The sequence below is a fragment of the Nonomuraea sp. NPDC049028 genome (genome assembly GCF_043197735.1).
In the GTDB taxonomy this organism is placed as follows: Bacteria; Actinomycetota; Actinomycetes; order Streptosporangiales; family Streptosporangiaceae; genus Nonomuraea.
This window is the reverse complement of the sequence record NZ_JBICTR010000001.1, coordinates 339,385-395,398: the sequence shown is the minus strand read 5'-3', so window position 1 is coordinate 395,398 and position 56,014 is coordinate 339,385. Positions and strand designations below refer to the sequence as shown.

Annotated in this window: 54 protein-coding genes (2 of these 54 running past the window's edge); 24 read left to right on the top strand and 30 right to left on the bottom strand. The window is 71.0% G+C overall.

Annotation, left to right across the window (positions count from 1 at the left end; translation table 11 throughout):
- On the top strand, positions 1-1,162 hold the 3' portion of the coding sequence (locus ACGFJ2_RS01830; RefSeq protein ID WP_357941319.1) for an ABC transporter ATP-binding protein. The gene continues 680 nt to the left of window position 1, outside the view; the window shows 1,162 of its 1,842 coding nt (coding positions 681-1,842); its start codon lies beyond the left edge, outside the window; it ends in the stop codon at positions 1,160-1,162.
- 42 nt (positions 1,163-1,204) lie between these two features.
- On the opposite strand, the gene ACGFJ2_RS01825 is transcribed toward ACGFJ2_RS01830, so the two are convergent.
- Both ACGFJ2_RS01825 and ACGFJ2_RS01820 read right to left on the bottom strand, forming a co-directional pair.
- Positions 1,205-1,639, bottom strand: coding sequence for a hypothetical protein (locus tag ACGFJ2_RS01825; protein WP_393463611.1), 435 nt, complete (start codon positions 1,637-1,639; stop codon positions 1,205-1,207).
- Between the two features lie 114 nt (positions 1,640-1,753).
- Complete coding sequence (locus tag ACGFJ2_RS01820; protein WP_358175525.1) at positions 1,754-2,062, bottom strand: hypothetical protein; 309 nt, start codon at positions 2,060-2,062, stop codon at positions 1,754-1,756.
- A gap of 82 nt (positions 2,063-2,144) precedes the next feature.
- Here ACGFJ2_RS01820 and ACGFJ2_RS01815 point away from each other — a divergent pair, with 82 nt between their 5' ends.
- Together ACGFJ2_RS01815 and ACGFJ2_RS01810 are read left to right on the top strand one after the other, a co-directional pair.
- Positions 2,145-3,257, top strand: coding sequence for a CapA family protein (locus tag ACGFJ2_RS01815; protein ID WP_358175522.1), 1,113 nt, complete (start codon positions 2,145-2,147; stop codon positions 3,255-3,257).
- A gap of 82 nt (positions 3,258-3,339) precedes the next feature.
- Positions 3,340-5,199 (top strand): PQQ-binding-like beta-propeller repeat protein, encoded by a 1,860-nt coding sequence (locus ACGFJ2_RS01810; RefSeq protein WP_393463608.1) that lies wholly within the window; start codon positions 3,340-3,342, stop codon positions 5,197-5,199.
- A gap of 29 nt (positions 5,200-5,228) precedes the next feature.
- On the opposite strand, the gene ACGFJ2_RS01805 is transcribed toward ACGFJ2_RS01810, so the two are convergent.
- From ACGFJ2_RS01805 to ACGFJ2_RS01795, 3 genes are read right to left on the bottom strand one after another with little or no spacing between them, the layout of a single operon-like run.
- Positions 5,229-5,558 (bottom strand): DUF202 domain-containing protein, encoded by a 330-nt coding sequence (locus ACGFJ2_RS01805; RefSeq protein WP_357941312.1) that lies wholly within the window; start codon positions 5,556-5,558, stop codon positions 5,229-5,231.
- Between the two features lie 7 nt (positions 5,559-5,565).
- Positions 5,566-5,892, bottom strand: a complete 327-nt coding sequence (locus ACGFJ2_RS01800) for a YidH family protein (RefSeq protein ID WP_225289460.1) — start codon at positions 5,890-5,892, stop codon at positions 5,566-5,568.
- 44 nt (positions 5,893-5,936) lie between these two features.
- On the bottom strand, positions 5,937-6,326 hold the full coding sequence (locus ACGFJ2_RS01795; RefSeq protein ID WP_358175514.1) for a hypothetical protein: 390 nt from the start codon (positions 6,324-6,326) through the stop codon (positions 5,937-5,939).
- A gap of 96 nt (positions 6,327-6,422) precedes the next feature.
- Here ACGFJ2_RS01795 and ACGFJ2_RS01790 point away from each other — a divergent pair, with 96 nt between their 5' ends.
- The gene (locus ACGFJ2_RS01790) at positions 6,423-6,680 is read left to right on the top strand and encodes a UBP-type zinc finger domain-containing protein (RefSeq protein WP_357941308.1); all 258 of its coding nucleotides are present in this window, start codon (positions 6,423-6,425) and stop codon (positions 6,678-6,680) included.
- 39 nt (positions 6,681-6,719) lie between these two features.
- Here the strand turns inward: ACGFJ2_RS01790 and ACGFJ2_RS01785 are convergent, their stop codons facing one another.
- On the bottom strand, positions 6,720-8,300 hold the full coding sequence (locus ACGFJ2_RS01785; RefSeq protein ID WP_393463605.1) for a Na+/H+ antiporter: 1,581 nt from the start codon (positions 8,298-8,300) through the stop codon (positions 6,720-6,722).
- Positions 8,301-8,372: 72 nt separating this feature from the next.
- Positions 8,373-9,545, bottom strand: a complete 1,173-nt coding sequence (locus tag ACGFJ2_RS01780) for a hypothetical protein (protein ID WP_393463603.1) — start codon at positions 9,543-9,545, stop codon at positions 8,373-8,375.
- Positions 9,546-9,794: 249 nt separating this feature from the next.
- Between ACGFJ2_RS01780 and ACGFJ2_RS01775 the strand changes: the two genes are divergently transcribed.
- Complete coding sequence (locus ACGFJ2_RS01775; protein ID WP_393463601.1) at positions 9,795-11,765, top strand: ATP-dependent DNA helicase; 1,971 nt, start codon at positions 9,795-9,797, stop codon at positions 11,763-11,765.
- Positions 11,766-11,860: 95 nt separating this feature from the next.
- On the opposite strand, the gene ACGFJ2_RS01770 is transcribed toward ACGFJ2_RS01775, so the two are convergent.
- From ACGFJ2_RS01770 to ACGFJ2_RS01740, 7 genes are all read right to left on the bottom strand, one after another.
- Positions 11,861-12,619 carry an SGNH/GDSL hydrolase family protein gene (locus ACGFJ2_RS01770; protein WP_358175506.1) on the bottom strand — a complete coding sequence of 253 codons (759 nt, stop codon included), beginning with the start codon at positions 12,617-12,619 and terminating at the stop codon, positions 11,861-11,863.
- 186 nt (positions 12,620-12,805) lie between these two features.
- Positions 12,806-13,882: a 3-dehydroquinate synthase gene (gene aroB / locus ACGFJ2_RS01765; protein ID WP_393463599.1), complete on the bottom strand. Its 1,077-nt coding sequence runs from the start codon at positions 13,880-13,882 to the stop codon at positions 12,806-12,808.
- Positions 13,879-14,379, bottom strand: a complete 501-nt coding sequence (locus ACGFJ2_RS01760; RefSeq protein WP_357941296.1) for a shikimate kinase — start codon at positions 14,377-14,379, stop codon at positions 13,879-13,881. The genes aroB and ACGFJ2_RS01760 overlap by 4 nt, the downstream gene beginning before the upstream one ends.
- Positions 14,376-15,557, bottom strand: coding sequence for a chorismate synthase (gene aroC / locus ACGFJ2_RS01755; RefSeq protein WP_357941294.1), 1,182 nt, complete (start codon positions 15,555-15,557; stop codon positions 14,376-14,378). The genes ACGFJ2_RS01760 and aroC overlap by 4 nt, the downstream gene beginning before the upstream one ends.
- 43 nt (positions 15,558-15,600) lie before the next feature.
- Positions 15,601-16,236 carry an A24 family peptidase gene (locus ACGFJ2_RS01750; protein WP_358175503.1) on the bottom strand — a complete coding sequence of 212 codons (636 nt, stop codon included), beginning with the start codon at positions 16,234-16,236 and terminating at the stop codon, positions 15,601-15,603.
- 10 nt (positions 16,237-16,246) lie between these two features.
- Entirely contained in the window at positions 16,247-16,774 is a 528-nt protein-coding gene (locus ACGFJ2_RS01745) for an SseB family protein (RefSeq protein WP_393463596.1), read from the bottom strand.
- An 11-nt stretch (positions 16,775-16,785) separates the two neighbouring features.
- On the bottom strand, positions 16,786-17,889 hold the full coding sequence (locus ACGFJ2_RS01740) for a ring-opening amidohydrolase (protein WP_357941288.1): 1,104 nt from the start codon (positions 17,887-17,889) through the stop codon (positions 16,786-16,788).
- Between the two features lie 184 nt (positions 17,890-18,073).
- Between ACGFJ2_RS01740 and ACGFJ2_RS01735 the strand changes: the two genes are divergently transcribed.
- The 3 genes from ACGFJ2_RS01735 to ACGFJ2_RS01725 all read left to right on the top strand — a co-directional run bounded on the left by ACGFJ2_RS01735 (position 18,074) and on the right by ACGFJ2_RS01725 (position 21,297).
- Positions 18,074-18,757, top strand: coding sequence for an alpha/beta fold hydrolase (locus tag ACGFJ2_RS01735; protein ID WP_357941286.1), 684 nt, complete (start codon positions 18,074-18,076; stop codon positions 18,755-18,757).
- Positions 18,758-18,773: 16 nt separating this feature from the next.
- The gene (locus ACGFJ2_RS01730) at positions 18,774-19,844 is read left to right on the top strand and encodes an FUSC family protein (protein ID WP_358175500.1); all 1,071 of its coding nucleotides are present in this window, start codon (positions 18,774-18,776) and stop codon (positions 19,842-19,844) included.
- Between the two features lie 337 nt (positions 19,845-20,181).
- On the top strand, positions 20,182-21,297 hold the full coding sequence (locus ACGFJ2_RS01725; protein ID WP_357941282.1) for an FUSC family protein: 1,116 nt from the start codon (positions 20,182-20,184) through the stop codon (positions 21,295-21,297).
- Between the two features lie 168 nt (positions 21,298-21,465).
- Here the strand turns inward: ACGFJ2_RS01725 and ACGFJ2_RS01720 are convergent, their stop codons facing one another.
- From ACGFJ2_RS01720 to ACGFJ2_RS01710, 3 genes are all read right to left on the bottom strand, one after another.
- Entirely contained in the window at positions 21,466-22,002 is a 537-nt protein-coding gene (locus ACGFJ2_RS01720; RefSeq protein ID WP_357941280.1) for a carboxymuconolactone decarboxylase family protein, read from the bottom strand.
- A gap of 28 nt (positions 22,003-22,030) precedes the next feature.
- Positions 22,031-22,582, bottom strand: coding sequence for a peroxiredoxin (locus ACGFJ2_RS01715; RefSeq protein WP_357941278.1), 552 nt, complete (start codon positions 22,580-22,582; stop codon positions 22,031-22,033).
- Positions 22,583-22,703: 121 nt separating this feature from the next.
- On the bottom strand, positions 22,704-23,870 hold the full coding sequence (locus ACGFJ2_RS01710; RefSeq protein WP_393463592.1) for a pyridoxal phosphate-dependent aminotransferase: 1,167 nt from the start codon (positions 23,868-23,870) through the stop codon (positions 22,704-22,706).
- Between the two features lie 25 nt (positions 23,871-23,895).
- Here ACGFJ2_RS01710 and ACGFJ2_RS01705 point away from each other — a divergent pair, with 25 nt between their 5' ends.
- From ACGFJ2_RS01705 to ACGFJ2_RS01695, 3 genes are read left to right on the top strand one after another with little or no spacing between them, the layout of a single operon-like run.
- The gene (locus ACGFJ2_RS01705; RefSeq protein ID WP_393463590.1) at positions 23,896-25,614 is read left to right on the top strand and encodes an alpha/beta fold hydrolase; all 1,719 of its coding nucleotides are present in this window, start codon (positions 23,896-23,898) and stop codon (positions 25,612-25,614) included.
- The gene (locus tag ACGFJ2_RS01700; RefSeq protein WP_393463588.1) at positions 25,611-26,543 is read left to right on the top strand and encodes a DUF418 domain-containing protein; all 933 of its coding nucleotides are present in this window, start codon (positions 25,611-25,613) and stop codon (positions 26,541-26,543) included. The genes ACGFJ2_RS01705 and ACGFJ2_RS01700 overlap by 4 nt, the downstream gene beginning before the upstream one ends.
- Positions 26,503-27,294, top strand: coding sequence for a carbon-nitrogen hydrolase family protein (locus ACGFJ2_RS01695; protein ID WP_393463586.1), 792 nt, complete (start codon positions 26,503-26,505; stop codon positions 27,292-27,294). The genes ACGFJ2_RS01700 and ACGFJ2_RS01695 overlap by 41 nt, the downstream gene beginning before the upstream one ends.
- A 39-nt stretch (positions 27,295-27,333) precedes the next feature.
- Here the strand turns inward: ACGFJ2_RS01695 and ACGFJ2_RS01690 are convergent, their stop codons facing one another.
- The gene (locus tag ACGFJ2_RS01690; RefSeq protein WP_393463584.1) at positions 27,334-28,671 is read right to left on the bottom strand and encodes an RNA-guided endonuclease InsQ/TnpB family protein; all 1,338 of its coding nucleotides are present in this window, start codon (positions 28,669-28,671) and stop codon (positions 27,334-27,336) included.
- 67 nt (positions 28,672-28,738) lie between these two features.
- On the opposite strand from ACGFJ2_RS01690, the gene tnpA reads away from it, so the two are divergent.
- The 6 genes from tnpA (at position 28,739) to ACGFJ2_RS01660 (ending at position 33,389) form a co-directional block, all read left to right on the top strand.
- Complete coding sequence (gene tnpA / locus ACGFJ2_RS01685) at positions 28,739-29,155, top strand: IS200/IS605 family transposase (protein ID WP_393463582.1); 417 nt, start codon at positions 28,739-28,741, stop codon at positions 29,153-29,155.
- 200 nt (positions 29,156-29,355) lie between these two features.
- On the top strand, positions 29,356-29,949 hold the full coding sequence (locus tag ACGFJ2_RS01680; RefSeq protein ID WP_393463580.1) for a transposase: 594 nt from the start codon (positions 29,356-29,358) through the stop codon (positions 29,947-29,949).
- 70 nt (positions 29,950-30,019) lie between these two features.
- Positions 30,020-30,466: a hypothetical protein gene (locus ACGFJ2_RS01675; protein ID WP_357941268.1), complete on the top strand. Its 447-nt coding sequence runs from the start codon at positions 30,020-30,022 to the stop codon at positions 30,464-30,466.
- Positions 30,463-30,858, top strand: coding sequence for a hypothetical protein (locus ACGFJ2_RS01670; protein ID WP_357941266.1), 396 nt, complete (start codon positions 30,463-30,465; stop codon positions 30,856-30,858). Before ACGFJ2_RS01675 ends, ACGFJ2_RS01670 begins: the two co-directional genes overlap by 4 nt.
- Before the next feature lie 51 nt (positions 30,859-30,909).
- Positions 30,910-31,389, top strand: coding sequence for a SigE family RNA polymerase sigma factor (locus ACGFJ2_RS01665; RefSeq protein WP_357941264.1), 480 nt, complete (start codon positions 30,910-30,912; stop codon positions 31,387-31,389).
- Complete coding sequence (locus ACGFJ2_RS01660) at positions 31,386-33,389, top strand: hypothetical protein (protein ID WP_393463577.1); 2,004 nt, start codon at positions 31,386-31,388, stop codon at positions 33,387-33,389. The genes ACGFJ2_RS01665 and ACGFJ2_RS01660 overlap by 4 nt, the downstream gene beginning before the upstream one ends.
- 11 nt (positions 33,390-33,400) lie before the next feature.
- Here ACGFJ2_RS01660 and ACGFJ2_RS01655 read toward each other — a convergent pair whose 3' ends face one another.
- Together ACGFJ2_RS01655 and ACGFJ2_RS01650 are read right to left on the bottom strand one after the other, a co-directional pair.
- A complete protein-coding gene (locus ACGFJ2_RS01655) occupies positions 33,401-34,891 on the bottom strand; it encodes a carboxyl transferase domain-containing protein (protein ID WP_357941260.1) in 1,491 nt (496 codons plus the stop codon).
- A 70-nt stretch (positions 34,892-34,961) separates the two neighbouring features.
- The gene (locus tag ACGFJ2_RS01650) at positions 34,962-36,149 is read right to left on the bottom strand and encodes a CaiB/BaiF CoA transferase family protein (protein ID WP_393463575.1); all 1,188 of its coding nucleotides are present in this window, start codon (positions 36,147-36,149) and stop codon (positions 34,962-34,964) included.
- Between the two features lie 78 nt (positions 36,150-36,227).
- Between ACGFJ2_RS01650 and ACGFJ2_RS01645 the strand changes: the two genes are divergently transcribed.
- Positions 36,228-36,758, top strand: coding sequence for an AAA family ATPase (locus ACGFJ2_RS01645; protein WP_357941256.1), 531 nt, complete (start codon positions 36,228-36,230; stop codon positions 36,756-36,758).
- Positions 36,759-36,763: 5 nt separating this feature from the next.
- Here ACGFJ2_RS01645 and ACGFJ2_RS01640 read toward each other — a convergent pair whose 3' ends face one another.
- A complete protein-coding gene (locus tag ACGFJ2_RS01640; RefSeq protein WP_393463573.1) occupies positions 36,764-37,438 on the bottom strand; it encodes a histidine phosphatase family protein in 675 nt (224 codons plus the stop codon).
- A gap of 138 nt (positions 37,439-37,576) precedes the next feature.
- On the opposite strand from ACGFJ2_RS01640, the gene ACGFJ2_RS01635 reads away from it, so the two are divergent.
- Positions 37,577-38,122, top strand: coding sequence for an RNA polymerase sigma factor (locus tag ACGFJ2_RS01635; RefSeq protein WP_393463571.1), 546 nt, complete (start codon positions 37,577-37,579; stop codon positions 38,120-38,122).
- Positions 38,115-39,227 carry a CU044_5270 family protein gene (locus tag ACGFJ2_RS01630; RefSeq protein ID WP_393463569.1) on the top strand — a complete coding sequence of 371 codons (1,113 nt, stop codon included), beginning with the start codon at positions 38,115-38,117 and terminating at the stop codon, positions 39,225-39,227. Before ACGFJ2_RS01635 ends, ACGFJ2_RS01630 begins: the two co-directional genes overlap by 8 nt.
- Positions 39,228-39,274: 47 nt before the next feature.
- Here the strand turns inward: ACGFJ2_RS01630 and ACGFJ2_RS01625 are convergent, their stop codons facing one another.
- The 4 genes from ACGFJ2_RS01625 to ACGFJ2_RS01610 are packed head-to-tail and all read right to left on the bottom strand — an operon-like array spanning position 39,275 to position 43,974.
- Entirely contained in the window at positions 39,275-40,489 is a 1,215-nt protein-coding gene (locus ACGFJ2_RS01625) for a DegT/DnrJ/EryC1/StrS family aminotransferase (protein WP_393463567.1), read from the bottom strand.
- A complete protein-coding gene (locus ACGFJ2_RS01620) occupies positions 40,486-41,265 on the bottom strand; it encodes an amidohydrolase family protein (protein WP_393463565.1) in 780 nt (259 codons plus the stop codon). Before ACGFJ2_RS01620 ends, ACGFJ2_RS01625 begins: the two co-directional genes overlap by 4 nt.
- A 23-nt stretch (positions 41,266-41,288) precedes the next feature.
- Positions 41,289-41,987: an amidohydrolase family protein gene (locus tag ACGFJ2_RS01615; protein WP_393463563.1), complete on the bottom strand. Its 699-nt coding sequence runs from the start codon at positions 41,985-41,987 to the stop codon at positions 41,289-41,291.
- A 10-nt stretch (positions 41,988-41,997) separates the two neighbouring features.
- On the bottom strand, positions 41,998-43,974 hold the full coding sequence (locus ACGFJ2_RS01610; RefSeq protein ID WP_393463561.1) for a hypothetical protein: 1,977 nt from the start codon (positions 43,972-43,974) through the stop codon (positions 41,998-42,000).
- A gap of 83 nt (positions 43,975-44,057) precedes the next feature.
- Between ACGFJ2_RS01610 and ACGFJ2_RS01605 the strand changes: the two genes are divergently transcribed.
- The 3 genes from ACGFJ2_RS01605 to ACGFJ2_RS01595 all read left to right on the top strand — a co-directional run bounded on the left by ACGFJ2_RS01605 (position 44,058) and on the right by ACGFJ2_RS01595 (position 47,794).
- A complete protein-coding gene (locus ACGFJ2_RS01605; protein WP_393463559.1) occupies positions 44,058-44,870 on the top strand; it encodes an amidohydrolase family protein in 813 nt (270 codons plus the stop codon).
- Positions 44,867-45,655, top strand: a complete 789-nt coding sequence (locus ACGFJ2_RS01600) for an amidohydrolase family protein (RefSeq protein WP_393463557.1) — start codon at positions 44,867-44,869, stop codon at positions 45,653-45,655. The genes ACGFJ2_RS01605 and ACGFJ2_RS01600 overlap by 4 nt, the downstream gene beginning before the upstream one ends.
- A gap of 168 nt (positions 45,656-45,823) precedes the next feature.
- Positions 45,824-47,794, top strand: a complete 1,971-nt coding sequence (locus ACGFJ2_RS01595) for a hypothetical protein (protein WP_357941236.1) — start codon at positions 45,824-45,826, stop codon at positions 47,792-47,794.
- Positions 47,795-47,872: 78 nt separating this feature from the next.
- Here the strand turns inward: ACGFJ2_RS01595 and ACGFJ2_RS01590 are convergent, their stop codons facing one another.
- On the bottom strand, positions 47,873-48,844 hold the full coding sequence (locus tag ACGFJ2_RS01590) for a helix-turn-helix domain-containing protein (protein WP_357941234.1): 972 nt from the start codon (positions 48,842-48,844) through the stop codon (positions 47,873-47,875).
- 137 nt (positions 48,845-48,981) lie between these two features.
- Here ACGFJ2_RS01590 and ACGFJ2_RS01585 point away from each other — a divergent pair, with 137 nt between their 5' ends.
- Entirely contained in the window at positions 48,982-52,971 is a 3,990-nt protein-coding gene (locus tag ACGFJ2_RS01585) for a S8 family serine peptidase (RefSeq protein ID WP_358175983.1), read from the top strand.
- Here the strand turns inward: ACGFJ2_RS01585 and ACGFJ2_RS01580 are convergent.
- The 4 genes in view from ACGFJ2_RS01580 to ACGFJ2_RS01565 are tightly spaced (at most 10 nt apart) and all read right to left on the bottom strand, a layout consistent with a single transcriptional unit that may run on beyond the window.
- Positions 52,956-53,861 (bottom strand): dihydrodipicolinate synthase family protein, encoded by a 906-nt coding sequence (locus ACGFJ2_RS01580; protein ID WP_393463554.1) that lies wholly within the window; start codon positions 53,859-53,861, stop codon positions 52,956-52,958. The two genes, ACGFJ2_RS01585 and ACGFJ2_RS01580, sit on opposite strands and share 16 nt — an antisense overlap.
- Before the next feature lie 10 nt (positions 53,862-53,871).
- The gene (locus tag ACGFJ2_RS01575) at positions 53,872-54,681 is read right to left on the bottom strand and encodes a carbohydrate ABC transporter permease (RefSeq protein ID WP_357941230.1); all 810 of its coding nucleotides are present in this window, start codon (positions 54,679-54,681) and stop codon (positions 53,872-53,874) included.
- Positions 54,678-55,544, bottom strand: coding sequence for a carbohydrate ABC transporter permease (locus tag ACGFJ2_RS01570; RefSeq protein WP_225289419.1), 867 nt, complete (start codon positions 55,542-55,544; stop codon positions 54,678-54,680). The genes ACGFJ2_RS01575 and ACGFJ2_RS01570 overlap by 4 nt, the downstream gene beginning before the upstream one ends.
- A gap of 2 nt (positions 55,545-55,546) precedes the next feature.
- On the bottom strand, positions 55,547-56,014 hold the end of the coding sequence (locus tag ACGFJ2_RS01565) for an ABC transporter substrate-binding protein (protein WP_393463552.1). 774 nt of this gene lie beyond the right edge of the window; the window shows 468 of its 1,242 coding nt (coding positions 775-1,242); its start codon lies off the right edge, out of view; the stop codon is at positions 55,547-55,549.

Here is a 56,014-nt window from a genome sequence, read left to right as displayed (position 1 = left end):
GGTGGCGCTGGTCATCGTGCACTTCGTGGAGTCGATGACCGGCATCCGCGCCGTGCAGGCGTTCCGCCGGGAGCCGCGCAACCAGGAGATCTTCAAGCAGCTCAACGACGACTACCGCGGCGCCAACGCCAGCAGCATGCACCTCATCGCGGTGTTCATGCCCGGCATCAAGCTGATCGGCAACGTGACCGTGGCGGTCGTGCTGGTCTACGGCGGCTGGCTGGCGCTCCACGGCGAGGTCACGGTCGGTGTGCTGGCGGCGTTCCTGCTCTACCTGCGCCAGTTCTACGAGCCGATGCAGGAGATCAGCCAGTTCTACAACACGCTCCAGTCGGCGGGCGCCGCGCTGGAGAAGCTGTCGGGCGTGCTGGAGGAGGAGCCGGCCGTACCGGAGCCGCGCGAGCCGGCGGCGCTGCCCAAGGCCCGCGGCAAGGTCAGGTTCGAGGGCGTCAGGTTCGCCTACGTCGAGGACCGGCCGATCCTGCCGGGGCTGGACCTGACGATTCCGGCGGGGCAGAGCGTCGCGCTGGTCGGCTCGACGGGCGCGGGCAAGACGACGCTGGCCAAGCTGATCTCCCGCTTCTACGACCCGACCGCGGGCCGCGTCCTGCTCGACGGCGTCGATCTGCGTACGCTCGACGAGCCCACGCTGCGCAAGGCCGTGGTCATGGTGACGCAGGAGAACTTCCTGTTCAGCGGTACGGTCGCCGACAACATCAGGTTCGGCCGCCCCGGCGCGTCCGACCGTGAGGTACGCGAGGCCGCCAAGGCGATCGGCGCGCACGAGTTCATCTCCGCGCTGCCCAACGGCTACGACACCGAGGTGGGCAAGCGGGGCGGGCGCATGTCGGCCGGTCAGCGTCAGCTGGTGGCCTTCGCCAGGGCGTTCCTGGCCGATCCGGCGGTGCTCATCCTCGACGAGGCGACCTCCAGCCTCGACGTGCCGAGCGAGCGGCTGGTGCAGCGGGCGCTGCGCACGATCCTGGCCGACCGCACGGCGCTGATCATCGCGCACCGGCTGTCGACCGTGGAGATCGCCGACCGGGTGCTGGTCATGGAGAGTGGCGAGATCGTCGAGGACGGCCCGCCGGACCGCCTCATCGCCGCCTCCGGCCGCTTCGCCGGCCTGCACCAGGCCTGGCTGGACAGCCTCAGCAGCTGACGACAGGACAGTGGGGTGCAGTGCACCCCACTGTCCTTGTCGTCAGTGCGGGTGCACCACGCGCGTCATGTTCTCGTACAGCTCGTAGCCGACGAACAACGCCACGGGCAGGCCGACCGCCAGCAGAAGCCGGCCGGGGAGGGGTGCCCGTGTCATGGGCACCCGCCTCGCCGCCGCCGCGGACCCGGCGGACACGGCGGGCGCCTCCACCACGGGCTCCGGCACCGGCACCGGCACCAGCTCAGGGTGGCGTGACAGATATCCCGTCGGGAACGACGTGACGTGGTACGCCCCGCAGCCCGGACAGGACATGCCTGACCAGGGCGGTTGCACGGTCACGCCGCCCCGCAGCCAGATCGTCACCTCGTTGCCGTAGTCGTCCATGAGATGCCTGACGACGTACTCCTCTTCCCAGACATGTAAACAGCGCATGCACTCGAAAGGCCATGTCTCCTGGGTGTTGAACCCATCGCGCACCAGGACCACCCCCGGTCACGTGCCACCATCCGATTAGAGTGTCCACCCCGCCCCGTCACCCGACAAGACGGCACTATGACACTCAGGGCTATGAAATGCTCACCTACTGTCAGGTTAGAGCGGGTAAACCCGCCTCTGAACCGGACTGAGGAGCGGTGTCGCGTCGGGCGTTACCGGCTCGGCCGGTGGCCTCAGCTCGGGATGCCGGCTGAGATAGCCCTCCGGGAACATGATCGCCTGCTGGCAGCCGCAGTTGGGACAGATGGCGCCCGACGAAGGCGGTGGGACCGGCACACCGGAGCGCAACCAGATCTCGCGCTCGTTGCCGTGACGATCGTCGAAGCGCCTGACGAGGTATTCCTCTTCCCACACATGCCAGCACCCGCGGCACTCGAATGGCAGGATCTTGAGCTCTTCTTCCATGAGTCACCCCCTCCTTCGAGTGTCGTCCTATTTGTCGCGAACTGGCAACCGCCCCCGATGACAGCCGCCATACCATGGAGGCATGGGCGCTGACCTGGTGACCCTGTGTCTCTGCGGCGACGTCATGCTCGGCCGAGGGGTGGACCAGGTCCTGCCGCATCCCGGTGATCCCGCCCTGCGCGAGCCGCACATCGACGACGCACGCGTCTACGTCGAGCTCGCCGAGGCGGTCAACGGACCGATTCCGCGCCCCGTCGGCTTCTCCTGGCCCTGGGGTGACGCGCTGTCGATCTTGGACGCGCACGCGCGGGCCGTCCGGGTGGTCAACCTGGAGACGACGGTGACCACGAGCGGCGCGTACGCTCCGGGCAAGGCCATCCACTACCGCATGAACCCCGCCAACCTTCCCTGCCTGGCCGTGGCGCGGCCGGACGTCTGCGTACTGGCGAACAACCACCTGCTGGACTTCGGACGCGACGGGCTCGCCGAGACGCTCGACGCGCTGGCCGCCGCCGGGCTCGCGGCCGCCGGGGCGGGCAGGGACCTGGAGGAGGCGCGCCGTCCGGTGGCCGTGTCTGTGCCGGGAGGGCGGCGCGTGCTGGTGTTCTCGTTCGGCATGCCGTCCAGTGGTGTGCCACCGGACTGGGCGGCGGCCCCGGACCGCTCCGGCGTCGACTACGTGCCGCAGCCGTCGCCGGCCGCCGCGGCCGACATCACCGAACGGGTACGGCGGGCCAAGCGGCCCGGCGATATCGCGGTGGCCTCCATCCATTGGGGCTCCAACTGGGGGTATTGGGTCTCCCGGGAGCAGATCGAATTCGCGCACGCCCTCATCGAAGGCGGCGTCGACGTGGTGCACGGGCACTCCTCGCACCATCCGCGCCCGATCGAGATCTACCGCGGCCACCTGGTGCTGTACGGCTGCGGCGACATGATCGACGACTACGAGGGGATCGGCGGGTACGAGGAGTACCGCGGCGACCTGCGGTTGCTCTACCTCGCCTCGCTCGATCCGGACTCCGGACGGCTCGCCGCCCTGCGCATGGCGCCGCTGCGGGTCCGGCGCATACGGCTCAGCCACGCCGCACCCGACGACGCCGAGTGGCTTCGCGCGACCCTCGACAGGGTAGGCCGCGGTTTCGGGGGCCGGATCCGCAGCGAGCCCGGCGGCATGCTCACCTTGGTGGCGGACTGATCCAGGCGGCAGTGATCCATTGGGACCGACGTGACGAATAGGCTCGCGGGGCCTTGTGATCGGCGCCCCCAGGGGAGGATCAATGGACTGGCGGGCGATGGTACGGCTGACCGGCGCGGGCCTGGTCGCGCTCGGCGGGATCGGTGTCGTGGCGGCGTTGTTCGTTCCGTGGTCCTGGGCCGGCCTGGCCAAGGATCCCCCGGACGCGACGACGTGGGTCGTGATCCTGGCTCTCGTGCCGGTGACCAGCGCCGGAATGGCGCTGTTGGCCATGCGCCGGGATGACGAGACGGCGACGTTGCGTGCGAGGCTCGAAGCCGCGCGCGGCGGCGGAGCCTTGTCGGCCCGCACGACAGCCGACAACAGCCCGACGGCGGGCAGATCCATCGGCGCGCCGCTGACGGCCGCGGGGGCCGCCCTCCTGGCCGGTGGGATCGCCACGGTGGTCCTGCTGGACATCACCCCGGACGAAGGCATCCGAGCGGGCGGGCCGCTGACCGTGCTCGCCTGCGCCGCCGCTGCCGCCGGCTGGCTACTGCTCCTCCCGATCCGCCGTAGATCGCCGCTGCTCCCGGCACGCCGTACGCCGCTGGAGCTCCCGATCCGCCGCACGCCGCCGCGCCGGGCACCGATCCCGATCGCCGCGGCTTCGGCGGTCCTGCTGCTCGTGGGGCTCGGCGCCGTCCCCGCCGTCGGCTGGTACACCGAGGGCCGCTTCGTCCGGCACACCACCAGCACGGCGCTGCCCGCCTTACCCAGTGCCCCGCCATCCCAGCTCGACCGCTATCGCTGGCAGGCACCCTCGGACCCGTTCCGGCTGATCGTCGAGCCCGTCGCCGCCGGTCGCCACGTGATCGTCCCGGAGGGCGGGGGCGTACGTGCGCTGGACGCCGTCACCGGCCACCCGTTGTGGTCCTATGAGCGTGACGACGTCACCAGGGACGAGGACCTCGCGGGCGTCGTGGTCACCTCCGACGGGCTCATGACCGTCCTGTCGTACCACTTCTTCACCGGCGCGCTGGTGGTGGCCCTGGACACCGCCACCGGCCAGGAGCGCTGGCGGCGCGAGCTACGGATGAGCCCGGTCGCCGGGCTGCCCCGCCTGGTCGACGGCGGTGAGGTGCTGCTGCTCGACAACACCGCCCTGGGCGGCGAGCTCGTCGCGCTGAATCGCCGCGACGGGCTGCCCCTGTGGCGGTGGAGCACGGCGAAGCTCGAGAACGGCTGCCGTGAGGTCGCCACGGCGGTGGCGGTGGCCGGTCCCGTCGCCGCGCTGCTGGCCGGCTGCCGCGGCAGGCCCGAGGCGGACATGGTGATCGCGCTGTCCACCACCGACGGGCGACAACGCTGGACATGGAGGCCGCCGGTCAGCGCGGGAACGCGGCCCCTGGGCCTGGAACTGCCGATCCATTCGGCCGGAGACCGATTCTGGGTCGCGTACTCCCGGACATCCGCCGACGAGAAGGCGGCGACGCGGTCCGCGGCGCTGCTCAACGCGGACACCGGCGCGATGACGGCGGAGCACCCGCTGCCGTCCGAGCAGCTGGAGCACTACCGGTTCCCGCTGGTCGCGGACGGCACGATCATCTATCCGGGCGAGCCGGCCATCGGCGTGGACCTGGCCACGGGCCGGGTGCGCTGGAAGCAGCGGATGACCGAGTTTGCGGGCTGGGCGCCGATCGACGCGGTGAGCCGCGACGGCATCGCGTATCTGCTGCTGGGCCCGGCGGAGGACGCGGCGGACGACCCGGCCCGACCCGCTCTGCTGCTGCTCGCGCTCGACGTCGCCACCGGCCAAGTACGCGCCCGGCAACCCTATGACCCCTCAGGGTGCGGATCGAGCTGCGGCCGCAACACCACGGCCCGGCTCATGACGGGACCGGGCCTGCTCGTCGTGGGCTCGCTGGAGAAGGACGGGACCCGGCTGCGCGGCATCGGATGACCAGGTCAGGATGCGACCGCCCGTACCAGCTAGGCGAGAGCCAGGACGAACGCGAGCGCTCCGGCCGCCACGCTGAGCGTGCCGAGCCAGGCGAACAGCGCGTCGAGCCCGGCATCGACGGGCCGGCCGCCGTGCAGCGCCTCCTGGACGCGGCGGAACCGTGTCCTGGTCCTGAGCAGCAGCGCGGCGCCGCAGAGCGCGGCCGGTACGAACGTGACGACGACGGCGAGGGGCAGCCCGTGCCGCGCGGACAGGCCCATCGCGCCGAGCCCGCCCGACGACAGGGCCACGGCGGTGCGTACCCAGGCCAGGCGGGTCCGCTCGCTCTGCAGCCCGGGATCCCAGATCTCCTCGGACATGGGCGGATCAGGCGCCCATCACGATGACCACCAGGGCGATCACCGCCACCGCCGCCACGCCATAGCCGAAGACGGCGGCCAGGGCGGGCGGCGGCAGCGGCGCGCGCTCGCGCAGCGCGCGCTGGATGTTGCGCCAGCGCGGATAGGCCATGCCCGCCGCCAGCGCGGAGAGCGAGACCAGGACCACGGCCAGGGCGGTGCGCACCCAGGGGACGAACAAGTGGTCGGGGAGCGCCGCCATGGCGACGCCCCCGGCGCTGAGTGCCAGCGCGGTGCTCAGCCATGTGAGGAACGTACGCTCGTTCGCGAGCGTGAAACGCGGGTCAGGCTCCATACGAACGACGCTAATTGGCACACATTCCCCCTAGAGAAGCCGGGTTAGCCGCCGCAGGCCTTGGCGACCTTCTCCAGGTAGGCGGCGGTCTCGGAGCCGACCTTCTGGGCCGCGTCGACGGCGTCGTTGACGTCCTTGACGTTGATGCCGCTCAGTGTCTTGGCCAGGTCGTCGGAGGCCTGCTTGAGCGTGGTGTTGGCGGCCTTGTCGGCCACCTCGTTGAGCTTGGCGGCGCTGTCGTCGAGGGCCTTCTCCATGGCCTTCGGGTCGTCCTTCAGTTCGGTGAGCTTGGCGCCCAGCTCGGTGACGATCTTGGGGGCCTCCAGGCAGGACTGGGCCTTGTCGATGGTGTTGTTGACCTCACCGCAGCCCGCGGCGAAGACGAACATGGTGAGGGCGGCAAGGGGCACGAACTGACTTTTGAGGCGACGCATACTCCGAACCTACCCAACGGGTTCACGCCCCGGCGGGCCCAAGCGGGGAGGGGTGCCGGCAAATGGCCGTGCCGCAGAAGCTCTAGGATTTCACCTATGGCAACGTGTGAGCATATTTCCCAAGCGGACGACCCGGCCCCGCGCACGCCCGAGGGCTGCGAGGAGTGCCTGGCGGCGGGTGGCCGGTGGGTGCACCTGCGCCGCTGCCTGGAGTGCGGTCATATCGGGTGCTGCGACTCCTCACCCAACAAGCACGCCACCAAGCACTTCCACGCCACCTCGCACCCGGTGATGCAGTCGTACGAGCCGGGCGAGAGCTGGAAGTGGTGCTTCGTCGACAACGCGATGGCCTGATGCGGGCCTGACGCTGACAACGCGATGGCCCGACGCGGCCTAACGCTCCAGGATGGCCTCCTCGAAGTCGAGCTCGGCCATCACCTCGCGCAGCACCTCGTCGTCGAGGCGGCGTTCGTCGCGTAGCCGGACGAACGTCTCGCGCTCGGCCTGCAGCATCTCCCGGCGCAACCGGCGATAGAGCGTGCTGGGCGTCTCGGCGCCTCCTTGAGCGGTGCCGCCGCCCAGACGCTCCCACGCGGTCAGCGAGCGCCGCCACGACTTCTCCCTGAGCTGGTCGATGACCTGCTTCTGGATCTCGTCGGGCTCGCCTTCGGCCTCGATCAGCCTGTCGAGCACCTCGGTGCCCGCGGCGAGCGCGGCCTGCTGCGCCGCGGCCTCGGCCAGCCTGTCCTCATACTGCTCCTGCTCGCTCGACACGCGCAGCCGCCTGATCAGCGCGGGGAACGTCGTGCCCTGCACGAGCAGCGTGCCTATCACGGTGGTGAAGGTGAGGAAGAGCAGGATGTCGCGGTCGGGCATGCCGACCGGAATGGCGAAGGCGGCGGCCAGCGAGACGACCCCGCGCATGCCCGCCCAGCTGATGATCACGGTCGGCGCGGGCTCGGGCGCCGGTTCGCTCCTGCGTCTCCCGGTGAACAGCCACGTCAGGTACGTGACGGGGAACATCCACACGAACCTCGACAGTACGGTCACCAGGAACACGACGACCGCGTACAGCGCGACCTCCCAGGCGCCGTAGCCGCCGATCCCCTTGATCACCGTGACCAGCTGCAGGCCGATCAGCGCGAAGACGATCGCCTCCAGGAAGAAGTCGGTCACCTTCCACACCGCGTCGGACACCAGCCGGGTGCCGAACCCCCGCTTGTGCATCTGGTTGCCGAGATAGAGCCCGACGATCACCACTGCGATGACGCCCGAGGCGTGCACCGACTCGGCCGCCAGGTAGGCGGCGAACGGGATCAGCAGCATCAGCGTGTTCTCGACCAGGGAGTCGCGGGTGTGCCGGAACACCCAGGCGAACAGGAACGCCAGCGCCAGCCCGATCGCCACCCCGGCCGCCGCCGAGTAGAGGAACTCGCCGACCCCGTCGAGCAGGTCCACCGTGCCGCCCACGGCGGCGCCGATCGCCACGCGGTAGAGGGTCAGCGCGGTCGCGTCGTTGAACAGGCTCTCGCCGATGAGGATCGTCAGCGCCCGGCGCGGCAGCCCGAGCCGCCGGCCGACCGCGACGGCGGCCACGGCGTCGGGCGGCGCGATGATGGCGCCCAGCGCGAACGCCGCCGCCAGCGGCAGATCGGGCAGCAGCAGGTGGACGACCAGCCCGACGACGGCCGTCGTGAACAGCACCAGCCCGACCGACAGCAGCGCCACGGCCCGCTTGACGTCACGCAGGCGCAGGTAGGAGCTGTCGAGCGCGGCCGAGTAGAGCAGCGGCGGCAGGAACACGAACAGCACCAGCTGCGGGTCCAGCGGCACGGCGGGCACCAGCGGCGAGACCAGCAGCCCGGCGGCCACCAGCAACAGCGGCGCCGGCCAGCCCTTACGCCGGGCGACGGCGGCGACCGCGACCGCCCCTGCCGCCACCAGCAGCAGTTGCAGGCCCATCGTGGGGTTCACGGCGCTCCTCCACCTCGGCACGGGCACGCGAAGGCAGCGTACCGCTCATGAGATGGGCCGCCCGCCTCGGGCTCACCACTCCCTGCGGCGGTCCCTGTCGTCGTCGTACTCCTGGTCGGGACGGAGCCGCTCACCGGTGGAGAACATCGGGTCGCCCACGTAGGGCCGGGACAGGTCCGTCTGGTACGGCGTCCCCTGCTGCTGGTTGCTTCCCATCGAGAACAGCGGGTCGACCGGGTTGGGCGGGGTCTGGTAGGCGGGGAAGCCGTCCGTGGAGGGGTAGGGCACCTGCGTCGGCGGGTACGCGTCGCGCTTGGCGTAGGTGATGGGCTCCCGGGGGCGGCCCGCACCCGGAATGCCGTGCATCGGGGTGCCGAGACCGGCCGGGTCCGGCTGCTGCGCCGGTTGCTGCTGGTATCCGCGCTGGCCATAGGGGTCGTGCGGCTGCTGGGTGAAGGGCTCGGGCTGCGGGCGGCTCGGCGCGGCCGTTTGGGAGGGGAAGCCGAGCGGATCGGTGTTGGGCGCCTGCCTGCGGCGGTTGCCGGGCATCTGGTAGACGGGCTCGCCGGGGTCCTGGACCGGCGCCGGCTGCGCGTACTGCTGGGGCTGCTGGGGGCCGGTGAAGGGGTCGCCGGTGTACTGGGGGGCGCCGCTATAGGGGTCCGGGGCGGCGGGGACCGCGTACTGCGGGCCGGTGAAGGGCTCGGGCGGCTCGGGTTCGGTGTACTGAGGGCCGGTGAACGGCTCGCGGGGATTCGGCTGGCCGTACTGCTGCGCGCCGTAGGAGCCCTGCTGGCCGTACTGCTGGCCAAGAGGCTCGCGCGGCGGCGGCGCGGTCGTCTCGCCGTAGGAGGCGACCAGCTTGTCCTGAGGCGGCGGGGCGCCCCTGGCCACCAGGACGTCGTTGGGGGACAGAGCGGCGGTGGGCCGGTCCTCGTGCGGCGGCGGTGGAGAGCTCTGGTGCGGCCGTTGGTATTGGCCGGTGCCGGGGATCACCTCGGTGCCCGGGTCGTGCGCGGGCACTGCGGGCTGCTCGCCCGTGGCCTCGGCGAACCCGTCATCGAGGGTGTCGAGCAACCGGCCGACATCGTCCATCGGCATGCGGAAGCTGGCGGTGCACATCTCACCTCGCCACAGGCTGAGCACCAGGGTGCCCTCATGCCACGTGACCCGGAGACACCGCTCCTGACCTCGAGCATCGAAGAACACTTCGCCGAACGACGGCAACGGGACAACTTCCGACATGGCAGACATACTGCTTTAACCAGCCTTTATCCGTCCACTCAACCCCGGCAAACCCTACTGAACCGGCTCTCCCCATCTGACCTCATACCCCACTGGCCACTTCCAGGTAGGTCTTTTGGGCCAGTTGGAGTTCCGATCGTTCAGTGTGCCACGCGAGCCGCTGTGGACGTCCCAGAACGCCGGGATGCGTCTGCACGATCACACGGCGTTCGGCGCGTCGACCCCCGATTGCAGGTACCGTTTACTGCCGTGCCGGACTCCCATCTTCCCTCAGCCGAAGAACTGCTCAGCATCGCGGTCAGCGCTCTCGGAGGGAGCGAACGGCGGGGCCAGATCACGATGGTGCAGGCCGTACAACGGGCCATCGAAGAAGAGGAACATCTGGCGGTCCAGGCCGGCACCGGCACCGGAAAGTCGCTCGCCTACCTGGTGCCCTCGATCAGGCACGCCATGGAGGCCGACAAGCCGGTGGTCATCTCGACGGCCACGATCGCGCTCCAGCGGCAGCTCGTGGACCGCGACCTGCCACGGCTGGCCGAGGCGCTCGGCAAGGAGCTGCCGCACGAGCCGACGTTCGCGATCCTCAAGGGCCGGCGCAACTACCTGTGCCGCTACAAGGCAACGGCGGGCTGGCCCGAGGACGACGAGCAGGACCAGCTCTTCGACCCCCGCGAGGTCGGCGCGACGGGCCGGATGGTGCAGCGCATCCAGGAGTGGGCCGAGGAGACCGAGACCGGCGACCGCGACGAGCTGGTGCCCGGGGTCAACGAGCAGGCGTGGCGGCAGTTCTCGGTCAGCGCCCAGGAGTGTCTGGGCGCCACTCGCTGCCCCAGCGGCGCCGAGTGCTTCGCCGAGCTGGCCAGGAGCCGGGCCGGCGAGGTCGACGTGGTCGTCACCAACCACGCGCTGCTGGCGATCGACGCGATGGGCGACATCCCGGTGCTGCCCGAGCACGCCATGGTGGTCGTCGACGAGGCCCACGAACTCGTCGACCGGGTGACCTCGGTGGTGACCTCCGAGCTGTCGGAGAGCTCGGCCGCGCTCGCCGTGCGCCGGGTCGGCCGGCTCATCGAGCAGCCGATCGCCGACCAGCTCATGGAGGCGGCCGAAGACCTCAAGGCGCTGCTGGCCGCCGCTCCCCCCGGACGCGTCGACGAGCTGCCCGAGGTGCTCGGGCTCACGCTGGCGCTGGTGCGCGACGCCTCGGCGCGGTGCGTCTCGGCGCTCGGCCCGCGCGGCGGCGACAAGGACGATCCGGACAGAGCCGGCCAGCGCAAGGCCGCCTTCACCGCGCTCGACGAGGTGCACGACACGGCGGTGCGCATGCTCGAGGCCTACGGCCACGCCTCGGAGGAGGACCGGGCCGAGGTGGTGTGGCTGGAGGGCGCCACCGACCGGCGCCCGCCCGTGCTGCGGGTGGCCCCGCTCAACGTGGGCGGCATGCTGCGCGACCGGCTCTTCGGCGACCGCACCGTGGTCCTCACCTCGGCCACGCTGGCGCTCGGCGGCACCTTCGACGGCCTGGCCCGCCAGTGGGGCCTGGGCGACAAGGGCTGGCAGGGCATCGACGTCGGCTCGCCGTTCGACCATCCACGGGCGGGCATCCTGTACGTGGCCAAGCACCTGCCACAGCCGGGCCGTGACGGCCTGCCACAGGCCTACCTCGACGAGATCGCCGAGCTGATCGAGGCGGCGGGCGGGCGCACGCTCGGCCTGTTCTCCTCGATGCGGGCCGCCAAGGCCGCCACCGAGGCGCTGCGCGACCGGCTCGACTTGCCGCTGCTGTGCCAGGGCGACGACTCCACGATGCTGCTGGTCAAGCAGTTCGCCGAGGACGAGGCGACCTGCCTGTTCGGCACGCTGTCGCTGTGGCAGGGCGTCGACGTCCCCGGCCCGTCGCTGCGGCTGGTCATCATCGACCGGGTCCCGTTCCCGCGCCCCGACGACCCGCTCACCTCGGCCCGGCAACGGCACGTGGCGGCCAAGGGCGGCAACGGCTTCATGGCGGTCGCCGCCACGCACGCGGCCCTGCTGCTCGCCCAGGGCACCGGCCGGCTGCTGCGCGCCCAGCACGACAAGGGCGTCATCGCCGTCCTCGACCCGCGTCTGGCCACCGCCCGCTACAGCGGCTTCCTGCTGGGCTCCCTGCCACCGTTCTGGCGCACCACGGACCCGGCGATCCCCCGAGCCGCCCTCAAGCGCCTGTCCACCGAAGACTGACCCGCCCCCGCCTGCCCGGCAGGGGTTTTTGAGAGCCGTGCTGGGCAGGGAGCCGTGCCGGGCAGAGGGCTGGGCTGGTCAGAAGGCTGGGCTGGTCAGTGGACCCAGGGGGCGAGGTCGGGGCGTTTCGGGTCGAGGCCGTCGCCCGAGGAGGCGCCGCGCAGACGGCGGGTCACCCACGGCACCAGGTGCTCGCGGATCCACTGCGCGTCCTCGCGGCGCCGGGCGCGCGGGTCTATGGTGCGCTCGGGCCACACCTTGTGCCAGTCGTCGAACGGCACGCCCAGCACGTCGAGGACCCGGGCGGCCACCAGGCGGTGCCCGTCCTGGTTCATGTGCAGCCGGTCCTCGCTCCACGCCCGCCAATCCCGCAGCCCCTGCATGGACCACTGGTCGACGAGCCGGCACCCGTACAGGTCGGCGATGGAGCGTACATGCAGATAGAAGATCGCGAAGCGGCCGCGCAGCCGCCGCATCACCGGCGTGTCGCGCGGGTCGACCCCGGTGAACAGCAGCACGTCGGCGCCGGTGGCCCGCAGGTCGCGCACGGCGCGGGCGAGCCGCTTGGCCATCACGTCGGGGTCGCTGCCCGGCCGCAGCAGGTCGTTGCCGCCCGCGCACAGGCTGACGAGGTCGGGCGCCATCTCGACGGCGATCGGCACCTGCTCGGTGACGATCTGCTCGAGCAGCCGGCCGCGCACGGCCAGGTTCGCGTAGCGGAAGGACGGATCGTCGGCCGCCAGCCGCTCGGCCACCCGGTCGGCCCAGCCACGGTAGTGGCCGTTGGTGCCGGGGTCGTTGAGACCTTCGGTAAAGCTGTCACCAAGAGCCACGAAAGAGCGATATTGCCTCATGACCTGCTGTTCATCTCCGCCGTGCCGTGGTGCGTCAGGACATCTGACTGTAGTGCGAACCCCGCCGCCACGCCCGCCGCCACCCCGACACGCGTGCAAAGTAATCGAGTGGAAGACGGTTAAGGAACGACGATCGGGGGAAAGGCGCCGGCTCTGCGGTCCGGGACGCTGCCGGCTGCCGCAGCGTCACCGGCCTACGGCCCGGTAGGCGGCCTCCAGGAGCTCCTCGGAGGGCCCTTCCAGCCGTCCCGGCTTCGCCAGCCCGTCGAGCACGACGAAGCGCTGCTTGGCGCCCCGGTTCTTCTTGTCCAGCCGCATGTGGTCGCGCAGTTGCGGCCACGCGTCGGCCCGGTAGGTCGTGGGCAGGCCGACCGAGGTGAGGACGGTCCGGGTGCGCTCGACCAGGTCGATCCCGATGCGCCCGTCGAGCCTGGACAGCTCGGCGGCGAACACCATGCCGATGGCGATGGCCTCACCGTGGCGCATGGTGTAGTGCTCGGCCCGCTCGATCGCGTGGCCGAGCGTGTGACCGTAGTTGAGGATCTCGCGCAGCCCGGCCTCGCGCAGGTCGGCGCCGACGACGTCGGCCTTGATCTGGATCTTCCGCTCGATCAGCTCGCGGGTGTGCGGCCCCTCGGGCGTGGCGGCGGCGTCGGGATCGTCCTCGATCAGCATGAGGATGGTGGGGTCGGCGATGAAGCCGCCCTTGATGATCTCGGCGAGCCCGGCCGCGTAGTCGGCGCGCGGCATGCTCGACAGCGTGCTCAGCTCGCACAGCACGCCCGCCGGAGGCAGGAAGGTGCCGACGAGGTTCTTGCCCTCGGGGGTGTCGATGCCGTTCTTGCCGCCGACCGCCGCGTCGACCATGGCCAGCAGGGTCGTCGGCACCAGCACCACCTGGACGCCGCGCAGCCAGGTCGCGGCGATGAACCCGGCCAGGTCGGTGGTGGCTCCCCCGCCGACGCCCACGACGGCATCGGAGCGGGTCACGCCGTAGCGGCCCAGGGCGGACCAGAGCTCGGCGGCCACCTCGATCGACTTGGCCGCCTCGCCGTCGGGCACGGGCAGCTCCACCACGTCGTACCCGGCGCCGGACAGCGCCTCGCAGACCGGGCGGGAGATCTCGGGCAGGCCCGCCGGGTGGATGACCGCGACCGTGCGTACGCCCGGCTTGAACAGCCCGGCCAGCTCCGGCAGCACGCCGGTGCCGATCACCACCTCGTAGGGGCTGTCGCCGCGGACGGCGATCCTGGTCGCGCTCATGACGGGAGCCCCTTCATGATCTCTTCGGCCAGCTCGGCGGGCTCGCGCTTGTCGGTCACGACCGTCAGGACGGCGAGCCGCTCGTAGATCGGGCGGCGCTCCTCCATGAGCTTCTTCAGCTGGCTGCGCGGGCTGAGCACGAGCAGCGGCCGGGCGGAGGCCAGGCCCACCCGCTGGACCGCGTCGGACAGGCCGACCTGGAGGTAGACGACCGGCTGGCCGGCCAGGAGCCGCTGCGCCTCCTCGTTGAGCACCGCGCCGCCGCCCAGGGCCAGCACGCCGTCGTGCTCGGCCAGCGCCTTACGTACGGCCAGCAGTTCGAGCTCGCGGAAGCGGGCCTCGCCCTCCTCGATGAAGATGTCGGCGACGGGCTTGCCCGCGGTGGCCTCGACGTCGGCGTCGGTGTCGCGGAACGACACGCCGAGCAGACCGGCGAGCAGGCGGCCGAGGGTGGTCTTGCCGGACCCCGGGGGGCCGATCAGCACGGCCTTGATCATTTGATCACCATCGATGACAGGTAGCCGGACAGGTTGCGGGCGACCTCCTCGACGGAGTCGCCTCCGAACTTCTCGAGCGCCGCGTCGGCCAGCACCAGCGCGACCATGGCCTCGGCGACGATGCCCGCGGCCGGGACCGCGCAGACGTCGGAACGCTCGTGGTGCGCCTTGGCCGCCTCGCCGGTCTTGACGTCGATCGTGGCCAGCGCCCGCGGGACGGTGGAGATGGGCTTCATCGCGGCGCTGACCCGCAGGATCTCGCCGTTGGTCATGCCGCCCTCGACGCCGCCCGCGCGGTTGGTGATGCGCTTGACGCCATCGGCCGCGGTGTATTCGATCTCGTCATGGGCGCGCGAGCCGGGCCGGCGCGCGGTCTCGAAGCCGTCGCCGACCGCCACACCCTTGATGGCCTGGATGCCCATGAGCGCTCCGGCCAGCCGGGAGTCGAGGCGGCGGTCCCAGTGGGTGTAGCTGCCCAGGCCGGGCGGCAGGCCGTAGGCGAGCACCTCGACGACACCGCCGAGCGTGTCGCCCTCCTTGTGTGCCTGGTCGATGACGGCGACCATCGCGGCGCTGCCCTCGGGGTCGGCGCACCTGACGGGGTCGGCGTCGATGCGCGCCAGGTCGTTGGGGCCGGGCAGGTTTTCGGTGGGCGTCTGGGCGCCGCCGATGGAGGTGACGTGGCTGACGATGTCGACGCCGAGCGCCTGCTTCAGGAAGCGCCTGGCCACCTCGCCGAGCGCGACACGGGCCGCGGTCTCGCGGGCGCTGGCCCGGTCGAGGACCTGGCGGGCGTCGTCGAAGCCGTATTTCTGCATCCCGGCCAGGTCGGCGTGGCCCGGCCTGGGGCGCGACCTGGGGGCGTTCCTGGCCAGGCCGTCGAGCTCGGCCGGGTCGACCGGGTCGGCCGACATGACCTTCTCCCACTTGGGCCACTCGGTGTTGCCGATGCGGACGGCGATCGGGCTGCCCATCGTGCGGCCGTGCCGGACGCCGCCGGCGATCGTCACCTGGTCCTGCTCGAACTTCATCCGGGCGCCGCGGCCATAGCCGAGCCGGCGGCGGCGCAGGGCCTCGTCTATGGCGGCCGTGGTCACCTCGACCCCGGCCGGCAGGCCTTCCATGACGGCTACGAGCTCGGGGCCGTGGGACTCTCCGGCGGTCAACCAGCGCAACATGCGTACAAGTCTTCCACGTGCCGCCTAGTGGGATGTCCGGTGTTCACTGGCCGAGACAGAGCGCCGTGAAGGCGCCGAGCAGCATGAACGGGCCGAAAGGGAACTGTGTGTCGCGAGTGGCGCGTCTGGTGAGGAGCAGGACGATGGCGTAGAGGGCGCCTGACAGCTGGCCCGCGACGGCCGCGACGACCCACGCCTGCCAGCTCATCGCCGCGGCCGCCATGCCGATCAGCCCGGCGAGCTTGACGTCGCCCAGACCCATCGCCTCCGGGCGGGCGAACCAGAGCACGGCGTACGCGGCGGCCAGCGCCAGCGCGCCCAGCAGCGCCCTGGGCAGTTCCCCCGTGGGCAGCAGGGTCAGCGCCAGGATCGGGTACGACGGCAGCGTGATCACGTCGGGCAGCCTCGTGGTCCGCCAGTCGATGAGCGCCAGGGCCGTACCGGCCAGGGCGAAGTAGACGTACGGCAGGCCCGCGCGCCAGGCGACGAGCGCGGCGACGGCGGCGGTGGCCACCTCGACGGTGGGCGGCCAGCGCGGCACGGGCACCGTGCGCAGCACGGCGTCCAGGGCGGCGTGGGCCTCCTCGCGGGTGTCCGGGGGGTTCGGTACGAAGCAGCCGGCGAGCGTCCTGATGTAGCGGCCGACGATCAGGCCGAGGAGCGTGACGAGTGCCACCACTCGCCGAACCCTACTTCCTGGAGAACCAGCGGCGCTTGCGTACCGGCTCGACGTGGGCCACGGTCACGCCGGAGACCTCGTCGAGCGTGCCGGACTCGACGGCGGCGAGCGCTTCCAGCACGCCGCCCTCGATCACGAACGGCACCGGCCCCGCCACGTCCACCACGACCGCCGCGACCCGCTCACCGGCGGCGGCCCGGCAGACCTGGAGCAGGGTGGCCTGGATCGGCCGGGCGTCGGGGCGCCATCTGGCCAGGGACTCGGCGCCCGTGAACGCCGGCACCGCCTCCCTGCCGTCCTTGCCGACGAGCTTGGGGAGCGCCATCTCGCTCTCCTTCTCCTGGCGCAGCCCATGCTCGCCAACCTCGGACTCGGTCAGCAGGGCGACCACGGGGACGAGGAGCCGGGCGCCGGTCAGGGCGTTGAGCACCTCGGTGGCCTCCGCCTCGCCTCGCTCGTAGGAGGCCAGGGCGGCGGCCACGGCGGGCGCGGCCGTGCCGTCGTCGCCGGGGTCGAGTGGCTGCGGAATGCTGGGCACAACGCCCGAGACTACCCTTGTCCCAGGTCGGCGATGGCGGCGACCGGGCCGCCGCCCGACGGGCCCTGGTGAACCGCGGCGACCGAGACGAACACCGCCGGATCGCCGGTGACCGCCGCCGCCACTCCCCCCACCGTGGCCTTGATCTGGCGGTGCCAGTGCACGTCGGAGTCGTCGAGCATGATGTTGCGCCGCCCCCGGACCCGGCCGGACGGGTCGGCCTCGCACTTCATGAAGACGTTCACCAGGCGCTCGCCGAGGTCGGTGTGGTGCGGCCGCTCGGGGAGCGGAAGGCCGGAGTCGCGGATCGCGTCCCAGATGCCGTCGGCGTCCAGGGCGTCCCGCATCACGCCGTGGCCGATCCGATAGCGCCCGCCGATTCCCCGTACGTTGCCCACCAGCACGATCTGCGCCCGGTCCAGCTCGACCCCGGACGAGCACGAGGCCACCGAGGAGTACAGGGACAGGTCCTTGTGGATCTGGTCGGCCCGCGGCGGTTCGATCTCGCCGAGGGCGACGGCGATGCCGAGGGCCGTGGTGGAGTTCGACAGGTCCATGGAGGGGCCGGTCTCCTCGATGGCGGTGTCCTGGCCACGGCTCTTGGCGTCGGTGATGGTGGCCAGGGTGAGCAGGGGCGTCTTGGTCTGCACGTAGTGGACGTCGCGCGGGTCGTCGATGCCCGCGATCTTCATCGCCTCGCGCACCCCGGCCGCGACCTTCTCCACCATCGCCGGGCGGCCGATGTCCTCCGGGAGGATCACGTCGCTCATCGCCACGCCGACCGACACGCGCGGCTCATCCGATCGCGGCGCGCCGGCCGGGTCGGTGGTGGCGAACACGGTGGCGTGCGGGCTGAGCACGCCGTCCGTCCCTCCGGACCACACCAGGGGTACGGTCTCCGGCGCCGGATGCCCCTTGGCCGCCAGCACCTCACGGAAAGCCCGGTCGGCCAGGATCCGGGTGTAGTCGTTCACACCCCCGTTGCCCTCGGTCTTGCCGATCACCGCGAGCACCCGGTGCGCCTCGATCACCCCGTCGTCGATCAGCCGGGCCAGGCCGGAGGCGTCCGTCACGCTCTCGATCGGCACCTTGCGCACTTCTATCGGATCCGGCATCACAACCCCTATTCGACGATTCGGCGGTTCAGCAGTTCGGCGGTTCGGCGGTTCGGTGGCGAACACGCGCGACTCCCAGACCTACCCCGGCGGCACGCAGAACACGCTATCCACCAGCCGATCGGGCTCTCACCGGCAATGTCTGCCCAACGTGGCGGCCGGCCTCGGGGATAGGGTCACCGGTGTGATTCGCGAAGCGCACGTAAACGGGATCAAGCTCGTCTATCGCGAGGAGGGCGACCCGGCCGCTCCCCCGCTGGTGCTCATCCACGGGCGGACCGCCGACCACAACGACTGGAACGGCATCACCCAGCACTTCGCCGCCCGCTATCACGTCTTCGCCATCGACCTGCGGGGGCACGGCGCCAGCGACTACCCGGGCGCGTACGCGCTGGCCGACATGGCGCGCGACGTCGTCGCGCTGCTGGACGAGCTGGGTTTCGAGCGGGCGACGCTGGTGGGGCACTCGCTGGGCGGAGCGGTGGCCTATCTCGTGGCCATGACGTGGCCCGATCGCGTCGAGCGGCTGGTCCTGGAGGATCCGGCGCCGCCGTACGCGATGAAGAACCGCCCGCCGATCGTGGAGGAGGGCGAGTCGCCCGGCTTCGACTGGCGGATGGTGCACGAGACCGAGCGGCAGTTCCTCGCGCCCGATCCGGCGTGGGCCGAAGGGCTCGCCTCGATCACCGCGCCGACGCTGGTCCTGTCGGGGGCCAGCCATCTCGACGTCGAGGCGGTGGCCGAGCGGATTCCGGGGGCCGAGCTGGTCACGATCGAGGTCGGGCATCTCATCCACGTCTCCGCGCGGGCGGCGTTCCTGCGGGCCGTGGACGAGTTCCTGGCCGATGGAGCGCCGCAAGCTGGGTAGGCGAGGGTTCGTGCAGGTGAAACGCCGGCTGAGCAGGCTGGTCCTGATGGCGCCGACGGTCGGGCAGTGTGCCGTGGCCGCGGCGCTGGCCTGGTTGGTGGCCAAGGACGTACTTGGGCACCCCAGCCCGTTCTTCGCGCCGATCGCGGTGATCATCTGCATCGGCGTGGGCCTCGGGCAGCGGCGGCGCCGGATGGTCGAGATGGTCGTCGGGGTCAGCCTCGGCGTGGGAGTCGGCGACGTGCTGGTGTCCTGGATCGGCTCGGGCGCCTGGCAGATCGCACTCGTGGTGGCGCTGGCGATGGCCATGGGCGTGCTCCTGGACAGCGGTTCCCTGATCGTCCTGCAGGCCGGGTCCTCGGCGGTACTCGTCGCCACCCTGCTGCCCCCGACGGGCGTCGGCGGGGTCAACAGGATGCTCGACGCGCTGGTCGGCGGTGTCATGGGGATCATCGCGATGGCCCTGCTGCCGGCCAGCCCGTTCGCCCTGGTGGCCAGGCAGGCGTCGGGGATGTTCGAGGCGCTGGGCGACGCGCTGCGGCGGATCGCGGAGGCGATCGAGAAGTCTGACCCCGGCCTGGCGGCCGAGGCGCTGGAGGCCGCGCGGGGGACGCAGACGAGCGTGGACACCTTCCGGCAAGCGCTGGGGACCAGCTGGGAGATCGCCACCATCTCACCGCTGCACTGGCAGAGCCGCCACCGGCTGGAGGGGTACGAGAGGGCCGCCGTACCGCTCGATCACGCGGTCAGGAACGCCAGGGTCCTGGCCAGGCGGGCCGTCGTGGCCCTCGAGGGGCAGAGCCCGCCGCCCGCCTGGATGCCGGGCGCGCTGCGCGACCTGGCCGACGCGACCCAGCTGCTCCGGGAGGAGCTGGCCCTGGGGCACGAGCCGGATCGGGCCCGCGAGGCGATCCTGGCGGTGGCGTCGCGGCAGGTGGCGGATGAGCGATGGGGGTTCTCGGCCGGGGTGATGGTCGCGCAGTACCGGTCGATCGTGGTGGACCTGCTCCAAGCTAGCGGCGGCGACCGCGAACAGGCGATGGCCGCCCTCCCGCCCCTGGACACGGGCGAAGAGGACGTCCCCTAGCGCGGTGACCCCCTGGGGATTCGTCCCACGACCGTCTCGGTCTCTGTGACGGTCCGTGGCGGCTGGGTCCTTTGGGAGAGATACCCCCTCCGGGGGGCGAAGACGAAAACGGTCCGTGGCGGCTGGGGTCCTTCAGGTGGGATCACCCTCCGGGGGCGAAGAAGCAGACGGCCCGTACCGGCTGAGGTCCTTCTGGAGGGATCCCCCTTCGGGGGAGCGGAAGAACGGGTGTCCGGCCTTCGGGGGAGCGGAAGAACGGCCGGTCGGCGAACCTGCCGACACGCCCGAATACGGGCAATGTGACCTTAATGTCACAAAGATCCGCCAAGGTAGAGGGGTGCGAACGAGGCTCAGCGATCATGTACGGGAACGGCTGAGCGGGTTCGGCCTGATGGCGCCCTCCATCGCGCAGTGCGCGGTCGGCGCGGCGCTCGCCTGGACCGTCGCCATCCAGTTGCTCGACCACCCTCGCCCGTTCTTCGCGCCGATCTCCGTGCTGATCTGCGTCGGCGTGGGCCTCGGGCAGCGGTTGCGCCGGGTGGCCGAGCTCGTGGTCGGGGTCAGCCTCGGCGTCGGCGTCGGCGACCTGCTGGTGTCCTGGATCGGCTCGGGCGCCTGGCAGATCATGCTGGTGGTCGCGCTGGCGATGACCGCCGCGGTGCTGCTGAACAGCGGGGCGCTCTTCGTGGCGCAGGCCGGGTCGTCCGCGGTACTCGTCGCCGCCCTGGTGCCTGCGGACGGCGCCGGGGGCTGGGACCGGATGGCCGACGCGCTCACCGGCGGCGTCATCGGCATCGCCACGGCGGCGCTGCTTCCGGCCAGCCCCTTCACGATCGCCGCCAAGCACCTGTCGGGCGTGCTCGACGCGCTGTCCACGGTGCTCGAACGGGCCGCGGAGGCGATCGAGAAACGCGACGTGGACCTGGCCGCCGAGGCGCTGGAGGAGGCGCGCAACACCCAGGCGGCGGTCGCGGAGTTCGAGCAGGCGGTGGAGACCAGCAAGGAGATCACGCTGATCTCGCCGCTGCACTGGCACCGCCGTGGCCGCCTGGCCAGGTACGAGACCGTGGCCGTGCCGGTGGACCTGGCCCTGCGCAACGCCAGGGTGCTGGCCCGCCGGACGCTGGCGGCACTGGGCGAGACGAGCCCGCCGCCGACCTCGCTGGCCGAGGCGATGCGCGAGGTGTCGGAGGCGGCGCTGCTGCTCCAGCTCGAACTGGCGGCCGGCCGCGAGCCCATGCTGGCCCGGCAGGCGCTGCTCGCCGTCGCGGCGCGGGAGCGTCCCGAACGGCTGGGCTTCTCGGCGCACGTCATCATCGCGCAACTGCGCTCCATCGCCGTGGACCTGCTCCAGGCCACCGGGATGGACCACGAGGAGGCGACGGCGACGCTGACCCCACTGGACGCGCCGCAGGTCGAGGACGCGAACGACACCAACAGCGCCAAGGGCTGAACCGTGGCGGAGGTGGACACCCGGAGAGCCCACCTCCGCCACGGAAGCGCGGACGGTGACCGCCCGACCGGCCACCGCGCGACCGCGCGACCGCACGACCCTGACCGCGCGACCCGGCCACCGCCCGACCGGCGGCCAACCGACCGGCGACCGTCAGAGCGGCGGCCGTCAGATCGTGATCAGGGCCGCTTCGGCTTCGAGGGTGGCGGCGGTGGCGTTGATCACGGCGGCCACGCGCAGCGCCTCCTGGATGTGCTCGCGTGGCAGGCCGGAGCCGCGCAGCACCCGCTCGTGCGACTCCAGGCACCGGCCGCAGCCGTTGATCGCGGAGACCGCCAGGCACCACAGCTCGAAGTCGCCCCGGTCCACGCCCGGATCGCCCATCACGGTCATCCTGAGCCGGGCGGGCAGCGTCGCGTACGTCTCGTCGCCGATGAGGTGGGTGGCCCGGTAGTAGACGTTGTTCATCGCCATGATCGAGGCGGCGGCCTTGGCGGCGGTGAACGCCTCCGCCGACAGCTTGCCGGCGGCCTCCTCGCAGACCGCGGCGATGACCCGCCCGGACCTGGTGGCCAGCGCGCTCGCCAGCACCGTGCCCCACAGCTGCTGGTCGGTCAGCGGCGAGGTGGTCGTGACCGAGCCCAGGTTGAGCCTGATGTCCTTGGCGTAGCCGGGCAGCGCCGCCTTCAGCTCCTCGATGCTCATGCGCCACCGTGTCCGTAAGTCAGCTCGCTCACTGGGCCAGCAGCATCCGCGCGTCGAGACCGGCCTCGCCCTTGGTCCAGTTGCAGGGGCACAGCTCGTCGGACTGCAGGGCGTCGAGGACCCGCAGGACCTCCTTGACGTTGCGGCCCACGGATCCGGCGGTCACCATCGTGAACTGGATCTCGTTGTGCGGGTCGACGATGAACGTGGCCCGCTGGGCCGTGCCGTCCTCGCCGAGCACCCCGCACGCGCCGCTCAGCTCGCGCTTGACGTCGCTCAGCATCGGGAACGGCAGGTCGCGCAGGTCGTCGTGGTGCTTGCGCCAGGCGTGGTGGACGTACTCGGAGTCGACGGAGACGCCGAGCACCCGCGTGTCGCGGTCGGCGAACTCGCCGTTGAGCCGGCCGAACTCGGCGATCTCGGTCGGGCAGACGAAGGTGAAGTCCTTCGGCCAGAAGAACACGACGCGCCACTTGCCCTCGTAGGTCTTGTGGTCGATCTCCGCGAACGCCCGCTCGGGGTCGAGGCCGACGCACGCCTTGAGCGCGTATTCGGGAAAGCGGTCACCGACGGTGAGCACGATTCCGTCTCCTTCGGGGGGTCGGGGCCCAGAGGCGATCCCTGTTTGGGGGCGACTCCTACCCTAGCTCACCTGCGCTCATTCCTCGCCGTAGCCGAACAACTACACTTCCGGGAGGTCGTCAGGCCGACAGGCGCTTGAGCCGGGTGACCGCCTCGTCGATGACCTCGTCCTTCTTGCAGAACGCGAACCGGACGAAGTGCCTGCCCCGGTCCGGGTGGTCGTAGAAGACCTGCGTCGGGATGGCCACCACCCCCACCAGCTCCGGCAGCCGCCGCGTCAGTTCCAGCCCGTCCTCGAAGCCCAGGGGCCGGATGTCGGTCTGCACGAAGTACGTTCCCGACGGCCTGAGCACCTCGAACCCGGCCGCCGCCAGCCCGTCCATCAGCCGGTCCCGCTTGTGTCCCAGCCCGTCGCACAGCGCCGAGACCCACTCCAGCTCGTTGCGCAGGCCGTAGGCGACCGCGAGCTGCCACGGCGCGCTCGCGGTGAAGGTGAGGAACTGCTTGACCGTCTGCACCGCCGTGATCAGCGAGGCGGGGGCGCAGATCCAGCCCGTCTTCCACCCGGTGACGGAGAACGTCTTGCCCGCCGAGGAGATCATCACCGTGCGTTCGCGCATGCCGGGAAGCGTCGCCAGCGGGATGTGCTCGACGCCGTCGAACGTCAAGTGCTCGTACACCTCGTCGGTGATCGCGGTCAGCCCGGCCTCCTGGCAGAGCTCGGCGATGACGGTCAGCTCGGCGCGGGTGAACACGGTCCCGGTCGGGTTGTGCGGGGAGTTGACGAGGATCGCCCGGGTACGCGGCGTGACGGCGGCGCGTAGTTCGTCCGGGTTGAAGGTGAATCGTCCCTCCACCGGCCGCATGGTCACCGCGACCAGCCGGGCCCCGGCCAGCGCGATGGAGGCGGCGTAGGAGTCGTAGTAGGGCTCGAAGGCGATCACCTCGTCGCCCGCCTCGCACAGCGCCAGCACGCTGGCCGCGATCGCCTCGGTGGCCCCCACGGTCACCAGGATCTCGCCGTCGGCCGCGTAGTCGAGGCCGTAGTGGTCGGCCCGGTGCTCGGAGACGGCCTGCCGCAGCTCAGGGACGCCGGGGCCGGGTGGGTACTGGTTGGCGCCGGACACGATGGCCTGCACCGCCCGGTCGAGCATCGCCGCGGGTCCGTCGGTGTCGGGGAAACCCTGGCCCAGGTTGATCGAGCTGGTCTGTACGGCCAGCGCGCTCATCTCCGCGAAAATCGTCGTACCGAAGGCCCGCATCCGAGATACAAGTGGTTCCGTCACGGCCCCACACTATTAGTCTCTTCCCGTGATCATTCGGGTCCTCCTCGCACTCGCCCTCTCCGCGCCGCCCGTCATGGGTCCGGGCGGTGTCGAGAAGAGCGCGTGTCCCGTCGCCATGCCTGACAATACGACCTGCGGTTTCCTGGTCGTCCCTGAGCGAAGGGACACGCCGGGCAAGACCATCAAGGTCGGCTACGCCGTGCACGCCTCGACGGCCAAGGACCGCAAGCCCGACCCGGTCGTCTACATGAGCGGCGGCCCGGCCTCGGCGTCGATGCAGCTCACGGGGTTCTTGAGCCAGATGTTCCCCGACCGTGACGTGGTGGCCGTCGAGCAGCGCGGCAGCAAATACTCCCAGCCGACCCTGGGCTGCCCGGAGACGGCCGAGGCGATGCTGGACCGGCTGCGCGAGCCGTCGGCCGACGTCGGCGCCGCCGCGCTGAAGTGCCGGGAGCGGCTCACGCAGCAGGGCGTGGACCTGCGCGGCTACAACACCAAGGAGATCGCCGCCGACGTCGTCGCGCTGCGCAAGGCGCTCGGCTACCCCACCTGGAACCTGTTCGGGGTCAGCTACTCCACCCGGGTCATGATGGACGTGGCCGCCGCCGACCCGGCGGGTGTGCGCTCGGTGGTGCTCGACTCGTACCTGCCGGAGAAGGTCGGCTGGTACGACGACGCCGACCGCAACTTAACCGACACCGTGGCCAAGCTGGGCCTGCGCGAGCCGTTCGAGGCGATGGTGAAGCGGTTGAACGCCCGCCCGGCCCGGGTGCCGACCACGGATCCGCTGCTCGGCACGGGTTTCACCGCCCGGCTGACCGGCGACGACGTCTCGACGATCATGGCGGAGGCGCTGCACGAGGCCGACGTGCTCGCCGTGGCGCCGACGATGATCGACGCGCTGAGCAAGGGCCACGACGAGCTGCTGCGCCCGCTCGCCGACGCGGTGGGCGACGGGCTGGTCTCCCACGAGTTCGGGCTGTACAACGCGGTGCAGTGCCAGGACGAGGTCCCGTTCAACACATTCGCCACAAAATCCCGACTTTTCACCGTAAATAGTGACAAAGGGGTGTGTGATGCTTGGAAGCTTCCCAAGTCGGCACCCGTCAACGCCACCACGAAGGCCCCGGTGCTCGTGGTGGGCGGCCAGTACGACCCCACGACGCCGACCAGGACCAGCGAGCCCGCCGCCAAGAGCCTGCCCAACGCCCGCTTCGTGGAGTTCGCGGGCACGGGCCACGCGGTGTTCCTGGCCAACGCCTGCGCCCGCCGCCACATCCTGGCCTTCGTGGACACCCCGTCAGGCGGGGCGGCCGCACCCTGCTCGCCCGAGAAGGCGACCGTCTACCCCCGGCTGAACCCCGGCGACGTACACGTGACCGGCGCCCCCTACCAGATCTCGCTGTCGCCCTGGCTGGCCGCCCCGTTGGCGCTGTTCGCGCTGGTGTCGCTGATCCAGCTGGTCGCGGGCGCGCTGAAGGGCCGGGCGCTGGCCGCCTTCGCCGGGCTGGCGGGGACGGCGTTCACGGGGCTGCTCGGCTCGGCGGTGTGGGGCATGCTCAAGGAGAACGAGACCGCGCTGGCCGTCGGCCTGCCCGCCTCGGCCTGGCCGTACACCTGGGTGGCGGTCGGCTCGGCCGTACTGACGCTCGGCGCGCTCGCGCTGCGGCGGGGATGGCCGCAGGCGGTGGCCGCGGTCACGGCGGCCGGATTCCTCGTATGGTGGTTCGCCTGGATCCTGTGAGGCGTATCCGAGAGCTCGACGCGCTCCGCGGCTTCGCGGTGGGCGGCATCATGCTGGTCAACACCTGGCAGCACGCCGTGCACGAGCCCAAGAACGGCATCGACTGGACCATCGACGCGCTGTTCCAGAGCCGGTTCTACCCGATCTTCTCGCTGCTGTTCGGCATCAGCTTCGTCCTGGTCCTGGAGCGGGCCGGGCGGTGGGTGCTGCTGCGCCGGCTGTTCTGGCTGCTGTGCTTCGGGCTGCTCCAGCGGACGTTCTACAGCGGCGAGGTGCTGACGGCCTACGCGGCGTTCGGGGCGCTGGTGCTGCTGCCCGCCTCGTTCCTGGCCGGCGGCCTGCCCATGGTGATCCTCGGGGTAGCCGCGGTCGTGTGGACGGTGTCGGTCGGGGCCGGGCCATATCTCATCCCGGCGCTGTTCCTGCTCGGCATGGCGCTGATGGAGTCGCGCCCGTCCGGGCGGCTGCTGCTGCCGGTCTTCGCGGTCAGCGCGCTGGCCTCCGCCCTGCTCACCGCCGCCTGGACCACCAACCACAACTGGACCGTCTACAGCACGGCCGCGCTCGCCGGGGCCGCCGCCTACTCCACCGGCCTGCTGCTGGTCCTGCGGACCCGGTGGTCGGCACCGCTGTCGGCGGCGCTGGAGCCGCTCGGGCGGATGGCGCTGACCAACTACATCTCCGGCACGCTGGTGATCGCCCTGACGAGCCACCTGCTCAAGACCGATCCCACACGCTGGTGGGTGCTCGTGATCACCGTGGCGACGCTGGCCGTACAGATTCCGTTCAGCGCCTGGTGGCTGGCGAGATTCAGGTACGGCCCGCTCGAGTGGATCTGGCGATGCCTGACCTGGTTTCGACGGGTGCCCAACCGGTTAGAGTCGGGCCGTGACCAGAATCGCCCTCTGCCAGATCCCGGTGTCTCCTGACCCGTCTGCCAACCTCAAGAGGGTCCGCGAAGCGCTCGCCAAGGCCGAAGGCGCCGACCTGGCGATCTTCCCCGAGGCGACGCTGACCCGCTACGGCAGCCGCATCACCGACCTGGCCGAACCGCTCGACGGGCCGTTCGTGTCCGGCGTGGCGCAGGCGGCCCGCGAGCACGGCCTCGCGGTGATCGCCGGCGTGTTCGAGCCGGGCTCCGGCCGGGTGCACAACACCGCCGTGGCCATCGACGCGCACGGCTCCGTCAAGGCCGCCTACCGGAAGATCCACCTGTTCGACTCCTTCGGCGCGAAGGAATCCGAGCTGGTCGCCCCCGGCGCCGAGCCCACGGTGGTGGAGCTCGCGGGGCTCCGCGTCGGGCTGATCACCTGCTACGACCTCCGCTTCCCCGAGCTGGCCAGAGCGCTGGTCGACCAGGGCGCCGAGCTGTTCGCGGTCATCGCCGCGTGGGGCTCGGGCCCGCTCAAGGAGGACCACTGGACCACACTGGTCCGGGCGCGGGCGCTGGAGAACACGACATGGACCGCCGCCGTCGGCCAGGCACCCAATCCGGCCGAGTCGACCGACGGTTTCGGGGTGGGCCGCAGCATGCTGGTCGACCCGCTCGGTGTAGTCCGCGCCGATCTGGGCACCAATCCGGGCATTCAGGTCGTGGAGGTGGACCCGGAGGTGACCGCCGCGGCCAGGACCGCCCTGCCGTGCCTCGAACATCGCGTACTAGGTGTCAAGCGATCTTGACCTGCTCTCCGCTCTAAAGGACGGAGATTCCCGTGCCGCTTATGCGGCAGCTCGTGCCGCTTGCGTGGCGAGTGCTGTGGAACGGGGTGCTTGACGCTTCACCGACCCGGATGGGTCTCCACGCCCTGGGACGGCAAGCCCTGCCGCCCGATATCTGGCCAGCGTGTTCTTCGCTCCGACGATGTCGGCGTGCTCGGTGTGCCCGCAGGAGGTGCAGGAGAAGACCGCTTGGCTCTCGCGGCTCTTCTCATCCACCTTCCCGCAGGCCGGATCCGGGCAGGTCTGGGAGGTGTAGGGGGCCGGGACCTTCGCGACGATGGTCCCGGTGTAGCGGGCCTTGCTCCGCAGGGCGCGCTCCAGGCCGTACCAGCCCTTGTCCAGGATCGCCTTGTTCAGGCCGGACTTCGCGGCGGCCCCGTTGCGGAGGTAGCGGCTCGGCAGCTCCGGATCGGGTTTCGGCTTCACCGCCGCGGTCATGCCGTCGATATTGAGGTTCTCCAGGACCACAACCCCGTACCGGTGGGTGAGCCGGTGGGCGGCTTGGGCGTTGAAGTCGGCCCGCCGGGACCGGACCCGGACCATGATGTCGCCCAGCGCGGCCACGACCTGCTTACGCCGCTTGGAGCCCTTGCGGGTGCGGGCGAGTTGACGCTGCAGTCGCAGGTAGCGCTCCTTCTCACCGGGGTTGAGGTAGCCGAGGTCCTCCTGCCGGTCGTCTTTCCTGGCCGGCGGGGGTTGCATCGAGGAGACGGCGTCGGTTGCGGCGTGGCGGCGGTCGAAGAACTCCCCATCGCTGGTGACGGCGGCGGTGACGACGCCTCGGTCCACGCCGCACTCCCGCTCGGGGCGCGCGTGCGCGGCGGCTTCCTTGATGCCGTCCTCGACCAGGAAGGAGATGAACCAGTGCCTGCCGTCGCGGGAGACGGTCGCCGACTTCACCACCCCGCCCAATGGGCGTGACATCCGGAACTTCACCCACCCGAATTTCGACAGGAACACCCGGGCCCACTTACGGTTGATCCGCTCGACGGGGATGTGTTTCGCGGTGGGGAACCGAAACGACGGCTTCCACCTCGTCCGCGACTTCCAGCGCACCTTCCACGTGCCGTGCCGTCGGCACGCCTGGTCCAGGTCCTTCAGTGTCTGCTGGATGACCTGGGCGGGGGCGTCGGCGAGCCACCCGCAGTACGGGTCCTTCTTCGCCTCGGCCAGCTGCGCGCACTGCTCCTCATAGCTGAGATACGCGCCGCGCCGCCGGTATTCACGGCGTTGTTCGAGGCCGGCGTTCCACACGCTGCGGCAGATCCCGCCCAGCCGCTCGGCGAAGATCTGCTGCCCGAAGTCGAACTCCAGCCGGTACCTGCGACCCGCCAGCACGAGGGAACCCCCTCCTCCGCGCGACACCCACACCTGTCATCGACTCGAACACATTATCATCCGGTCTATGAGCCAGGAAGTGGAATACCGGCGAGGCAGACATGTGGTTTCCGCGATGCACGTCCATCTGGTCTTTGTCACCAAATATCGCAGAAACGTGTTCAACGACGAGATGCTACGACGCTGCCAGGACATCATGATCGAGGTGTGCGACAGCTTCGAGGCCGAACTACGCGAGTTCAACGGCGAACACGACCACGTCCACCTCCTCGTCCACTACCCCCCGAAGATGACGGTCTCCAAACTCGTCAACTCACTGAAAGGCGTCTCATCCCTCTACCTGCGCAAGGAATTCCCCGGCCAGCTCAACCAGGCCATCACGCACGGCCCCTTCTGGTCACCCTCCTACCTCGCCGCCTCCTGCGGCGAAGCCCCACTAACCCTCATCAACGCCTACATCGAACAACAACGCCGCCTCACCTGACCGCTTCCGGGCCCGCGCCACACACCCCCGGGGCCGTCCCGCCTCCGGCGGGCCATCCCCTGACGGGGACCGCATTCAGCCTCGACCCGAAGGACTCCGTCGCCCAATTCGGGGCGCCTTCGTCACATTGATCGTCGTGTGGTCAACGATGTCGTTGCTACGCTCGGGTTCCCTTCGCCGGGCAGCGGAAGGAGTCTGTGATGTCGATGCAGCCGCGTGCCTGGCCGGAGATCCCCGAGATGACCGCACGGGTGGCCCGGGCGGCGTTTCCCAAGGGCACGATGGCGATGCGGATCCGGGATGCGCTGGGCCCGTTGTTCGCCGATGAGGAGTTCGCGGGCATGTTCGGGGTGCGGGGACGTCCCGGTCTGTCGCCGGGCCAGTTGGCGCTGGTGTCGCTCCTGCAATACGCGGAGGACCTGTCCGATCGGCAGGCCGCCGATGCGGTCCGCGGCCGGATCGAGTGGAAGTGCGCCCTCGGGCTGGAGCTCGAGGATCCCGGGTTCGACTTTTCGGTGCTCAGCGGTTTCCGCGCCCGCCTGGTCGAGCATGGCCAGAAGGAGCACGTCTTGGAATTGCTCCTGGAACGCCTGGCTGTACTGGGGTTTCTGCGAAGCGGCGAGCGTCAGCGGACCGAATCCACGCACGTGCTGGCCGGGGTGCGGTCGCTGAACCGGGTCGAGTTCGTTACCGCATCCGCGATCGATCTCATCCGCCTGAACGCCCGGCTCAGCCAACCCCCGCTGGGGACCACACGAACTTCCCACTTCACAGACCTGGAGCTCGCAACATGACCCACCACCGGATAAGGCAACGGAGTCCTTCAGGCCGAGGCTTTCTGCGGACCTTCGGTAAAGTAGAACAGTGAGCAGAACGCAGATGCAGAAGGTCGTCCCGCCGCGTCTGCTCGTGCCATACCTATCGGGTAAACGCACGGTCATCTCCGGCTACGTCTACCGGCTTCAGGACTGCGTCCGGCTGACGACCCCCAGACAGCTCTACTACGGACTCGACCTTTCGTTCGAGGGATCGGAGCTGACGGCCGACGTGCCCGAGCTCTATGTCATGCGCTGGTACGCCCGTGACGCCGACACCTACGCCGTTCCGTACGGACCGCATATGGGCGGTGACTGGAGCGACGCGCCACCGTTCGCCGGAAACGGGTTCACCACCTCGCGCGAGCATGTGGTCCCGCAGTTCCACACCACGCCGATCCCCATCCCCGCAGGGGCGGAGATCGTGCACATCACCCCCGAACAGGAGCGGCCGTTCGCCACCTACGACGGGCTCACCTGGCGGCCCGCCGCATGAGTGACGAGATCACCCCCGTGGCCGCCGGCTTCGTCGCGCGGTTCGCCGAGCGCACGCTGCCCGCCGCGCTCGGCCCCGACAGCGATCAGGTGGTGCTGTTCAGCGAGGAGGAGCTCGACGGGTTCGAGCCCGGCTCCGGCTACTGGCGGCGTACGGTCGGCCGCGCCGAGCTCGACTGGCTGGTGCTGATCCGCACGGTCGGTGCGTTCGGCGGCGAGCCGTGCATCGTGCTCGACGAGGACGACGACGGCCTGCACATCGCCTACACCGGCCACAGCGGCATGAAGGCGGAGGCGCTCGGCTACTGGATGGTCGACCACGGCGCCTACGAGGTCGTGGTGCCCCGTGAGGAGGTCTTCTCGATCCGCGTCGAACGGATTCCCGTCCCCTAGTCAACCGACGCCCGTCTTGGGTGTCTCTGTACTGTGATCGACTCCTCCACCATGGCGCAGCCGTCATTCGCCGAGCTGTTCGCCGCCCACTACCACCCCCTGGTACGGCTGGCGGGCCTGCTCGGCGCCGACGACCCGGAGGACATCGCCCAGGAGGCGTTCTCCCGGCTGCACATCAGACGGCTGCGCGACGACGGGGCGGCCGTCTCGTACCTGCGCACGATTGTCTGCAACCTCACCCGCAACCGCCTGCGCCACCTCAGGCTGGTCCGGCTGCGCCGCCCCGATCCTCCCGAGCATGAGCGCAGCAGCGAGCACGCGGTGATCGTCGCCGAGGAGCACCGCGAACTGCTCGCGGCGCTCGACCGCCTCCCGCGCAGGCAGCGCGAGGCGCTCGTCCTGCGCTACTGGCTCGACCTGTCCGAACGCGAGATCGCCGACGTCATGGGCGTCTCGACGGGTTCGGTCAAGACCCACGCCAGCAGGGCCCTGGCCGCGCTGGGCAAGGCGCTGAAGGAGGAGGACCAGTGAGCGACCTCGAAGCACGCCTGCGGGCGGCACTCGAAGCCCGCGCCCAGACCTACGAGGCCGATCCGAACGCCTGGCTCAAGGTCCAGCGCCGCACTCCCCCGCCGGTGCCGCGCGGGCGGTGGCTGCTCGCCGCCCTGCCCATCGCGCTGCTCGCCATCTTCGTCCCCATCCTGCTCAACGGGGGTCTGGGCCGGAACAGCGCGAGCGACCCCGACGAGGTCTACAAGCAGCTCATGCAGGGCAAGACGGCGGCCGGAGAACAGGTCGTGGTGAACGACCCAGCGCGGGGCAAGCCGCTGCGCCTGTGGTTCGCCCGGGGTCGGCTCGGCTCCCCCGAAGTGTGCTTCGTCGCCGTCCCGGCGGACGGCGATCCGTACGGCTCGTGCCACGACCTGCTCATGGCCAGGATCATGGAACGTAGCGGCATGTACGAGGGCTCCACCCGCGCCGACACCCCGTCCGCCTACGTGGACTACGGCATCGCCGACAACGACGTGGCGAAGGTCACGGCCGTGCTGGCGGACGGCCGGCGCGTCGACGCGACCGTGCACCGGTCCGAGGGCGCCCCGATGGTCATCTGGACCCTGGCGCTGTCGGCCGGGGACAAGGTGTCCACGGTGGAGTTCACCGACGCGCGTGGCAGGCGAGGCTCGGACACCTCGCCCAGGCGCCTCGTCGGCGAGAGCAGCAGGCACACACCGATCGGCCAGCCCATGCGGCTGCCCGGTGAGGTCATGGTGCGCCCCTACGACGACAAGGTCCAGGGCCGCAGTGTGTTCTGGTTCCGCGGGACCAAGGAGCTCGGCTGGGTCAACCTCGACCTGAAGGATCCGATGACGGCCAAGGCACCCATGATCCATTCCGAGGACGGGCTCATCTACACCGCCACGAAGAGGGACACCGTCAAGATCCAGATAGTGCTCGGCTCCGACGCCCCGATCACCATGCAGGGCATCCCCGATCCGTGGAACCTCGACCGCAACCTGTTCACCCTCGCGCACCTGCCACCGGTCGACTGGTCCCTCGGCGGCTGGTGGGCGGGCTACGACGCCGCGGGCAAGCAGCTCTGGCGTGAAGACAGACCACGCAGCACCGCGTCTCCGAAGTCGAACTTCAAACAGACCGGCGAGCCCATCACCGTCCCCGGCACCGACGACTTCAGCAACGGACCGGTACGGCTCTCCTTCGGCAAGTACCCCTACCAGGACGACCTGCAGCTGTGCGGCACCGGCGGCACCGGCGCCGACGGCGGGGAGCAGATCGGTTGCGCCCGGGTGCGGCCCGAACCGCCGTCCGACAGCTTCTCCAGCGGCCGGGTGGAGACCTACCTGCCGCTGCCGGGCAGCGTCCTCGCCTTCGGCGCGGCCGAGGACGACTGGCTGTCGATCGACGCGGTGCTGGAGGACGGACGCCGCCTGCCCGCCACCCTGACGCGCGGCAAGGACCTGCCCGCGCCCGTGTGGTGGGTCAGATACCCGAGCGACGCGAAAGTGCGCGCCTTCGCGTACAAGGTGCGAGGCAAGCAAATCGAACAGGTCGACCTGACGCGGCGCGGCTGGTGCTGGGAGGACAAGAAGCCCCTCGACGCCGGCCATGTCTTCCCCGGCGGGCTCACCGCCCACCTGTACGCCGACACGTGCGTCAAGTGGACGAAGGACGGCAAGGAACAGCCGGGCTCCTTCCAGGCCGTCCCGGGCGGGAAGCTGAGCGACATGATCGCCGCGCCGGAGCTCCCGCTGCAGTGGTCGGGAGGCCGGCAGGAATGGTACGGCTTCACCGTGCCCGGCACGGCCAAGGTCGACGTCACGCTCAAGGGCGGCGGGCGCCTGACCGCGAGCACGGTGCCCGACCCCTGGGACCAGGGCGTGCTGCTGTTCGCCGGGCCGGTGCCCAAGGCGGTCGGCAACCAGGGGCTGTCCTGGCCGGGCATGCGGTTCACCGGCTACGGCGCCGACGGAGGCGTGCTCTGGACGTACGAGCCGAAGGAGCCCTCGCGGTAACGGGCCCCGGGCTAGCCGCCCAGGTTGCGGTAGCGGGCCTGGCGGGCCGCTCGACGGTCCGCCGGGCTGCGCGCCAGCAGCCCGGCGATCTCGTACTCCAGCGCCCGTCCCACCCGCTCGCAGAACGCGCGCGGCTCGTACGCGGCGTCGGGCACCTCCGGGATCACCCGGTCGACGATCCCGTCACGCCGCAGGTCGGTGGCCCGCACCCGCTGCTGCTGAGCGATCTCCGGCGCGAAGTCCACACTGCGGTAGAGGATCGCCGAAGCGCCCTCCGGCGGCAGCGGCGACAGCCACGCGTGCTGCGCGCACAGCACCCGGTCGGCGGGCAGCAGGGCCAGCGCCGCGCCGCCCGCGCCCTCACCGAGCAGCAGGCACACCGTCGGCGCGTCGAGCATGACCAGGTCGGCCAGACAGCGGGCGATCTCCGCGGCCAGCCCGCCCTCCTCGGCCGCCTTCGACAGCGCCGCGCCCGCCGTGTCGATCACGGTGACCAGGGGCAGCCCCAGCTCGGCGGCCAACCGCATACCGCGCCTGGCCATCCGCAGCCCGCCGGGGCCGAGCGGCGAGCTGGGCCGCGCCCGGCGCCGGTCCTGGCCGAGCACGACGGCCGGCGCGCTGCCGAACCGCGCCAGCGCCAGCAGCAGGCCCGGCTCGTTCTCGCCCGCGCCGTTGCCGGTGAGCGGGGTCACGTCGGTGGCGGCCAGCTTGAGCAGCGTGCGCGCGCCGGGACGGTCGTCGCGGCGCGAGCGGGTGATCGCCTCCCACGCCTCCACCGGCCGCAGGTCCTCCTCGGGCGGCTCGCCGGCGACCAGCCCGGTACGTTCGGCGCACAGCACCGACAGCGCCCTGATCGCCACCTCCCGCGCGTCGTCGGCCGACACCACGGCGTCGACCAGCCCGTGCTCGTGCAGGTTCTCCGCCACCTGTACGCCTTCGGGGAACGGATAACCGTGCAACGACTCGAACACCCGCGGCCCCAGGAACCCGATCAGCGCCCCCGGCTCCGCGGCCGTGACATGCCCGAGCGAGCCCCACGACGCGAACACCCCGCCGGTCGTCGGATGCCGCAAATACACCACGAACGGCAGCCCCGCCCCGCGATGCGCCTGCACCGCGGCGGTGATCTTCACCATCTGCACGAACGCGAGCGCGCCCTCCTGCATCCGGGTGCCGCCCGAGGCGGGCGCGGCCAGCAACGGCAGCCGCTCACGGGTGGCCCGCTCTGCCGCGGCGACGACCCGCTCGGCCGCCGCCACCCCGATCGACCCGGCCATGAACGAGAACTCGGAGACCACCACGGCCACCCGCCGCCCGTCGAGCAGGCCCTCGCCGGTGACGACGGACTCGTCGTAGCCGGATTTGGCGCGGGCCGCGGCCAGCTCGTCGGCGTAGGAGGAGCCCGGCGCCACCGGATCGGCGGGCGGCGCGTCCCACGACTTCCACGATCCCGCGTCGAGGACCGTTTCGATCAGTGTGCGCGCGTCCGGACGGCTCACCATGGCTCCCTACTAACCGGCGATGTTGGAATGTTGACGCACCAGAGCGCCCGCCGGTGCCATCGGATTCGCATCACCCCTCGCGCTCTTCCAGCCAGCTGAGCACGGCGTCGCCGTCCTGGCCCAGGGCGGGCGGCGCGGTGTGCGTCACCTCGGTGCCACTCTCTTCGTGGCCACTCTCCTCTGTGTCGTCTTCGAAGCGCAGCGGGGGGCCCGGCAGTTCGATGCGGCCGAGTACGGGATGGTCCACCTCGATCACCAGGCCCTGCGAGCGGGTCTGGTCCCAGGTGTAGACCTCGTCGATCGAGCGGATCGCGCCCGCGGGCACTCCCGCCTCGCCGAGCCTGGCCAGCCAGTGGCCGCGGTCGTGCGCGGCCAGAGCCTTCTCCATGTCGGCGATCAGCTCATCCCGGTGCGCGAATCGCTCCCTGTTCGTCGCATATTTAGCCACATCTGGGTCTATGCCCAGTAGAGCGGCCACCTTCTTCCACTGGCCGTCGTTGGCCGCCGCGATCTGCAGCATCCCGTCGGCGCAATGGAAGGCGCCGTAGGGGGCGATCGAGGCGTGGTGGTTGCCGTTCGCGCCGGGCACCTGGCCGCCCACGGTCCACGCCGTGCCGTGGTAGGAGTGCACACCGGTGACGGCGGCCAGCAGCGACGTACGCACCACCCGGCCCCTGCCGGTCCGCTCGCGCTCGTACAGGGCTCCGGTCACGCCGTACGCGCCGTGGATGCCCGCGAGCAGGTCGGCGATGGACGCGCCCACGCGGTACGGCTCGTCGCGCGAGGGGCCCGTCAGCGACATCAGGCCGGCCTCGCCCTGGGCGATCTGGTCGTAGCCCGGCCGGCCGCCCTCGGGCCCGTCGTGGCCGAAGCCGGTGATCGACAGGATGACCAGGCGTGGGTTGAGCTCGTGCAGCCGCTCGACGGACAAGCCGAGGCGGTCGAGCACGCCGGTACGGAAGTTCTCGATGAGCACGTCGCTCTGGCGTACCAGGCGCTCGACGAGCTGTTTGCCGTCGGCGGACTTCAGGTCGATGGCGATGGACTGCTTGTTGCGGTTCGCCGCCAGGAAATAGGTGGAAATATCGTGATCCGGCCCGACGAAGGGCGGCCCCCAGCCTCGAGACTCGTCTCCTCCGTCCGGATGCTCCACCTTGATCACCCGGGCGCCGAGGTCGCCGAGCATCTGAGCGGCGTGCGGGCCTGCCAAGGCCCTGGACAGATCCAGCACCACGATGTCACCAAGGGGTCCGGGCAAGGTCAGCCTCCAGAATTGCGTTCGTGGCGAAAGAGTAGTCTTTCAGGCTTCGTGTCTCCTTCACCTACCCTGGGAGCCGTGGAATCGCCCGCCCGCCGCATCCAGGCGCTCGATCCGTCGTGCGGGCCGGTCCGGCTGGTCGCCGTCGACGGCCCCGCCGGGTCGGGCAAGACCACGTTCGCCGGCGAACTGGCCGCCGAACTCGGCTGCCAGGTGGTGCACAGCGACGACTTCCCGGTCCCATGGGACGAGGGCCCCGGCGGCTGGTTCGACGCCCTCGACACGCAGGTGCTCCGCCCGCTCCAGCGCGGACTCCCGGGCGCGTTCCGCCGTTATGACTGGGTACGCGGCGAATACACGGACCTGATCACGGTCCCTGCCGCACCGGTCCTGATCATCGAAGGTGTGGGCACGGCCCGCCGATCGGCGGCCCATCTGCTGGCGTTCACCATCTGGGTGGAGGCCCCCGAAGAGGTGCGGCTGCGCCGGGTGATCGAGCGCGACGGGCCGGAGCTGGAACCGCGGTGGCGCGTGTGGTTCGCCACGGAGCAGGCCTGGTTCGACGCCGACGACACGCGGGGCCGGGCCGATCTCATCAAAAGCGGTTGAGGTCGCTATAAGGACCACAGGTGGTCGACGTCATTGAAGGACAGCAGCTCCAGACGGCCGTCCAGCGCCTCCCACGTCGAGACGGACGCGTTGAGCACGGGCGCGAACTCATCCATGGCGGCCAGCTCGGCGTCCGGCGTCTCGGCGATCACATGCCGCAGGGTCAGCACCACCGCGTCGTGCGCGACGATCAGCACCCGCCGCCCAGCGGCCCGCGCGCCCAGGTCACCGACCGCCGCACGCACCCGGACCGCCACGTCACCCACCGACTCACCGCCCGGCGGCCGATAGTCGTAGTCCCCCGCCGCCCGCTGGCGCGCCAGTTCCTCGGGATGGCGCCGCCCGATCTCCGCCTCGTTGTACGGGGCGAGCATCCCCCGCTCCCGATCCCTGAGCCGCTCGTCCGTCGTCACCGGCAAGGTCCGCCACACCTCTGAGGCGCTCGCCCAGGTGTCGAGCGCACGCTGGTAGGGCGAGCACCACACGAACTCGGGCGCCTCCTCCTCCGGCAGCGCCCCCAGCAAGTGCCCGAGCGCCCCGGCCTGCCGCCGGCCCAGGTCCGTCAGGGTCACCTCGTCATCGCCACGCTCGTAGACGAGTGGCGTGTCGCCCGCTCGCCGGTAGGCGGCATTCGCCTCGCTTTCGCCATGTCGTACGGCGAGGATCCGCGACGGTCCCATGTAGTGCATGGTGTCATAGATGCGCCGGGCGCCTTTACAAAGTAGATCTGTCTCTGCGGAGGTGGGCCTGACCTCCGCCGCACCCTCTCCCCCGAACGTGAAACCATTCCCGGCGAAAGGGCAACAACTGGCGTGATAGTGCACAATCCCCGTTACGGAGCGGAACGCTTACCGGTTCCACCAGACCTCTTCGACGACTACTTCGCCGACATCCACCGCTACGTCGCCCGCCGCCTGTCCGAGGACGTGGCCGACGACCTGGCCGCGGAGGTGTTCGCGATCGCCCTGCATGGGGGATACGACCCGTCGATCGGCGCTGTACGGCCCTGGCTGTACGGCATCGCGACCAATCTCGTCGCGCGGCATCGCCGTACCGAGATCAGGCGGTGGAAGGCGATCGCCAAGGCGGCGGAGCGCGATGCCGCGAGCCACGAGGACGAGGTGCTCGACCGGGTGGACGCCGCCCGCTACACCGGGCCGCTGGCGGGGGCGCTGGCCGGGCTGAAGCAGCGCGACCGGGACGTGGTCCTGCTGGTCGCGCTGGGCGGGCTGAGCCATGCCGAGGTGGCGGCCGCCCTGGGAATCCCTTTCGGAACCGTCGCGTCCCGGCTGAACCGGGCGCGCAAACAACTGCGCAGGGCGCTCGGCTCCGTCAACCCGCTGAAGGAGGACTCCGATGGATGAGATGGACCTGCTCGCTCGCGCCCTGCCCGACGCTCGACCGCCGTCGCCCGAAGTCGTGGCGCGCGCCCGCGCCCGCTCGGCCGCCGCCCCGGTCTCTCGGGCCCGGCCTCGCCCGTGGGTCCTGTGGGCGCCACTGGCCACGGCCGCGATCGTGGCCGTGGTCTTCGCGCTGGTGACGAACCTGGCCTCCGCTCCTGCCGTGCTCAAGCCGCCGAAGGTCAACCAGGAGCTGTTCGACCTGGCCGACAGGATCGAGAAGCTCCCGGCGGAGAGCAACACCTACTGGCGCGAGGTGGAGATCGACGGCAACTACCTGTCCACCGGCGGCTACACGCTCGTGGTGAGCGGGCGACGGGAGACCTGGCAGCCGCGCGACCCCGCCGATCTGGCGCTCATGCAGGTGTGGCGGCGGGAAAGCGCCCGCCCGGCCACGACCGCGGACGAGCGCGCCTGGCAGGCGGCGGGAGCTCCCGGCCGGGTCAAGGGCCGCTGCGAGTACGGCGGGCCGTGCCCTTCCGTTCCGATCGCCGATCAGCCGCAGGACTGCAGGTACAGCTCAAAGATTGATCCCACGGGAACGTATCCTGACCGGACGATCAGCGAGTTCACCATGGCCGATCTCGCGGCCATCCCCGCCGATCCCACCAAGCTCATGGAGCGGCTTCACTCCTACCACGAGATCTGGAAGGGCCGCGGCTTCACGGAGCCTTTCGAGAAGTTCCTGCCTACTACCGCGAACCTCCTCCACATGCCGATCAGCCCCGCCACGCGCGCCGCGATCATCCGCGTCCTGGCCGGTCTGCCGACCACCAAGGTCGTCGGCACGGTGACGGACCCCCTGGGCAGAAAGGGCATATCCGTGGACACCGGCGAGGCGGGCGGCTCCCTCGTGTACTCCGACAAACCACGTAAGGAGCTACCGGTCTACCACAGGCTGATCCTCAACCCCGGGACGGGGGAGACACTCTCCTCCATCACCTACGCGGCTCGCACGGCTCTGGGGGCGACAAAGGGTGAGGTCATGAGCTACCACGCTCGCGGTCCCGAGTCGGGCTGGTCCGGCCCACCGGCTTCTCCCCCGAAGGGATGCAAGAAGGGGAAATAGGGGGTGTGAACCCCGGCGGCGGAGGGCGCGCGGCCGGGGTTCAGTGGTCACACCTGGCCGCGCGGCGGCATGGCGGCCAGCACCTTGGCCAGGGCCTCGGCCAGGTGGGCGGCGTGGCGGGGATCGTCCATGAGCATCGACTGCCGGACCCAGACCACCTCCCGAGCCGCCGCCTCGGCGGCCGGGCACGGCTCCACCCGCGCGCCCTCCCTGACGAGCGCCGCCATCGTCCCGAGCGGCGGGTACCCGCCTTCGAGCGGCACCCCCTCGGCGGCCATGGCGGCGAACAGGAACTCCCGGTCCACCGGCTCGTGGAAGCGGAGCATGAGCAGATGGCGGGAGTCCCGGGTGGTACCAGGCGGCCGCGGCACCACACTCACCGAACCCACACCCGCCGACTCACCGCCGTGCGCTACGCACCACTCGGTGCCCAGTTCGTGTTCGGCGGCGGCGCAGAAGGCCTCGCGGCGGGCGATCTCGGTGTCGAGGCGGTCGAGCCAGGGCAGCAGGAGGGCGGCCTGGATCTCGGTGAGCCGGAGGTTCCAGCCGACCGATGGGTGGCCGTACCACTGACCGCCGAGCCGACGGCCGAGGTTGCAGACCGACCAGATCGCCTCATACGCGGCCTCGTCGCGGCAGACGATCAAGCCGCCCTCGCCCGCCGTCATGGCCTTGGTCGCCTGGAAGCTGTACACCCCGGCGTCGCCCAGGCCGCCGACCGGGCGGTCCTTGTAGGTCGCGCCGTGCGCCTGGGCGGTGTCCTCGACCACGACGAGGCCGTGGCGGGCGGCCAGCGCGTTGAGCGGGTCCATGTCGGCGGGGCTGCCGGCCAGGTGGACGGGCATGATGGCGGCCGTTCTGTCCGTCAGCGCCGCTTCGACGGCCTCCGGGGAGAGGTGCAGGTCCACCGGGTTCACGTCGGCGATCACGGGCGTGGCACCGGCCAGGAGCACCGCCGTTGCTGAGGCGACGAACGTGTAGGCGGGCACGATCACCTCGTCGCCCCGCCCCACGCCCAGACCTCTCAGCGCGGCGAACAGGCCCAGAGTCGCGTTCCCGACCGCCACGCCGTACGGCACGCCGGACCTGTGGGCGAACGCGGCGGTCAGGTCCGTGACCGTGGAACCACCCTGGGTGGCGCCCCACTGGCCACTCTCCAGGACCTCGGTGACGAGAGCGCGCTGGGCCGGGTCGAGCGGCGGCGGCCACGCGGGCCAGGGCGCCGAGCGGACCGGCGTACCGCCGTGGAGGGCGAGTGTCACGGGGAACGTCCCTTTCGATGCGACGTCGGGGAAGGCCGGGGAAGGTCGAGGAGGCGGGCGAGGTTCGCGCCCTGGACGAGGGTGCGGTCCGCGTCAGTGAGCGGGGCGAGAGCGATGCGGCCGAAACCGGTGCGCAGGTCGAGGAAGCAGGCGTCAGAGCCGAACACCACCCGCTCGGCCCCGATCATGTCCACGAGCCGGGCGATCCAGCGGCCGGTCATCTTGGAGCCGCAGATCTCCAGGTAGAGGTTCGGGTGGTCGGCCGCCAGACGGGCGGCGCGGGCGAAGCCGTACGCCCAGAGCCCGGTATGCCCCATGAGTAGCGGCACCGCCGGATGGCGGGCGGCGACGGCGGCGAACTGGGCGGGGTCGCTCCACGGCGAATCGGTCTGGCCGTGGGCGAGAACGGGCAGGCTGAGCTCCCACACCGGGTCGTAGAGCGGGTCGTCCAGACGGCACTGGTGTACGTCGGGGTGCAGCTTCACGCCCCAAACGCCCTCCAGGGTCAGGGGCGTGCGGTGGTGCGGGTTGTAGACCTGCCAGACGCCGAACCGGCCGGGGAAGCGCTCGGCGATCTCGACAGCCAGCTGGTTGCCGCGTACGGCGTCCGGGCCGACGGCGAGCAGGTGGCTGATGCCCATCGCGGTGACGCCGATCCGGTCCATCGTGGCCACCAGGCCGTCCGCGGACGGATCGGGGATGAGGAAATCGGGCCAGTCGCCGACGTGACCGTGCGCGTCGAGCACCACATCAGCCCGCCCAGGAAGAGGGCTCACGTCGGCCGGCTCAGGAACGAGGGTCACAGCAGCCCGCTCAGGGAGCCGGCGGCGATCAGGTCGACGGCGGACGGCTCCAGGTCGAGGTGGTCGAGGAGGAAGCGAGGGCCGCAGTCGTCGGCGATCGGCGCGCCCGTACCGAAGACCAGCCGGTCCGCCCCGAACCGGTGGGCGAGCCATTCGACGCCGCCCTGGGTGTTGACGGTGCCGATCTCCAGCCAGAGGCGGCGGGTCTCCGCCATCAGTTCGGCCACCGCGCGCAGGCGGCGGTAGCCGGGGTTGAGCAGGAGGACCCGCTGCTCGGGCAGCCGCTCCAGCAGTGTGCGGAGCTGGGCGGGCGACGTCTCGTCCAGGTCGATCGCGATGGGCAGGGCGATGGCGGCCAGCCAGCGCAGGGCGATCGGGCCGGTGAGGTCGAAGCGGTGGCGTTCGGGGCAGAGCCTGATCATGCGGACGTTCCACCCCAGCACCTCGTGAACCGCGACCGGCGCGGACGCCCCCGTCACGCCGGGCACCACGACGGGCACCGGGATGAACCGGGGGTCGTCCAGCCGCAGGAGGGCCTCGTTGCCCGCCTGCGCGTCCGAGTAGAGGCTGAGCGTGTGGGTCACACAGGCCCGGTCGATGCCCAGCCGGTCCATCTCGGGCCCGGGGTCCGACGGCAGGTCGTCGAACGGTACGGGGCCGATCAGCCGGTGGGCATCGATCACTGATTTCGGCACAGACCGAAATCTAGCCAGCGGTCGCCGGGATGGTCAAGGGCGGGCAGCCGGGGTCGAGCCTGATCCGGGCCAGGTTCCGCCCCACCAGGGCCCAGGCCCGCCAGCTGCCGGGCTCGAAGTGGAGCTGGGGGTTGGTGTACCACTCGTCGCCCAGGCCGGTGGCCAGCAGCTTGGCGTCGGTGCCCAGTTCGTAGGCGTTGCCGCCGCCGAAGAAGGTGGACACGAACACCTTGCCCCGATGCGCGGTCAGCTCTCCGTAGCCGGCGAGCTTGCCCTGGCTGACCACCTTCTTGGTGGCCAGGTCCAGCGCGATCCAGGCTCCCGAGTCGCGCTTGTACACCCCGTACAGCAGCCCGCGGTGCACCTTGATGTCCTGGAACGTACGGAAATTGGCGACGGGATCGACCTGCCAGAGCACCTTGCGCTTCCTCAGGTCGAAGGCCGCCACGGACGCCGAGGTCTTGACCGGCGGAGTGCCCCCGCCGCCGAGCACGTCGCCGCCCAGGTAGACGACGCCGGTGCCCAGCGACAGGCTCATCAGGCTCTGGCCGGGGATGACGTCCACGTACACGTCCATCTTGCCGGTGTCCGGGTCGACCACGGACAGGGCGCCCGACAGCTTGGCGCCGAGCGGCGCGGAGGCCACCAGGAGCTTGTCGGTCAGCGGGTCGTACTCGATGTCCCACGGCCGCTGCTGGTCGTGGCCCAGGTAGCCGAGCCCGCGCACCTGGTCGGTGCGGATGTCGATGGAGAGGATCTGCCCGCTCGGGTACATCGCCGCGTAGATCTTGTTGCCACGCCGCACCAGGTCCTTGGGCTCGCCGGGCAGGCGGAACCTGCGCTTGGCGCCCGTACGCAGGTCGCGGACCTCCATGGAGAAGTGCCCGCCGATGTAGAGGGCGCGGTTGGGCACGAGCAGCATGCTCTGCGGCCGTTCGGCGCCGGCGGGTATTCCGGCCTCGATCAGGTCCACGAACTCCGACTTGCCCGTACGCAGGTCCAGCCACCACATGCCGCCGCTGCCCGAGACGCCGAACAGGGTGTTGTCGTCGAGCAGCTGCAGCCGTCTGGTCTCGTCGCCGAGGGACGGCGGGTCGGCGATCTTCGTGAGCGTGGCGTCGCCCGTCCGGTAGCGGTAGACGGCGCCGTCCGGGCGGGTGGTGGCGTAGACCGTGCCGTCGGCGGCCACCGTGAGCATGTCCAGGCTGCCCTCCGCCAGGGCGGGCTGCCGGAGGTCGGTACCGTCCTTGCGCACGTCGATGAGGGTCCCGCCGCTGGCCGCGAGCACGCGGTCGCCGTGCTCGGCGACGGCGCCGAAGCCGGTGGGGCCGGTGGCGAGCCGCGTGACCGTGCCGGTGGCCCGGTCGATCGACATGAGCTGGGCCTTGTCGAGCAGGCCCGCGTAGACGTGGTCGGCGTCCGCGGCGATGGCCCTGACGTAACGCTCGCCGGGCGCCAGTACGCCGAAGTTCCGGACCGCGCCGGTGCTGGGAACGTACTCCCAGACCTTGCCGTCCGGGTACGTCCCCGCGTAGAGGGTGCCGTCGGGCGCCGCGGTCAGGCTCCAGACGAAACCGCCGTTCTTCCCGAACGAGTACAGGTGCTTCACCTCACCCGTCGCCGGGTCGAAGCTGTAGAGGTCGGGGACCGGGTACGTGCCGACATAGATCTTGCCGCCGGACACGGCGGTGGCCCAGCCACCCTCCGCCTCGCCCGCCGCCGGGCCGTCGGGGAGCGTGACGCTCCTGACGACCTTGCGGGTGGCCAGGTCGATCTCCGCCAGTACGGGCGGCTTGGGGCCGCGTTCGACGACGTAGGCGTGTCCTTCGTGGACGACGGCGCCGACGATCGCACCGGTGACCGACGCCGGTCCGAACGTCTCCACCGCCGGGCTCTCACAATTGGCGACGGCAGCGGCTTCGGCGGTGGGGGCTGTGAGGAGGGCGGGTAACAGGCCGGCCACGACGACCATGAGTGAGCGGAGCATGTGGGCCTCGCGTTCATTTCTGAGCAATTATGGCCCTGACCGTAATCTTCTGCGCGCCGTTCGTCAATGGCATGATTGGCCGCATGGCGATTAGGGACAAGGCCGGTATGGCGTTCGACGCTTGGGGGCTGATCGGTGGGCTGGAGGTGGCCCTGGACGTCGACGTGCTCGTGGGCGCCTACCCGGACCGCGACGGGCCGCCCGGGACGCCGGCCACCGTACGGGCGATGCTGGCGGCGCACCGGATCCGGGCGGGGGCGGTGGCGAGCCTGCGCGCGGCACTCTTCGACGTACGCTCGGGCAACGACGCGACCCTCGCGCTGGCCGCGCCCGATGATCTGACGGCGCCCGGCGCGGCGGCGTCCGGCGGAGGTTCGTCTGCGGCGTTCGTGCCGGTCGGGGTGGTGGATCTGCGGGATCCCGTGGGTGCGGGGCGGGAGATGGACCGTCTCGCGGCGGCGGGTGTCCGGGCGGTCCGGCTGTTTCCGGACGAGCAGGGCGTGGAGGCCGGATTTCCGTCGGTCCGGCATGTCGCCCGGCGGGCGGCGCGGCTGGACATGACGGTCCTGACCGGTGGCGACGTACGCAGGTTCTGGCAGCCGTTCGCCGGACTGGAGGCCAGGGTGGTCTTCCTCGACACGCACTTCTACCATCTGGGCGACTTCCTGGTGGCCGCCGCCGACGAGCCCGGCTTCCACACCTCCACCCGCCTGCTCAACTCCCCCGACGCGCTGGAGACGGTCGCCGCGGAACTCGGCGCCGACCGGCTGCTGTACGGCTCCCGGACCCCCCACTACGAACCCATTGTCCCGCTGCTCAGGCTGGCGACCAGCGGCCTGAAACCCGACGAGGTGGCCGCCGTGGCGGGCGGCAACGCCAGGAGGCTACTCGGATGATCATCGATGTCCACGCCCACTGGGGCCCCTGGTTCTTCACCATGGACGTGGCGGGGGCGACCCTCGCCACCATGGACCGCTACGGCATCGACCGGGCCATCGTGTCGTCGACCGAGGCGGTCATCTACGACGCCCCGGCGGGCAACCGCGCCCTGGCCGCCGCCCTCAACGACCAGGGCAACGGCGGGGTGGGCGGGCGCGGAGACAGCCCGGACGGCGGGGTCGAAGGCGGCCGACATCGGTTGTACGGCTATGTCACCATTAATCCCCGCAGGCTCCAGGAGGCGGTCCGGGACTTGGCCGAGTACCTGCCTACCGGCCGGTTCGTCGGTGTCAAGATCCACACCGACTACACGGGCTCGCCCGCCACCTCGCCCCAGTTGCGCGACGCCCTCGAACTGGTCGCCTCGGCGGGCTGCCCGGCGCTGGTCCACACCTGGGGTCCCTCGGTGCTCGACCTGGCCCAGGTCTGCCTCGACACGCCGGGGCTCCGGGTGATCGCCGGGCACATGGGCGCCGACGGGTTCAGGTACGCGATCGAGGCGGCCGGCGCCTGCGACCGCCTCTACCTGGAGCCCTGCTGGTCCCACGCCCCGGCGGGCCGCATCGCCGAGGTGGCGGCGAACGTGGACGCGCGGCAACTGCTGTTCGGCACCGACGCGACGCTCATCGACCCGTCATCGGCCTTCGGCTCGGTCGCCGCGGCGAACCTCACCGGCGAGACGGCCGAGCGGATCGCGTGGCGCAACGCGGCGGAACTGTTCGGCCTGGAGACGGCCCTCTAGCAGCGGCCCGGGGGATCCGGGGCGGTCGGGAGGGGTCCGACCGAGGCGGTCGGGAGGGGTCCGAGGCGGACTGCCAGAGGGGCGGCGGCCTCAGCGGTCCGAAGCCTTCTGGACATTACGGCCCGGTCCGTTATAGCGTGCGGCGCAACTTCACCAAGGGAGCCGCACATGATCCCCCGTCGTCGTTTCCTGCGAGCGGCCGCCGCGGCCGCCTCCCTCACCGCCGTGCCGGTGATCCAGGCCCGGACCGCCGCAGCCCAGTCCGGCGCGGAGACCAGGAGCAGCCGCGAGCCCGAGGGCACCGTCACCGGCCTCGGGCCCGCGAGCGTCGCCAGCCCGCTGGGCAACGGCGAGTTCGTCGGCGGCGTCCTGTACGTGGGCTCCCGCGGCCTGTCTCCCAACGTGGTGGGCGCCTACGACCTGGCCAAGGATTCGGTCACCACCCATTTCGACATCCCCACCGGCGTGGGGATCTGGGCGATGTGCCGGGTGGGCACCGACGTCTACGTGGGCACGCACGCCCGTTCCGACCTCTACCGCATCGACACCGTCGCGGGACAGGTGACGAAGGTCGCCGAATACCCCGACCACTACATCTGGACCATGGCCTCCTCCCCCGACGGCAAGGTCTACATGGGCACGTCGGAGCCGGGCCGCGTCTGGGAGTACGACCCGGCCACGGGCACCAGCCGCGACCTGGGCCAGCCCGCCCCCGGCGAGGCGTACGTACGCAGCATCCAGGCCGACGACAAGTACGTCTACGCGGGCGTCGGCTCCCACGCCCACCTCGTCGCGATCGACCGGGCGACCGGCGAGAAGCGGGAGTTGCTCCCGGCCGCCCTGGCCGACCGCGACTGGGTGTCGAGCATGAACATCTCCGACACCCACATAGCGGGCGGTATGAACTCCCTCGCCGAGCTGGTCGTCCTCGACAAGACCGCGCCGGGGGACTACAAGCTGGTCAAGGCCACGGCTCCGGGCGAGAAGTACGTCGTCGCGGTGCTGATCCACGACGGCTACGTCTACTTCTCCGGCCGCCCTTCGGGCACCTTCTACCGCTACGAGCTGGCCACGGGCAAGCTGGAAGCGCTCGGCGTGCCGTACTTCGAGGCGCTCACACACCGGCTGCTGGCCCACGAGGGGCGCGTCTACGGCATCCAGGACAGCGCGGTCTTCGTGTACGACCCCGCGACGGGCACCCTCGACTACCTCAACCTGGTGCAGCGCGGGCTCAAGGCGGCGCCGGAGGAGCCGATGTCGGTCCATTCCGACGGCCGCCGCGTCTACGTGGGCGGCAAGGGCGGCGCCGACGTCCACGACCTGGCCACGGGCAAGGTGAGCAGGCTGGGCATCTCGGGCGAGCCGAAGACGCTGCTGACCGTCGGCGGCACCACCTACCTCGGCGTCTACACCCAGGCCGCGCTCTACTCCTACCGGCCGGGGGACGCGGAGCCGAAGCTGCTGGCCCGTACCGGCAACCAGCAGGACCGGCCGCGCGACCTGGCCTACGACGCGCGGACGGGCCTGGTCGTGATGCCCACGCAGCCGGAGCCCGGCCACATGAACGGCGCGCTGTCGCTCTACTCACCGCGCACCGGCACGTACGAGACTTATCGCCCCGCCGTCGAGCGGCAGACCGTCTACTCCGTCGCCACCCGCCTCGGCACCGCCTACCTCGGCACCACCACCCAGGAGGGCCTCGGGCTGCCGCCCGTCACCACGAGCGCCAGGCTGGCCGCGTTCGACCTGGTCAAACGGAAGCTGCTGTGGCAAGTCGAGCCGATCGCGGGCGCGCGGTACATCGCCTCCCTCGCGCTGGGCCCGATCACCCTGTACGGCATGGCGAGCACGGGTGAGGTGTTCGAGTTCGACCTGATCCGCAAGAAGGTCACCAGGACGCTGAAGGTGGGCGCCAAGGGCGGCGAGCTGTTCGTCACCGGCCGCGTCGCCTACTGCACCGACGGCGACAAGGTGTACAAGCTGGACCTGGTCACGTTCACGGCGAAGACGATCGTCGAGGGTCTGGCCGGTCAGTGGTTCGGCGGCGAGCCCAAGCTGGCCCTGGACCCCTCCGGCCAGGCCCTGTACGGCGTGCGCGGCCGCGACCTGGTCCGCATCGCCATCTCAGGCCGCCGCTGACCCCGTCAGACCGAGAGCCGTCGCTGAGCCGGCAAAACGAGAGCCGTCGCTGAGCCGGCAAAACGAGCGCCAAGGCCGTCAGATCCACCCACGTTCCCTCGCCGCCATCCCCGCCTGGAAGCGGGTGATGGCGTTGAGGTCCTGCATGAGGTCGTGGATGCGGCGCTGCACGGTACGCAGCCCGAGCCCGAGCGCCCGCGCGATGCCCTCGTCGGTCAGTCCCCCGGCCATCAGCGCCAGCAGGTCCCTGGCCAGCTCGTCCGGGCCGTCGGCGGCGGGCGGCCGGGGCACGGCGCGTAACGGGAAGCCGCGCAGCCACTCCCGCTCGAACAGCGCGATCAGCGCGTCCAGCAGCGCCGAGTGGTGCAGGATGAACGCCGCGTCGATCGAGTACGCCCCGTTGCGGATGGGGATCAGCGCCAGCGCGTCGTCGGCGATCCACATCTTCACCGACGCGTCCGCCACCACGCGCGCCTTCTCGCCGCGCGCCGCCGCGTCCTGGATCAGCTCCAGCCGGCCGGGCATCGCCAGCACCTCAAGGTCGTAGACGCTGCGGTAGTCGACGCCCGCCTGGATCATCCGCTGCTCCCGCTCGACGTTGTTCGAGTGGTCCGGCATGACGTACGGGGGCTTGTCGATGTTGCGGAACATGCTCTGCGCGCTGTCCTGCAGCGCGTACGCCCGGCTGATGATGTTGTCGGTGCCCATGACCACCTCCACCTGCTCGGCCGGGTGCGCCGCGTAGCGCGAGGCCCGCTGGAACGACGCGGTGAGTTCGTGGATGGCCGTCCGCACCTGGTGCAGCTCCTCCTCCTGGCGGCTGAGCATCGGCCGGATGGCGATGTCCGGCGCGACCGCCACGTACCGGGCGCGGCGGCCGGGCAGGCGGCTGGCCAGCCCGCGCCTGGCGAATCCGGCGAGCGTGCGCGCGGCCAGCGGCGTCGACACCCCGCAGTGCGTGGCGAGCTCGGCGGCCGATGACCGCGGATTCTCGACGAGCATCGTGTACAGGCGGCTCTCGGCCGGTGACAGGCCGATCGCTTCGAGCATGGCGGCACCCTTCTGACCGATGGCGGGATACCGCCACCTGGCGGGTTTTGGCCCCTCCGGCGTACTTGTGCCCTGACTGATTCCCAGATTAGGTCAGCGAGGAAACGATCTCCACCGCACAGGAGAGTGCCGTGCGCATGCTGTCCACCCCCCGGCGACGCGGTCTCGGGGCCTTACTCGCGTTCGCGCTGGCGGTGCCGCTGGTCGCCGTAGCCGAGCCGGCCACCGCCGCGCCCGCCGCCGCACCCGCCGAGGCGCCCGCCAACGGGTCCGCCAACGCGCCCGCCGCCGTCAAGGCACCGGGTACGGCGCCCGTCAAGATCACCCTGGTCACCGGGGACACCGTCACCTACTCCAAGGACGCCGCGGGCCGCGCGGCGGTCGTCGTGGACCCCCGCGACGGCCACGAGGCGACGACCTACCAGGCCCAGCAGGACGAGCACGGCTACTACGTGATCCCCACCGACGCCGGGCCTTACGTCAGCAGCGGTCTGCTGGACAAGGAGCTGTTCAACGTCGACTACCTGGCCGTCAACGGGTACGGCGACGCCAAGGCCGATCGGCTGCCCCTCATCGTCCAGTACCAGCCGCAGGTGAAGTCCGGCGACGTCGCGGGCAAGGCCCGGTCTCTGAAGGGCGGCGCGGAACCGCTGGTCCTGAAGAGCATCGACGGCGCCGCGCTGAAGGTCGACAAGAAGCAGGCCCGAGCGTTCTGGCAGTCCGTAACCGGGGAGACGACCCCGTCGGAGGCCAAGGCGAAGGCGGCCCCCGCCCTCGAGAGCGGCCTGCGCAAGGTGTGGCTCGACGGCAAGGCCAAGGCGCTCGACGACGTCAGCAACCCGCAGATCGGCGCGCCGAAGGCGTGGGCCGCCGGGTTCGACGGCACCGGCGCCACGGTCGGCATCATCGACACCGGCATCGACGCCCGGCACCCCGACCTTCAGGGCAGGATCGCCGAGGCGCGCAGCTTCGTCCCGGCGGGCAGTCCCGGCGGCGGCGACCCGGCCAACGTCTCCGACAAGTTCGGCCACGGAACCCACGTGGCGGGCATCATCGCGGGCAGCGGCGCCGCGTCCAACGGCCGCTACAAGGGCGTCGCGCCCGGTGCCCGGCTGACCATCGCCAAGGCGCTGGACGACACCGGCAGCGGCAACAACTCCGAGATCATCGCGGCGATGGAGTGGCAGGCGGCCACCGAGCACGCCCGGGTGGTCAACATGAGCCTGGGCAGCAACGGCGCGACCGACGGCACCGACCCGCTGAGCCAGGCGGCCAACGACCTGACCGCCGAGTACGGCACGCTGTTCGTGGTCGCGGCGGGCAACTCGGGCCCTGACCGGTTCACCGTGGCCGCGCCCGGCGCGGCGACCTCGGCCCTCACGGTCGGGGCGGTCGACTCCGCCGACAAGATCGCGTCGTTCTCCAGCCGCGGCCCGCGCCTGAGCGACGACTTCGCGATCAAGCCGGAGATCACCGCGCCCGGCGTGAACATCATCGCGGCCCGCGCGGCCGGGACCTCGCTCGGCGAGGGCAGCAGCGTCCCGGGCGGCGGCCCGATCGACGACAACTACACGGCGGCGTCCGGCACCTCGATGGCCACGCCGCACGTGGCCGCCGCGGCGGGCATCCTGGCCGCCCAGCATCCCGACTGGACGCCCGACCAGCTCAAGACCGCCCTGGTGGGCACCGCGCAGCCCCTTGACGCCACCTCGCCGTACGACCAGGGCGCCGGTCGGCTGGACATCGGCCGGGCCGTCACCCAGCAGGTCTTCGACGACCTGTCGGCGGTGTCGGCCGGGTTCACCGACCCGTACACCGGCCAGACGCTCACCAAGAAGGTGACCTACCGCAACACCGGCAAGGACCCCGTCACGCTGGCCCTGTCGGTGGCCCTGACGCACGACGGCACGCAGGCGCCCGCCGGGATGGCCACGATCACGCCGTCGTCGGTGACCGTCCCCGCCGGTGGCACCGCCGCCGCGGACCTCACCATCGAGCCCAAGCTCGGCGACCCCGGCTGGTACGAGGGCCGCCTGACGGCGACGGCCGGGACCGACCGGCTGACGGCCCCCATCGCCTTCCGTAAGCAGGCCCAGATGGACACGGTGCACGTCAAGCTCGTCGGCAAGCCCGAGTGGACGAGGCTGAACCCCGGACCGCTGGCCGTGATCAGGGTCAGCGACACCGATCCGATCCTGGCCGGCGAGCCGCTCACCGTGGTCACCGAGAACTGGCGGACCACCGACGTGCCCGGCACGGTGCAGGTGGACGTGAAGCTCGCCCACGGCGGCGTCTACTCCATCAGCGCCCAGCCGTGGTGGTACACCATGCCGGCCCGCCAGCTCCAGTACGGCCTGCTGATCGCCCCCGAGACCAAGCTCACCGGCGAGACCACGATCACCCTGGACGCGACGAAGACCGAGCAGTTGCGGATCAGCACGCCGCGCGAGTCGGAGCCGGTGTTCCTGAACGTGATGAACGTCCGCACGACCGCCTCGGGACGGATGTACGCCGGCGCCTCGCTGCTGAGCTACGAGCCGGCCATCACCGGTAACTACTGGGTCACGCCCCTGACGTCCAAGCCGACCGTGGGCACCTTCACGTTCCTGTTCGACCAGATCCGCCGGGCGCCGGAGGTCTCGCTGAGCGTGCCGGGCCTGTCGCTGCACCCGCGCTACGTCAGTGAGCACGACGCCCTGGTGCCCAAGTTCGCCGCCGACCAGCGGCTGAGCCTGACCACCATCGGCGCGGACATACGCGGCAAGCTGGTCTACCTCCCCGCCAGGAACTCACTGCAGCTCCTCCTGACCGACATGGAGACGGCGATCAAGGGCGGGGCCGCGGGTGTGATCACCAGCGACCGCTTCGCCTGGATCCTCAGCGCCGACGCCTACCTCGCCCAGAACAAGCTGCCCCTCCTGTGGCTCGACAGCGCCGAAGCCGACACCCTCGGCAAGGCCATGGCCCGCAAGCCGTACCCGGCCGGGAAGCTGACCGTCCAGCCGACCAGCCCGTTCGAGTACAAGCTGGCCTACTACGTGAAGGGCGTCACCGCCGGCCGCCTGACCTTCGCCCCGAAGGCCCGCGACCTGACCGCGATCGACACCACCTACCACGCCCAGTTCCCCATGCAGGCGGGGAGGTGGGGGCCGTACCCGAACTTCAACGAGGTCGACCACACCTACATCCCCGTCCAGCCGCTCAGCGTCCGCGGCTCGCACCTCTTCAACGCGCCCGTGACCCGGACCGAGTACTACAACACGACCGGCAGCGAGGTGCTGTGGCAGCGCGGCTATCAGTTCCGCGACCCCGCCACGGACACCACTCGCCTGGCCATGTCCGAACGGGGGTTCACCCGCGCCACCCAGGAGCGGGAGGACTGGAACGAAGCCCTCATGCCCACCCAGATCACCGCCGGGCCTGACCGGCCGGACTGGGTCGATCCGGGGATCTTCTGCGACGGCTGCCGCCAGGGCGACCGGATGCGGGTGCGCGCGCTCGTCCCGGCCGGCCTGGGCTACTACACCGACGCCTCCGACCCCAGCCACACCTACGTGGGGGCGCCGGGCGACGAGCAGACCCACCTGTTCAGCGGCGAGACGGAGGTGCAGCCCCAGTACGACGAGATCGGCCTGCCGTACTACAGCGTGCCGGCCGGGTCGGGCACGTACCGGCTGACCGATGTGTGGAAGGACGGGTTCACCGGCAAGCACCCGGGCACCAGCGTCGAGTCCACCTGGACGTTCCGATCCGCCCGGCCGGCGAAGGACAACGCCCCCTACCCCTGCCTGGACGGCTTGCTCTTCGGCGACAAGCAGCCGTGTGCCCGGTTGCCGCTGATCCAGCTCCGGTACCAGCTCAACCTGCCGGGGAACGACACCGTGGCCGCCGGCCGGCCGTTCGCGTTCACCGTCAAGGCCGAGGGCGGCGCGTCCGCGCTGCGGGTCTGGACCTCCGCCGACAAGGGCGCCCACTGGACGCCGGCCGTGGTCCTCCCGGCGCCGGGCGGCTCCTACAAGGTCCTGGTGGTCAACCCGGCCGGCAGCATCACGATCAAGGCCGAGGCGAAGGGCAAGGACGGCAACACCGTCACGCAGACCGTCGCCGACGCCTACTTGGCGAGGTAGCCCCCCGCCCTCGCCACCGCGGCCCGTTCCTGCTCCGGCAGGGGCGGGCCGTACGGGTCGTGGGCGTGGGACTCCGGGATGCGGCCCTCGGCCGCCGCGAGCCACAGCATGCGCTGGACGTAGCCCTCCATGGGCTCGGTGAAGGTGGCGGTGGCCAGGCGGTCCAGGCGGCCCGACGCCGCGTCGAAGGCCCGCAGGTCCGAACCTCGGTAGGCGGCCATGACCGCGGCCGTGACCGGGACCGACGCGGCCGCGAGGCCCACCAGGGCGGCCTCGGCGCCCCACAGGAGCGACGGGCCGAACATGCGGTCCTCACCGGTGATGGCCAGCCTGCCCGCCTCCCTCGCGAGGGTGATGGCGCGCTGGCAGCCCATGGCGTCGGACAGCAGCGCGGTCTTGATCCCGGCCACGCCGGGATGCCGGAGAAGGTCCCGCATGGTCTCGGGCGGGCAGGGCCGGGTGTAGAGGTCGAAGGCGATCATGGGGATCCCGGCCGCCCGCCAGATCGCCTCGTGGCCGCCCAGCCGGTCGCCCTCGGCGGGGAAGACCAGGACGCCATCGGCACCGAGCCTCGCGGCCACCCGGGCCTGCTCCTCGGCCTGAGCGACCCCCCCGGAATGCGCCGACGAGCCGCCGACGCCGACGATGACCGGCACGCCGAGCGCGACCGCGCGCTCGATCACGGCGGCGCGTACGTCCGGCGCCAGGTACGGCCCGCGGCCGGTGTGCGCGAGCACCGCCAGCCCGTCGGCGCCGTCCTCGACCAGCCCGGCGAGGTAGCGCGACACCACGCCGAGATCCACCTCGCCCGACTCCGTCATGGGGGTGGCCGCGGCGGCGAGCAGCGTGCCGCGAAGACGATCACGGAGGACTTGTGCCGAAATATCCACCCGAGAGAGCTTATTTCAGCCCAGTCATCGCGATGCTGTTGACCAGGTACCGCTGCAACAGGAAGAAGACCAGCAGGCACGGCACCACGGAGATCGCCGCCGACGCCATCAGCACCGACAGCTGCATCTCCTCGGTCCGCAGCGTGGTCAGGCCGACGGTGAGCGTACGGGTGGCGTCGCTCTGCCCCACGACCAGCGGCCACAGGAAGTCGTTCCAGTGCCACAGGAACACGAACACGCCCAGCGTGGCCAGGACGGGCCGGGTCAGCGGCACCACGATCGTCCAGTAGACCCGCAGCTCGGAGGCGCCGTCCACCTTGGCCGCGTCGAACAGCTCGTCGGGCAGCCCCATGATGAACTGCCGCATCAGGAACACGGCCTGCGAGTTGGCCAGCGTCGGCACGATCAGCCCCCAGAACGTGTCCACCCCGTCCAGGCTGTTGACCAGCACGAACGTCGGGATCAGGGTGGCCTGGAAGGGCACCATCATGGTCGCGAGGAACGTCCAGAACATCGCCTGGCGGCCGGGGAAGCGCTTCTTGGCGAACGCGTACCCGGCCATCGAGGCGGTGAGCAGGATGATCACCACCGAGACCACGGAGTACACCAGCGAGTTGACCGTCCACCCCACGAAGCCGGAGGCGGACAGCACCCGCGTGAGGTTGTCGAGCGTGAGCGAGTCCGGCCACTGCGCGGGCAGGGTAGGGGCGCCCGCGGGCGACAGCGCGACGATCAGCATGGCGGCGAACGGGCTGACGGTCAGCACCGACAGCACGCCGAGCAGCGCGACGAGCGGCCATCTCTGCCGCGTGCGCGTCATGTGTTCCCCCGGTCCAGGAAGCGGCGCTGGATCAGCGACACGATGAGCACCAGGGCGAACAGGACCATCCCCCACGTGGCGGCGTAGCCGAAGTCGAAGGATCTGAAGCCGTGGTCGTAGATGCCGTAGATGAGGGTGTAGGTGGCCCTGGCGGGACCGCCACCGGTCATCACGTAGACGGTGTCGAAGGTCTGGAAGGCGCTGATCGTCTCGATCACCAGGACGAAGAAGAGCGCGGGCTTCAGCAGCGGCAGCGTGATCCGGCGGAAGCGCTGCCACGCCGAGGCCCCGTCGACCCGGGCCGCCTCCAGGTAGGAGCCGGGGATGGCCTTCAGCCCGGCCAGCAGGATCAGCATGGAGTAGCCGAAGCCCTTCCACGCCGACACCACGGCCAGGGCCGGCAGCACCAGCGACGACTGCTCCAGGAAGGCCACCGGGCCGAGCCCGGCCTTGCCCAGGACGCCGTTGATCAGGCCGTCGAACTCGTAGATCCACCGCCAGATGACGCCGGCCAGCACGAAGCTGGTCACGTACGGCAGGAACAGCATGCCGCGGAACAGGCCGCGCAGGAACACGACCTGGTTCAGCAGCAACGCCGTGCCGAGCGAGACGAGCAGGGTGAGCGGCACGTAGACGGCCACGTACACGAGCGTCACGCGCAGGCTCGTCCAGAAGATCGTGTCGTCGAGCAGCCGGGCGTAGTTGTCCGCGCCGACGAAGCTCCACTCCCCGCCGATGTTCCAGTTGGTCAGGCTCATCCCCGCCGCGCCGAGGGCGGGGAAGATCCGGAAGATCAGGAAGAGCACCAGCACGGGCAGCACGAACAGCAGGCCCGTGACCGGGTCACGCAGGCGTTGGCGCATCCCTATCCGCCGTTGCCCAGCAGCGCGTCGGCCTCCTTGGCCGCCGCGTCGAGCGCCGTCTTCGCGTCCTCCTTGCCGAGCAGGGCCGCCTGGATGTGCGGGGCGATGACGCCCATCACCTGGCGGGCCTTCGGGTGGGTGTCACCGGGGAAGGCGTACTGCAGCGACTTGGCGAACTCCGTGGCCGCGGCCGACTGCCCCGGCACGGTCACGTCGGTACGGGCGGGGAAGAAGCCCGACTCCGCGGCCAGGCTCGCCGCGACCTCGGGCGAGGACAGGTAGGTGGCGAACTTCTTCGCCGCGTCCTTGCTCTCGGCGTGCTTGGCCAGCACCAGGGCGCCGGGGATGCCGAACGCGACCCGCTTGGTGCCCTCAAGCGGCAGGCCGATGCCGACGTTCTCGGCGCCGATCGCGGCGCCGAGCTGGGTGGCCTGCAGGGCGGTGGCCGCGTGGTACATCGCGCTCTTGCC

Excerpts from the sequence above, each read along its gene's own strand:
- ACGFJ2_RS01810 (WP_393463608.1), top strand. The coding sequence starts at position 3,340 with ATGGACTGGCGGGCGATGGTACGGCTGACCGGCGCGGGCCTGGTCGCG.
- tnpA (WP_393463582.1), top strand. The coding sequence starts at position 28,739 with ATGAGCCAGGAAGTGGAATACCGGCGAGGCAGACATGTGGTTTCCGCG.
- ACGFJ2_RS01590 (WP_357941234.1), bottom strand. The coding sequence starts at position 48,844 with ATGCTCGAAGCGATCGGCCTGTCACCGGCCGAGAGCCGCCTGTACACG.
- ACGFJ2_RS01610 (WP_393463561.1), bottom strand. The coding sequence starts at position 43,974 with ATGCTCCGCTCACTCATGGTCGTCGTGGCCGGCCTGTTACCCGCCCTC.
- ACGFJ2_RS01780 (WP_393463603.1), bottom strand. The coding sequence starts at position 9,545 with ATGTCGGAAGTTGTCCCGTTGCCGTCGTTCGGCGAAGTGTTCTTCGAT.
- ACGFJ2_RS01815 (WP_358175522.1), top strand. The coding sequence starts at position 2,145 with ATGGGCGCTGACCTGGTGACCCTGTGTCTCTGCGGCGACGTCATGCTC.
- ACGFJ2_RS01570 (WP_225289419.1), bottom strand. The coding sequence starts at position 55,544 with ATGCGCCAACGCCTGCGTGACCCGGTCACGGGCCTGCTGTTCGTGCTG.
- ACGFJ2_RS01670 (WP_357941266.1), top strand. The coding sequence starts at position 30,463 with ATGAGTGACGAGATCACCCCCGTGGCCGCCGGCTTCGTCGCGCGGTTC.
- ACGFJ2_RS01665 (WP_357941264.1), top strand. The coding sequence starts at position 30,910 with ATGGCGCAGCCGTCATTCGCCGAGCTGTTCGCCGCCCACTACCACCCC.
- ACGFJ2_RS01800 (WP_225289460.1), bottom strand. The coding sequence starts at position 5,892 with ATGGAGCCTGACCCGCGTTTCACGCTCGCGAACGAGCGTACGTTCCTC.
- ACGFJ2_RS01640 (WP_393463573.1), bottom strand. The coding sequence starts at position 37,438 with ATGGGACCGTCGCGGATCCTCGCCGTACGACATGGCGAAAGCGAGGCG.
- ACGFJ2_RS01600 (WP_393463557.1), top strand. The coding sequence starts at position 44,867 with ATGATCATCGATGTCCACGCCCACTGGGGCCCCTGGTTCTTCACCATG.
- ACGFJ2_RS01795 (WP_358175514.1), bottom strand. The coding sequence starts at position 6,326 with ATGCGTCGCCTCAAAAGTCAGTTCGTGCCCCTTGCCGCCCTCACCATG.
- ACGFJ2_RS01605 (WP_393463559.1), top strand. The coding sequence starts at position 44,058 with ATGGCGATTAGGGACAAGGCCGGTATGGCGTTCGACGCTTGGGGGCTG.
- ACGFJ2_RS01720 (WP_357941280.1), bottom strand. The coding sequence starts at position 22,002 with ATGAGCATCGAGGAGCTGAAGGCGGCGCTGCCCGGCTACGCCAAGGAC.
- ACGFJ2_RS01585 (WP_358175983.1), top strand. The coding sequence starts at position 48,982 with ATGCTGTCCACCCCCCGGCGACGCGGTCTCGGGGCCTTACTCGCGTTC.
- ACGFJ2_RS01655 (WP_357941260.1), bottom strand. The coding sequence starts at position 34,891 with ATGGTGAGCCGTCCGGACGCGCGCACACTGATCGAAACGGTCCTCGAC.
- ACGFJ2_RS01630 (WP_393463569.1), top strand. The coding sequence starts at position 38,115 with ATGGATGAGATGGACCTGCTCGCTCGCGCCCTGCCCGACGCTCGACCG.
- ACGFJ2_RS01740 (WP_357941288.1), bottom strand. The coding sequence starts at position 17,889 with ATGCCGGATCCGATAGAAGTGCGCAAGGTGCCGATCGAGAGCGTGACG.
- ACGFJ2_RS01820 (WP_358175525.1), bottom strand. The coding sequence starts at position 2,062 with ATGGAAGAAGAGCTCAAGATCCTGCCATTCGAGTGCCGCGGGTGCTGG.
- ACGFJ2_RS01790 (WP_357941308.1), top strand. The coding sequence starts at position 6,423 with ATGGCAACGTGTGAGCATATTTCCCAAGCGGACGACCCGGCCCCGCGC.
- aroC (WP_357941294.1), bottom strand. The coding sequence starts at position 15,557 with ATGTTGCGCTGGTTGACCGCCGGAGAGTCCCACGGCCCCGAGCTCGTA.
- ACGFJ2_RS01595 (WP_357941236.1), top strand. The coding sequence starts at position 45,824 with ATGATCCCCCGTCGTCGTTTCCTGCGAGCGGCCGCCGCGGCCGCCTCC.
- ACGFJ2_RS01805 (WP_357941312.1), bottom strand. The coding sequence starts at position 5,558 with ATGTCCGAGGAGATCTGGGATCCCGGGCTGCAGAGCGAGCGGACCCGC.
- ACGFJ2_RS01680 (WP_393463580.1), top strand. The coding sequence starts at position 29,356 with ATGTCGATGCAGCCGCGTGCCTGGCCGGAGATCCCCGAGATGACCGCA.
- ACGFJ2_RS01575 (WP_357941230.1), bottom strand. The coding sequence starts at position 54,681 with ATGACGCGCACGCGGCAGAGATGGCCGCTCGTCGCGCTGCTCGGCGTG.
- ACGFJ2_RS01760 (WP_357941296.1), bottom strand. The coding sequence starts at position 14,379 with ATGATCAAGGCCGTGCTGATCGGCCCCCCGGGGTCCGGCAAGACCACC.
- ACGFJ2_RS01770 (WP_358175506.1), bottom strand. The coding sequence starts at position 12,619 with ATGAGGCAATATCGCTCTTTCGTGGCTCTTGGTGACAGCTTTACCGAA.
- aroB (WP_393463599.1), bottom strand. The coding sequence starts at position 13,882 with ATGAGCGCGACCAGGATCGCCGTCCGCGGCGACAGCCCCTACGAGGTG.